We start from the raw sequence: 54,452 nt of genomic DNA, 5'->3' as shown, positions 1-54,452 counted from the left end.
GCTCGACCGTCTCGCCGGTCTCCGGCTCGACGTAGCGGATCGTGCCCGCATCGGCGTCGATCACTTCGACCGGCACCTGCAGCACCTTGCCGCTGGCCGGACTGATCGGCAGCACCGGCGAATAGGTTTTGCGCCGCTCTTCGCCCAGCGTCGGCAGCATCACGCCCATGATGTCGTCATAGTGACGCAGCACCCGGCGCAGCGTGTCGTCGAACCGGCCCGATCCGTAGCAATCGGATGAGGCGAGAAACTCATATTCGAAGCCGAACCGGTCGAGGAATTGCCGCAGCAGCCCGTTGTTGTGCGCCGCATAGCTTTCGTGACAACCGTAAGGGTCAGGGACGACCGACAGCGGCTTGTCGATATTGTGCTGGAGGAGATCGTGGTTGGGCATGTTCGGCGGCACCTTGCGCATGCCGTCCATGTCGTCCGAAAAGGCGATGAGCCGCGACGGCCAGTCGGCCAGCTCGGCGAGTGCCTGCTTCACCCAGAGCGTACGCGCAACTTCCTGAAAGGTGCCAAGGTGCGGCAGGCCAGACGGGCCGTAGCCCGTTTCGAAGACGATCGCGCGGCCCTCGGGCGGCCCCTCCGGGAAGCGCTTCAGCAGCTTGCGCGCCTCCTCGTAAGGCCAGGCCTTGGAGACGCGCGCGGCTTCGCGGAGAGCTTCCGTGTTGTTCATTTGTTCTGGTTCGTCCGGGTTGAATCTGTATAGCGTGGCCCATGCAGATAACGCCGCGCCGCCCGATGCCCAGCGATTTCTGCCGCCTGAGTGCGCCCCGATGAACCGAGCTCTTCCACATCCCGCCCTCCACGCGACCCACGGCGGCATCTGGATCGCCGATGCGGACGGTAGCGTTGCCGGCATCGGGCGCGGGGCGGCGATCGCGCGGGCGGCGGAGACGCCGGTGATCCTCCTCAACGCACCGCTGGTCGGTCAGCGGCTCGGCTATCCCGAGCTTTCGGGCCTCGATCTCCTTGAGCTGTTCGCGTTCGTCCATCCGGCGCGGTTCGCCGTGCCGACGCCCAAGGGCATCGCCGATGCGCTGGAGCTAGAACCGCCGGCGGACGATGCCGCTGCCGCGCCCTTCCTTCGCATCGCGGCCGAGACACTGCTCGGCGTGCTGGAGACCAACTGGCCAGAGCGCGAAGGCGCATGGGCCTCGGCGCAGGCGCTGTACCGGCTGCGCTGGCCGTGGGCGCCGCTGATCGCCGACCGGCTCCAGCGGCCCGAGCGCGACGAGCGCTGGCTGTTCTCGCGCCTGCCCGAATGGGAGGAGGCACCGCCGCGCTCGCAGCCACGCCCGGTCCGCATCGCTGAGGAGGCCGCGATCGACCGGCTTGCGGAGCTGGCTGGCGGCGGCGCGGAGATGCGCGAGGGTCAGCGTGCCTATGCCGCCGCGGCGACCCGTGCCTTCGCGCCGCGCCGCGCGGACGGCGCGCCCGAGATGCTGCTTGCCGAGGCGGGCACCGGGATCGGCAAGACATTGGGCTATCTGGCGCCCGCGTCCCTTTGGGCGCGCGAGGCGGACGGGGCGGTGTGGATTTCGACCTACACCAAGGCGCTGCAGCGCCAGCTCGATCGCGAGACGCAGCGTATCTACCCCGATGCGGCCGACCGGCGGCAGAAGGTGGTCGTCCGCAAGGGGCGCGAGAATTATCTCTGCCTGCTCAACCTCGAGGATGCGCTGCAGGGCGGGTTCGCGGGCCGCGCCGCGATCCTCGCGCAGCTCGCCGCACGCTGGGCCGCCTACACGCGCGACGGCGATATGGTAGGCGGCGATCTCCCCGGCTGGTTGCCCACCTTGTTCCGCCGCGCGGGCGCAACCGCGCTCACCGATCGGCGCGGCGAATGCGTTTATGCCGGCTGCCCGCATTATCGCCGCTGCTTCATCGAGCGCGCGAGCCGCGCGAGCCAGGGCGCCGATCTCGTGATCGCCAATCATGCGCTGGTGATGGTCAACACCGCGCGCGGGCGGGAGGCCGGGCAGGCGCCCGCGCGGATCGTGTTCGACGAGGGGCATCACCTGTTCGACGCCGCCGATTCCACCTTCGCCGCGGCGCTGACCGGGCAGGAGACGATCGAGCTTCGGCGCTGGATCGTCGGGCCCGAGGGCAAGTCGCGCGGCCGACGGCGGGGTCTCTCCGCACGGCTGATGGACGTCGCTTCCTATGACGAAGCGGGCGCGGCGGCGCTTGACGCGGCGGTTGAGGCGGCGCGGCTGCTGCCCGGCGACGATTGGCTGCGGCGGATCGGCGAGGGTTCGCCCTATGGTCCGTTGGAGGCGCTTCTCGCGGCGGTGCGCGGCGCGGTCTATGCGCGCGCTACGGCGCAGGATGCGGGCTACGGCCTCGAGACCGAAATGGCCGAGCTCGACGGCGCGATCGTTGATGCGGCGGCGCCCGCGGTCGAGGCGCTGGAGCTGCTGCTGCGCCCGCTCGTCGCGCTCGGGCGGCGACTGGAGGCGGTGCTGGAAGATGCGCCGGACTGGCTCGACGGGCAGGCGCGGGCGCGGGTGGAAGGCGCGATCGGCGGGCTTTCCTGGCGCACGCAGACGATCGCCGCCTGGATCGCGCTCGCCGCGCGGATCGGCGGGCCGGCCGATCCCGATTTCGTCGACTGGCTGGCGGTCGACCGCATCGACGGGCGCGAGTTCGACATCGGCCTCCACCGCCGCTGGCTCGATCCGACGCGCCCGCTCGCCGAAGCGGTGCTCAAGCCCGCGCACGGCGTGCTGGTGACCTCGGCGACGCTGCGCGGGTGCGAGGATTGGCCCGCCGCCGAGGCGCGCACCGGCGCGATGCACCTGCCGCAGCAGGCCGCGCATTTCGAGGCGGAAAGCCCGTTCGATTATGCCAATGCGAGCGAAGTGCTGATCGTCACCGACATCAAGCGCGGCGACATCGCCAGCCTTGCAGGCGCCTATGCGCGGCTTATCGAGGCGGCGGAGGGCGGCACGCTCGGCCTCTTCACCGCGATCCAGCGGTTGAAGGCGGTCCATGCCCGCATCGCCGACCGGCTCGCCCGAGCCGGGCTTCCGCTCTACGCGCAGCATGTCGATCCGATGGATACGGGCACGCTGGTCGATATCTTCCGCGACGATCCGCACGCCTCGCTGCTCGGCACCGACGCGCTGCGCGATGGCGTCGACGTGCCGGGCCGGTCGCTGCGGCTGGTGGTGATGGAAGGCGTGCCTTGGCCGCGCCCCACAGTGCTCCACGCCGCGCGGCGGGTGGCGGGGGGCGGCACGCGGCACGACGATCGCGTCGTGCGCGCCCGGCTCGCGCAGGCGTTCGGCCGCCTCATCCGGCGCCAAGGGGACAGCGGCAAGTTCGTGCTCCTCTCGGCCGCTACGCCGTCACGGTTGCTCAATGCCTTTCCGGCGGGTGTCCCGATCCGGCGCGTCGCGCTGTCGGATGCGGTGGCGGCGGTGCGCGGCCTTTCCACCGCCGCCGCTTTGCGGCATCACGGCGCGGACGCTGCGGCCCGCGAAGGAACGGCATGAAGACACTCACTCTGCTGCGCCACGCAAAGGCCGGATGGGGCGAGCGCGGCAGCCCGGATTTCGACAGGCCGCTCAACGAGAAGGGCCGCCGCGCCGCGCGCGCTATGGGCCGGGCGATGCGCGATGCCGCGCTCGGCTTCGATCTCGTCGTCGCGTCGCCTGCCGCGCGGGTGACCGAAACGCTGGAGGGCGCGGGCGAGGGCTATGGCACCGCCTTCGATCCGGTTTGGGATCGCCGCGCCTATCTCGCCGCGCCCGAAGTGCTGCTGGAAATCGTCCAGGCGACCGACGATGCGGTCGATACGCTGCTCATCGTCGGCCACAATCCGGGGCTTGAGCTGCTGACGCTGCACCTGACGTCCGAGGAGGACGGCGGCGAATTGCGCGCGGCGGTGCTGGAGAAATATCCCACCGGCACGCTCGCCGAGATCCATCTCCCGGTCGATCGCTGGCGCGATGCGGCGGAGGGGAAGGGCACGCTCCGCCGCTTCCTCCGCCCGCGCGATCTGGATGCCGCGCTCGGCCCCGACGGCGACTAAACGCCTCGCGTCCGCCGGGGGTGGACGTGCCCGCCGCTTTGGTCCTTATTTGCCGCGGACAAAGAGGGGCCTGCCGCATGACCGATTTCGCCACCGACCGCCGTTCCATTCTTGCCGGCGCCGCCGCATCGGCCGTGCTGCTGACGCCGGGCGCGGCGCTCGCGCAGCGCGGCGACATGGACGCGATCCGCAAGGCCGTGGCGGCCGGGCATGATGCGACGGTCAAGCGCATCCAGGACTGGATCAAGCACCCGACGATCGCGGCGGAAGGCCTCAACGTCGATACCGGCGCCGAATATATGGTCGGCCTCGCCAAGGACGCGGGCTTCCAGAAGGCGCGGATCGTCAAGACCGACGGCGTACCGGGCGTGTTCGCGACCTTGGACGCGGGCGCCAAGCGCTGGATCGGCATCTATTTCATGTATGACGTTAAGCAGTTCGATTCCGCCGAATGGTCGTCGCCGCCGCTGGAGGCGCGGATCGTCGACCGGCCCGAGGGCAAGGCGATCATGGGGCGCGGCGCAGTGAACCAGAAGGGGCCGGAAGCCGCCTTCCTCGGTGCGCTGCATGCGATCCGCGCAGCGGGGCGAAAGCTGCCCGTCAACATCGCATTGGTCTGCGAGGGCGAGGAGGAAATCGCCTCGCCGCATTTCCATCAGGTGATCGCCGATCCCGAAGTGCTGGCGGCGATGAAGAAGTGCGAGGGCGTCATCATTCCCTCCGCGAGCCAGGGGCCGAACGGCAACGTCACGCTGACGCTGGGCGCCAAGGGTGCGGTTGAACTCCAGCTCATCTCGAGCGGTGAGAAATGGGGGCGGGGGCCGAAGAAGGACATCCACTCCAGCAACATGGCGCGCGTGGACAGCCCTGCCTGGCGGCTGGTGCAGGCGCTCGACACGCTGATCGCAAAGGACGGTCATACGCCCGCGGTCGAAGGCTGGTTCGAGCATGTCCAGCCGCTCTCCGCCCGCCAAAAGGCGCTGATCGCGGAAGGCGCGCGACAGTCGAACGAGGCGGACCTCAAGCGGCTGATGGGGGTCGAGCGCTGGATCGGCGACGAGGATTTCCAAACCAGCTTGGAACGGCTCGCCTCGCAGCCGACGATCAACATCCAGGGCTTGGTGTCGGGCTACACCGGCCCCGGCGGCAAGACCGTGCTGCCCGGCCGCGCCGAGGCAAAGATCGATCTCCGTCTCGTCCCCGACATGACGAAGGACGAGGCGGTGACGAAACTGAAGGCACATCTCGTCAAGGCCGGCTTCCCGGATATCGAGGTCAACGTTTCGGGCGGTTACGGCCCGACCGAGACGCCCGAGGAAAGCGCGCTCGTCCGCGCCGAAAAAGCGGTGCTGGAACGCGCCGGCATCACTTATTCGCTGGTGCCACGCTCGGCCGGCTCGTGGCCGGGCGTCGTCTTCACCGGCCCGCCGCTCAAGCTCCCCGCTGCGCAATTCGGCATCGGCCACGGCGGCGGCGCGCATGCCCCCGACGAATATTTCGTCATCGAAAGCAGCAATCCCAAGGTCGCGGGTCTCGACGACGCGACGATGGCCTATGTCGATTTTCTCTACGAAATGGCGGCGGCGAAATAGGGATTAATCTTCCCGCATTGCCAGTTCCGCCAGCGCTTCCGCTTCGATGAGGAGCGCGTCGTCCGCGGTGCCTTCGGCGACGCGTTCGCGGCCGATGATGACGAGGACGGGAACGGCCATCGGCGAGATGCGCGGCAGATCGACGTGGACCATCGTCTCTGCCGCGCGGTCGAGCAGGCGGGCGAGGCGGCCCACGTCGGTCATCCGCGTCCGCGCATCCTCCCACGCCGCCTTCAGCAGCAGGTGATCGGGCTCGTAGCGGCGCAGCACGTCGTAGATGAGGTCGGTCGAGAAGGTGACCTGCTTTCCTGTCTTCCGCTTGCCCGGATGGTTGCGCTCGACGAGGCCGCCGATCACCGCCACCTCGCGGAAGGCGCGCTTCAATAGGTGCGACTGCTGTACCCATTCGACGAATTCATGTTCGAGGATGTCGGGAGAGAGTAGCGCGGCGGGATCGGCGATCGGCTCCAGCCCGTAGCAGGCGAGCGCATAATCGTTCGCGACAAAGCCGGTGGGCTTCAGGCCCGCGCTTTCCATCCGCCGGGTGAGCAGCATGCCGAGCGACTGGTGCGCGTTCCAGCCTTCGAAGCTGTAAATCACCATATTGTGCCGGCCTTCGAGCGGGAAGGTTTCGATCAGCAGCTCGTCCGGGCGGGGCAGGGTAGAGCGGCGGTCCTGCATCTCCAGCCACTCGCGCACGTCGTCGGGAAAGCGCGGCCACTGCTCCCGTTCGTTGAGGAAGTGCCGAACGCGATCGGCGAGGTTGGTGGTCATCGCCATGCGCGCGCCGACATAGGTAGGGACCCGCGCCGGGCGGGTGGTCGCGCGAACGAAGAGATCGGTGCCGTCGATCCGCTCCACCTCCAGACTCAGGCCCGAGAAGAAAAAAGTGTCACCGACCGACAGCGTCGAGGCGAAATATTCCTCGACGGTGCCGAGCTTGCGGCCGTTGCGGAAGCGCACGTCGAGCAGCGGCGCGTCGACGATGATGCCGGCATTCATGCGATGCTGCTGGATGAAGCGCGGGTGGCTGACCCGCCACAGCCCGTCCGGCCCCTTGGTCAGCCGCTTGAACCGGTCATATGCGCGCAGCGCATAGCCGCCGCTCTCGATATAGCCCAGCACGGCGGAGAACAGCTCGGCGGTCAGCCCCGCATAAGGGGCCGCGCTCCGCACTTCGTCGAGCAGCGCCGCCTCGTCGAACGGCCCGGCGCAGGCGACGGCCATGACATGCTGCGCGAGAACGTCGAGCGCGCCGGGACGGAAGATGTCGGGATCAAGCTCCTTCTCGCCGATCGCGTCGAGCGCGGCGCGCGCCTCCAGATATTCGAAGCGGTTGCCGGGGACGAGGATGCCTTGGCTCGGCTCGTCGAGCCGGTGGTTGGCGCGGCCGATGCGCTGGAGCAGCCGCGACGAGCCCTTGGGCGCGCCCATCTGCACGACGAGATCGACATCGCCCCAGTCGACGCCGAGATCGAGGCTGGCGGTGCAGACGAGACCGCGCAACCGGCCGTCCGCCATCGCCGCCTCGACCTTCCGCCGCGCTTCCAGCGAGAGCGATCCGTGATGGACGCCGATCGGCAGGTTGGCGTCATTCTCGGCCCACAGATCCTGGAAGATCAGCTCGGCGAGGCTGCGCGTGTTGCAGAAGACCAGCGTGGTGCGGTGCGCCTCGATCTGCCGCATGACGTGCGCCGCCGCCCAGCGCCCCGAATGCCCGGACCAGGGCACGCGGTCCTCGTCCGGCAGCATGATGCGAATGTCGGCCGCAGCGCCGGGATCGCCTTGAACCAGCGCAACCGCGCCGATGTCGCCATGCGGCGCGAGCCAGCCCTGATAGGCTTCGGGATCGGCAACGGTGGCAGAGAGCGCGACGCGGCGATAGCCGGGCGCGAGCTTCTCCAGCCGCGAAAGCGAGAGGCTGAGCAGATCTCCGCGCTTGCCGGTCGCAAAGGCGTGGATCTCGTCGATGACGACCGCCTTCAGCCCGGCGAACAGGGTCGCGCTATCCTCATGGCTGAGCAGCAGGCTGAGCGATTCGGGTGTGGTCAGCAGAATCTGGGGCGGGCGGACGCGCTGCCGCGCCTTGCGGTCGGCGGGGGTGTCGCCGGTGCGCGTCTCTACCCGGATCGGCAGGTCCATCTCAGCAAGCGGGTTGAGCAGGTTACGCTGCACATCCACCGCCAAAGCCTTCAGCGGCGAAATGTAGAGCGTGTGCAGCCGGTCGGTCGGATGCGCGACGAGTTCGGCGAGCGTCGCGATGAAGCCGGCGAGCGTCTTGCCGGCGCCGGTGGGGGCGATCAGCAGCGCCGATTGCCCCGCCTGAGCAGCAGCTAGCATCGCCGTCTGATGCGGCCGCGGCGCCCAGCCTTTCCCCGCGAACCATTCGGCAATGACGGGCGGGAGGCTCATGCGGCGTATGTAGGGGTGGAACTGGGCTTAGGGAACGTCGTCGTCCTCGCCGCGATGCGCCTTGTCCTCCTCGCGATAGAGATCGCGGGTGGCGCGCTCGGTCTCGTCGTCGCTCGCCCGGGAAGATCGGTTGCGGAGCGCCGCCCAGGCGATCACCGCGATGAGCAGGATCGGCCCGATGATCGTCATCAGTGTCCAGCCTGCGCCGCCTGAATCCATGTCGCTTCTCCTTCGTGCCGCCCAACGTATCGAAGGGTCGCACGGTTGCGTCGGCGCTTTCGGGCGCGTCGTGCGTTCAGAGGGGCTATGCCCCGCCTCGGTTCCTGGATCGCGCCGCATCCGCGCGGCATTTACGTCAAGCCTGCCGACGTCTGGATCGACCCGAGCGAGCCGAAGGCGCGGGCGCTGGTGACCCACGGCCACGCCGATCATGCGCGCGGCGGCCACGGTCGTGTCTGGGCGACTCCGGAAACGCTTGCGATCATGGATTGTCGCTATGGTGCGCAGACTGGCGAGCCTGTGCCCTATGGAGGCAGCGTCCGGCTCGGCGAGGTCGATATACGCTTCGTGCCTGCGGGCCACGTCCTTGGCTCGGCGCAGATCGTGCTGGAATATGGCGGCGAGCGGGTGGTGGTGTCGGGCGATTACAAGCGCCGGCCGGATCCGACCTGCGCGCCGTTCGAGCCCGTGCCGTGCGACATCTTCATTACAGAGGCAACCTTCGGTCTTCCCGTCTTCCGGCATCCCGATACCGGCGCTGAGATGGACCGCCTGCTCGCGCGGCTCCACGCCAATCCCGATCGCTGCGTGCTGGTCGGCGCCTATGCGCTTGGCAAGGCGCAGCGGGTGATCGCGGAGCTGCGCGGGCGCGGACATTCCGATCCGATCTACATTCATGGCGCGCTGGAGCGGCTGTGTGCGCTCTACCAGAGCCACGGCATCGATCTCGGCGAACTGCGCCCGGCGACGGGGGTTTCGAAGGACGCGCTCAAGGGGCATATCGTGCTGAGCCCGCCGGGCGCGCTCAACGATCGCTGGTCGCGGCGGCTGCCCGATCCGATCACTGCGATGGCCTCGGGCTGGATGCGCGTCCGCCAGCGCGCGCGCCAGCGCAACGTCGAGCTGCCGCTGATCCTCTCCGACCATGCGGATTGGGACGAGCTGACCTGCACGATCCGCGAGCTCGCCCCGCGCGAGGTTTGGGTGACGCACGGGCGCGAGGATGCGCTGATCCACTGGTGCGCGCTGCATCAGATCAAGGCCAAGGAGTTGAATCTTGTCGGCTATGAAGATGAAGACGATTGATCCGCGCTGGAGCTTCGCGGCGTTCGCGATGCTCGCCGCCTGCGGCAAGGCTGAGGAGCAGCCGGCAGCGCCGGCGACGCCTTCGCCGGTCGCGACAGCATCTCCACTCGCCGATGCCACGCCGGTGCCGCTGCCGGTGCCTGAGCCGGTCTTCACCAGCCTCGACCGTACGAATTGCAAGCAGATCGAAGTGAATCGCGAAGAGGGCGGCTACGTCCGGTTCGAATGTCCCGGCCGCGGCGATTGGAAGCTCGAGGTGATCGAAGCGGACGCGCGCGAGGATCTCGCGCTGGTTGGACCCGGCGGGGCGAAGCGGCAGATGCAGCTACCCTCGACGATCGCCGGTGGCGCGTTCAGCACGCTCGGGAAGACGGTGGAGTGGATCGGCACGGACCGGCTGATCGTCCGCTACGAAGTCTATGAATCGCCCGAAGGCCGGACGCCGACCTCCTATCTTCTCGCCATCGACAGCGCGGCCGAACCGCCCTGCGTGATCGGCAAGGTGCCGCCGGGACCGCAGCAGAACGAGCAGGCTCGCGCGATCGCGGGTCAGGAGCCGCGCCCGGCCTGCATCGCAAAGCCGACGCGCTAGCGGTCCTCGCGGGACGGGGCTCAGTGCCCCGCTTGCGGCCCCCGCTCGAGCCCCGACTGCGCAAGCTGATCGTCGATCTGTGCGACGAGACGTGCCAAGCCCGCTTCGTCCCTGGCTTCGGCGCGCGCGACCAAAACGTCCTGGGTGTTCGATGCGCGCAGTAGCCACCAGCCGTCTCCGGTGTTGACGCGGGCGCCGTCGGTGCGGTCGACGTCCGCGCCTGCGCTTTCCAGCCGCGCCAGCACTTCTTCGACCACTGGGAACTTGCGGCTTTCGTCGACCTGGAAGCGCATCTCGGGCGTGTTGACCATCGCCGGCATCGCATCGCGCAGCGCGGTCAGCGACCCGCCGAGCGCGCTCACTGCGCGGATCAGGCGAACGGCGGCATAAAGCGCGTCGTCGAAGCCATAATAATCATGCGCGAAGAAGATGTGGCCCGACATTTCGCCGGCGAGCGGCGCGCCGGTTTCCTTCATCTTCGATTTGATCAGGCTGTGCCCGGTCTTCCACATCAGGGGTTCGCCGCCGAGCTCGGCGATGCGGTCGTACAGAGCCTGGCTCGCCTTCACGTCGGCGATGATCGTCGCGCCGGGCTGGTCCGCGAGCACCGGCTCGGCAAGGATCGAAAGGAGTTGGTCGCCCCAGATGACGCGGCCCTGGCCGTCCACCGCGCCGATCCGATCACCGTCGCCGTCGAAAGCGATACCGAAATCGAGGCCGCGGTCGACGACGAGCGCCTTCAGGTCGGCGAGGTTCTTTTCCTCGGTCGGATCGGGATGGTGGTTGGGGAAGCGGCTGTCTACCTCGGTGTAGATCGTGTGATGCTCGCCGGGCAGCAGCTTCACCAGCTTTTCGAGCGCCGGGCCGGCGGCGCCGTTGCCCGCGTCCCAGCCGATACGGAACGCGCCCCCATCGAACCCTTCGACCAGCCGCGCGACATAATCGTCGATGATGTGGTGATCGCTGACCTTGCCGACATGGCCGTCGAGCCAGTCGCCTTCGGCAGCCATCACGCCCATCTGCTGGATGTCGGCGCCGAAGAAGGGCCGGCCCTGCAGCACCATCTTGAAGCCGTTGTAATTGGCCGGATTGTGGCTGCCGGTAATCATCACCCCGCCATCGACCTCGAGCACCGCGGCGGCATAATAAAGCATCGGCGTCGGGCCGAGACCGACGCGGACCGCATCGACGCCACTTTCGGTCAGTCCGCGGACGAGTGCGTCCTCCAGCCGCTCGGAGCTGTCGCGTCCGTCGCGGCCGACCGCGACGCGGGTGCCGCCGCCGCGCCGGACCAGCGTCGCGAAGCCGCGGCCGATGGCATAGGCATCGTCCTCGCCGAGGGTCTCGCCGACGATGCCGCGGATGTCATATTCGCGCAGCGATGTGGGGTGGAAATTATGGGTCATGGCCTCGGGTAACGATCAGGAAGCGGAAGGGGTGCGCCGCGAAAGATCTGCGACGAGAATATCGCGCGCGACGTTGACGCGGTTGGCAAGCTCGCTCGATCCGCCGGCGTCGGGGTGGAGCCGCGCGATGAGGCGGCGGTGCGCGGCGCGGATATCGGCAAGCGACGCCTCGGGGCCGACGCCGAGCAGGGCGCGCGCATCCTCTACCGGCATGGATGGACGGACGCGGTGCTGGTTGTGGCGATAGGCGCCCCACAGCAATGTCCCGGCCATCAGCGCCGCGCCCATCACTAGGCGTCCGGTGGTGAACAGCCGCACGCCGAGCAGGAACAGCGCCAGCGCGATGCCGTCTTCGTAGGTATAGTTGCGCAGCCGTCCGGTCGCCCACGCCCAGATCATCGCCCCGCCGATGACGAGGAGCAGCGGCAGCATCTCAGCCCGCCATCGCCGCGCGGCGCGGCGCTTCGGCTTGCGCCTCGGGCAGGCCGAAGCCGGCGATCATCTCGCGCAATTCCTGCCGCGCGGCGATGTGGCTGAGACCCACTTCGCCGATCTGCTGGAGATCGAGCAGGGTGAGGCCCTTGGGGAAGAGTTCGCGGTAGATCACGCGCTCGCCGAGGCCCGGAATGACGCGAAAGCCGACGCGCTTGGAAAGATCGCCCAGCGCTTCGGCGACGCGGCGCATGTTGCGCGCCTCGATGTGCTGAAGGCGGTTGCGCAGCAGCACCCAATCCACCGTCGCGCCGGTCGTCTTGGCGCGCTGCGTGCGGCTGTTCCACACCAGCTCCGAATAGAAGCTCGGGCGGCGGACGCGATAGGTCTCGGGATCGACCTCGCCGATCAGGTCGAGATCGACGAAACTGTCGTTGATCGGCGTGACCAGCGTATCGGCGCGCAGCATCGCCTGGCGCGCATAGGGGTCGTCGCGGCCCGGCGTATCGACCACCACCACGTCGGCATCGGCGGCGAGCGCGTCGAGTTGGGCGTCGAGATCGTCGTCTTTGGCGGGATCGAAGGTCGTGAACGCGGGCATCGGCAGCGCGATGTCGATGCGGCGGATCGTCGCCGCGCGATTGTCGAGATAGCGGCCGAGCGTGCGCTGGCGCGTGTCGAGGTCGATCGCGGCGACTCGCCGCCCGGCCGCCGCCAGCGCGACGGCGCTGTGCACCGCCGTCGTCGATTTGCCGGTTCCGCCCTTCTCATTGGCGAACACGATGAAATGCGGCGTTGCGCCAGCCATGCGAATCCCCGATGCCCCTCTTGATCGTGGCGACGGCGTCCCATTAGAGACGCCGCACCAGTCGGGCAAAGCCTTATCGGAGGCCGTAGGGGCGTGCAAATCATCCGTGAGATCAAGGCGCTGCGAGAGGCGGTCGCAGGCCTCCGCGCGGCCGGCGGAAAGGTGGCGCTGGTGCCGACGATGGGCGCGCTCCACGCCGGCCACCTGGCGCTGATCGCCGAAGCGCGGACGCGCGCAGACCACGTCGTCGCATCGATCTTCGTCAACCCGCGGCAGTTCGGCGCGAGTGAGGATCTTTCGACCTATCCGCGCCGCGAGGCGGCGGATGCGCGGATGCTGGAGGAGGGCGGCTGTGCGCTGCTCTGGGCGCCGCCGGTGGACGTCATGTACCCGCAGGGCAATGCGACCACCGTGTCGGTCTCGGGCGTCAGCGAGACGCTGGAAGGCGCGTCACGACCCGGCCATTTCGACGGCGTTGCGACGGTGGTGGCCAAGCTCTTCACCCAGGTCGCACCCGACATCGCTCTGTTCGGCGAGAAAGACTGGCAGCAACTCGCCGTCATCCGCCGCATGGCCGCGGATCTCGATCTGCCGGTGGAGATCTCCGGCGTCCCGACCCAGCGCGATGCCGACGGCCTCGCGCTCTCCTCGCGCAACGCCTATCTCAGCGCCGACGAGCGCCGCGCCGCACGGGCGCTGCCGCGCGCGCTGGGCGATGCGGCGCGCGCCATCGAGGGCGGGGCGGAAGTGGCAGCGACTTTGGCGGCGGCGACCGAGCGGCTGACGGACGCGGGGTTCGGGCCGATCGACTATATCACGCTCGCCGATGCCGCGACGCTGTCGGCGATGGACAGGCTCGATCGTCCCGCCCGGCTGCTCGCGGCCGCGCGGATGGGGACGACGCGGCTGATCGATAATGTTGCGGTGATGCCACAGTCCTGATCGCGGTATTTTTCGCATTAACCAATTTTAAAACCCGCCCGACGCAACTCTCCCCCAAAGCAAGTGGGGGCATCTTATGGGCACCAGTCTTGGTAATGCGGCTTTCATGATGGAAGGGCGTCTCGCGCTCGCCGCCGATGGCGATGCGGAGGCGCTGTATCAGCTCGGCGTCGCCTATTCGACGGGGAGCGGCGTCGACATGGATCTCATCGAAGCGCACAAATGGTTCAACCTCGCGGCGCTCAACGGCAGCCTGCTCGCGCAGCAGAGCCGCGCGGAGATTTCCGGCGAGATGACCGCGCGCGAGATCGCCGAGGCGCAGCGCCAGGCGCGATCCTGGCTCTCCGGCACCACCGCCCGCCGCGCGGCCTGATTTCGCAGGCGGATCAGTCCGCCGCGGCCGTCCCCGCAACCGGAGCGCCGTTCCGGTAGCGCGCGAACCATTCGAGGATCGCGCTCGCCTTCGCGCCGCTTTGCGAAGGCCTTGCCGCCAGCCCGCCGTGGCTTGCTCCCGGCACCTTCACGAATGCAGTCGGTACGCCGCGCAGCCTTAGCGCTGTATAATATTGTTCGGCCTCGCTCACCGGCGTCCGGTAATCCTCGCTGCCGACGACAACGAGGGTCGGCGTCTTGACGTTGCCGACCAGCGACAGCGGCGAGCGCGACCAGTAAGCCTGATAGTCCTCCCACGGATATTTGCCGAACCAGTAGCGCGCGAAGAAGGCGGGGTTGTCGGCGGTCAGCGCGAAGCTCGACCAGTCGATCACCGGCTTCTGCGTCGCCGCCGCCTTGAAGCGGTCGGTCTTGCCGATGATCCAGCTCGTCAGCACGCCGCCGCCCGAGCCGCCGGTGACGTAGAGCCGGTCAGGATCGGCGATGCCTTGCGCGATCACGCCGTCCACCGCGCTCATCAGATCGTCGTAATCCTGGCCGGGATAGGCGTGGTGGATGAGGTTGGCGAACTCCGCGCCGTAGGACGTCGATCCGCGCGGGTTGACCGACAACACCGCATAACCCGCGGCGGCGTAAAGCTGATTGTCGGTCGAGAAATGCGGGCCGTAGGCGGAGAAGGGGCCGCCGTGAATCTCGAGGATGAGCGGCACGCGCGCGCCTTCGCTGTAATTGGGCGGCAGCGTCAGCCACGCCTCGACTGCACGCTGGTCGGCGCTCGACGCGACGGTGATCTTGCGCACCTCGCCGAACCGCTTGGTCGCGGACAGCGTCTGGTTGAGGCTGGTGAGCCGCACCGCCTTACCACCGCGCGCCAGCATCACGTCTGCCGGGCGGGTGCCGGTGCCGCCGGAGAAAGCAACGCTGCCGTCGCGCGACACCGAAAAGTCACCGCCGGTATAGGGCCGGTCGAGCGACGAACCGGAAAGGCCTTGCGCGACGGTGCGGATCGAGCCGTCGAGGCCGACGCGCGCGACCTTGGTCTCGCCATGATCGTCGTAGGAGACGTAGATTGCGCGGCCATCGGCGCTCCACAGAGGGTTCTCGACGCTCCTATCGAGCCCCTCGGTCAGCACGCGGCGTCCGCCGCCCTGCCGGTCCATCACGTAGAGCCGCGAATTGTGGTAGCCGAGGCCCTGATCGTCGAAGCCGATATAGGCGATGCGGCTGCCGTCGGGCGAGACGACCGGCGCGCCGTCCGGCCCGTTGCGATCGGTGAGTGCAGTGAGGCCGCCGCTGTCGACGTCCAGCGCCCAGACCTCGCTGTTCATCGGGTTGCGATCCCAGTCCGGCTGGCGATTGGCGGAGAAGTAGAGCGTGCGCCCATCGGGCGACCAGGAGAGCGGGCCGCCGTCGTGATAGTCGCCGAAGGTGAGCTGGCGCGGGCTGCCGCCGTCGGCGGGGACGAGGAACAGCTTCTCGAACCCGGTGTCGAGATAGCCCTCGCCGTCGGCGCGGTAGGAGAGCGCGTCGATCACCTCCAGCGGCTCGGCCCATTTCGCGCCGTCGGGCTTCTCGGCGCGCTTGCCGAGCTTGGGACCGTCATCCGCGACGAACATCGAATAAGCGATGCGGCGGCCATCCGGGGACCAGGCCATGCTGCCGGGCGCCTGCGGCAGGCCGGTGATCCGCACCGTCTGGCCGCTGTCCATCCAGCGCACGAAGAGCTGCGGCTTGTCGCCCTCCGCGGTCGAGACATAAGCGAGGCGCTTGCCGTCGGGCGACCAGCGCGGGCGCATGTGCGATCCCTGGCCGGCGGCGATCGGCCGCTGTTCGCGCGTCTGGGTATCGACCAGCCAGACGCTGCTCACCGCGCGATCGACCATGATGTCGTTGGCGCGGCGCGTGTAGGCGACCCAGCGGCCGTCGGGGCTGATCTGCGGATCGGCCGCGACTTCGAGCGCGAACAGATCCTGCATCGTGAACAGAGGATTGGCGGTCTGCGGCGGATCGGCGAGCGCCGGCGTGGCGGTGGCGAGCAGCAGCGCGGCGAGAAGCGAACGAGTCATGGCGATCCCCTTTTGCCGGTGAGCCTAGCGGGCGCGGCGCGGGAGGCAATATGCGGCCAGCCGCTTATTCCTCCTTCCGGAAAGGTGCCATCGCATCGAGCTCGGCGATCTCGGCGGCGACCGCGGGCCGCTCGCGCTCCAGATAATCGGCGATTGCCGAGCGCAGCCGCGGATCGGCGATGTAATGCGCCGAGAAGGTCGGCACCGGGCGGTAGCCGCGCGCGAGCTTGTGCCCGCCCTGCGCGCCCGCCTCGACACGGGCAAGGCCGCGCGCGATCGCGGCGTCGATCGCCTGATAATAAGCCAGCTCGAAATGGAGGAAGGGCACATCCTCCACGCAGCCCCAATAGCGGCCGTAGAGCGCGTCGGCGCCGATCAGGTTGAGCGCGCCGGCGATCGGCCGTCCGTCGCGCAGCGCCAGGATGAGCAGCAGGTCCTCCGCCATCCGCGCGCCGAGCAGCGAGAAGAAGGCGCGAGTGAGATAGGGGCGGCCCCACTTCCGCGCGCCGGTGTCCTGGTAGAATTCCCAGAAGGCGTCCCAATGCGCCTCGGTGATCGCACCGCCTTCGAGATGGACGATCTCGAGGCCCGCCTGCGCGGCGGCGCGCTCCTTGCGGATCGTCTTGCGCTTGCGCGACGCGAGGGTGGCGAGGAAGCCGTCGAAATCCTCATGGCCGTCATTGTGCCAATGGAACTGGCTGTCGATGCGGATCAGCCAGCCCGCCGCCTCGAACAAGGCCGCATCCTCCGCATCGGGAAAGGTGCAGTGCGCCGAGGAAAGCCCGTTCTGATCGACCAGCGCCTCGGCCGCGCCAATCAGCGCGGGCTTTAGCGATGCGTCGCGGGTCAGCAGGCGCGGGCCGGGGACGGGCGTGAACGGCACGGCGATCTGGAGTTTGGGATAATAAGCACCGCCGGCGCGCGCGAAGGCATCGGCCCAGGCATGATCGAAGACATATTCGCCCTGGCTGTGGCTCTTCACATAAGCGGGCGTCAGCGCCGCGGGCTGGCCGTTGTCGCCGTCGATCGCAATCGGCGCCGGCTGCCAGCCGGCGCGGGCATCGACGCTGCCCGAATCCTCCAGTGCGGAGAGGAAGGCGTGCGACACGAACGGGTTGCCGCCGCCGGCGCAGACGTCCCAGGCGGCCGCATCCACCTCCGCGACTCCGCCCCCGACCCGCGCGCGGACCGGCGTATCGTTCATTCGCGGTCCTCGTAGATGATCTGATCGGCGTGCGCGGCGGCGGTGGCGCGCTGTGCGGCGGTGCGCACCGTCCATGTCATCACCGGCATCCCGCGGTTGCGGCAGGCGGCGGCGAAGCGAGAGGGGAGATCGCGGACGTCATAGCCCAGGAAATCGGGACGCGCGCGCCAGAGCGCAAGCCGCCGCTCGATCGCGCCGCGCAGGCCGCGCTTGTTTTCCTCGGTCACGACCATTCCGCGCAGGATTGCTGGCCGGTGCCGCGCGAACCAGTGGCCGACGTGCGGATTGAACGACATGACGCCGACCGGGCCGTCATAGCCTTCAAGCGCGGCGGCGACCGATGCGCAGAGGTGATAGACACTCGCGCCCTTCGCCTTCACCTCGATGAGCAGGCCGCCCCGGCCCGCGACCAGCGCGAGGATTTCGGGCAGCGGAGGAATGGTCTCGTCGGTGCCGGTCAGGGTGATGGCGGCGAGCGATGCGGAGGGGAGATCGGCGACCCCACCCTCACGTCCCGTCAGCCGCCTCAGATCATAATCGTGAAAGACGAAGGCCTCGCCGTCGCGGCTCGCCTGGACGTCGAGCTCGATGCCGTGCCCGCAGTCCAGCGCAGCCTGGAAGGCGGCGCGGCTGTTCTCGATCCGCCCGGCCCCGTGCAGCCCGCGGTGGGCGAAGGGGCGCGCGGCAAGCCTTTGAAGCTCAGCCTGCCTTGACGGCGACGATGGCATCGATCTCGACCACGGCGCCGAGCGGCAGCACCGGCACGCCGACGGCGCTGCGCGCATGCTTGCCGGCATCGCCGAACACCTGCTCCATCAGGTCGGACGCGCCATTGGCGACTTTCGGCTGATCGGTGAAGCGGGGATCGCTGTTCACGAACACGCCGAGCTTCACGATCCGCTCGACGCGGTCGAGCCCGCCCAGCGCCTTGTCGATCTGCGCGATGAGCATCAGGCCGCAGGCCTTGGCGGCGCGCTGTCCGTAATCGGTGTCGCGATCCTCGCCGAGACGGCCGATCATCAGATTGCCGTTGTCGAACGGAAGCTGGCCCGAGATGTGGAGCAGCCCCGCGGCCTCGACCGCCGGAACATAGGATGCGACGGGCGCGGCAGGCTGCGGCAGGACGAGGCCGAGCTGGTCGATGCGGGCTTTGATGCTGTCGGTCATGCCCGATGCGTAAGCATCGCGGGGGCGGCGGGGTCAAGAGCCGAGGCGGACAGCCGCCCCGCGATGCGCGAATGTTCCCAATGTTCGCACTGGCCATGGGGGTCGGAGGCGAAGGGTTTTGCTGCGGATGATGCGAAAGAGCCGAATGCGGTGAGCATCGCAGAAAGTCGCGGTGTAGGACATTGGGGTCGAGAAGCCATCCCCCTTGATGGGGGAGGGTTGGGTGGGGGTGGCGGTGGATATCTTGGCGCATTTTCTGGAGACGCCACCCCACCCCAACCCCTCCCCGTCGAGGGGAGGGGCTAAGAAGGAAGTGGCTTAGCTCGCCGCACCTTCTTCAAACCGTTCCGCGATCCAGCTTTCCGCTTCGCGCCAGTCGTCGATGCGGGCGTGGGCGTGGGGGGCGGGGGGGACGGCGGGGGCCATGCGGGGTTCGCTGATCATGTGGAGGCGCCAGACCTGGGGCGCGTGCTTGGCAACCGATTCGTGGTGGACCGGAAGATCGTCGACGAACACCGTGGCGGAAGGCGCGAACTCTTCGATCAGCCGGGCCACGGGGGCGCCCTTGCCGCCCTGGTTGCAGACGACGCGGTGGCGGATGCCGTGCGCCTCGAGCTGCGCGACGCGGCCGGCGTGGCAATGATCGCCGAGATTGGTGAGGATGACGATGTCGGCACGCGCGCCGATCGTTTCCAATGCATCGGCGGCGTGCGGGACCAGCGTCTGGCGGTGCATTTCGGTGGCGAAGAAGCCGTCGAGCAGCGCCCACATCTCGTCGCGGGTCGGCGCCGCGGCTCCGTTGCGCCGCGTCATCGCATTGGTGAAATCGCCGCCATCGAACGCGAAGTCGATTTCGTGCGCCTCGTCTAGCCAGGCGCCGAAGTGCGACACCATGTGCAGCAGCACCTCGTCGCAATCGGTGATGAGCAAGGGGCGGCTCATGCCTCCAGTACCCGGCGGGCAGCGGCGAGATCGGCGGGGCTTCGGCCGATGGCGTCGGCGCAGGCGATTAGATCGGGCTCGTGCGCCTCGAGGAAGGCGAGCACTGCGGCGAGCAGCGCCGGCTCGCCGATGCGCGCGCGCAGCTCCCCGGCATCGAGACCGGTCAGCGCGAGCAGCCGCTCGGCACGGGCATCGTCGGCGAGCGTCCAGCCGAGCGCGCCGAGCGCGACCGTCTCGGCCTCATTTGTTTCCTGTCCGGTCATGGCCTATTGGGGATTGGTAAGCGTCAGGGGCTGCGCGTTGGGACAAAAAATCCTCGTTGTCGAGGACAACGAACTCAATCTGAAACTGTTCTGCGATCTGCTGCGCGCGCACGATTACAGCGCGGAGCCGGTGCGCGACGGGCGCGAGGCGCTGGATCGCGCGCGCGCCTTCGGGCCGTCGCTGATCGTGATGGACATCCAGATGCCGTGGATCAGCGGACTGGAGCTGATCGAGCAGTTGAAGGCCGACGAGGCGCTGCGCGCCATCCCGATCATGGCGGTGACCGCTTATGCGGCCAAGGGCGACGAGGAGCGTATCCGCGCGGCGGGCGCGGAAGGCTATGTGTCGAAGCCGATATCGGTGGTGGGGTTCGTCGGCGCGGTGCGCGCGCTGCTGCCGAACGGCGCAGGGCAAAGCGGCGAGGAAGAGGAATAAGCCTGGAGCCCGGATCGAATCCGGGATGAGGGCGAACCCAGCGGCGGAGCTGGATCCCGGATCGGGTCCGGGATGACGGAGACCTAGCGGGGAAGCTGGATCCCGGATCAGGTCCGGGATGACGATCAGGCGCGCGGATGCGCGCCGATCGTCACTTGATCTTGGCTTCCTTGAACTCGACGTGCTTGCGCACGACGGGATCATACTTCCGGAAGGTCATCTTCTCGGTGATGTTCCGCGGGTTCTTCTTGGTCACGTAGAAGAAGCCGGTGTCGGCGGAGCTGACGAGCTTGATCTTGACCGTGGTCGGCTTGGCCATGACAGCCTCTTTCGAAATCTGTGGATGCGAAAAGCAAAAGCGGCGGCAAAGGCCACCGCTCTCGGGCACGCCTCTGGCCGGTCGGGGGGTCGATGTCAAGCCAAAGCGGGCGTTTAACCGGCCTGTAACCATGTTGGCGCATGATCGCATCCGAAGACCTGGAAAGGGGCGGGCATGCGTGAGGAACCCGATGCGATGCTGCTGGTGCGCGCCGAGCTATGCGATCGGCTCGCGGCACTGAGGAGCATGTCGCCGCGCACTGCTGCCCGCGATTTCCTCTCCACCGTCACCGCCATCCGCCGCACCGCCGCCGCCTACGGGCTGACCCCGGTCGTTCGGATCGCCGAAGCGCTGGAGCGCGCGCCGATCACCGGCGGCTGCCGCAAATCGGCCGATCTCTATCTCGACCGCCTCTACGACGCGATCGGCTGCCGGACGATCGACGAATCGGCAAGCGAAGCGATGCTGGCGTCGATCTCGGTCCGCCTCGGCGCCTGACGCCGCACAGCCGTTGGAAGCTCTCCTTACCGCCTTCGTCGGCGCCGCGCTCGCCGAGTGGGGCGACAAGACGCATTTTCTGGTGATGGCGCTGGCCGCACGCTTCGGCCGGCCGGGGCAGATATTGGCGGGCGTCGCGCTGGCGGCGCTGGCGGGCAGCGCGATCGCTGCGGTCGCGGGATCTTTGCTCGCCGGCCTCATCACCATCCGCGCGCTGACCTTGCTGGTGGCCGTCGCCTTGCTGTTTGCCGGCATCGCCGGACTGATCGGCGAGCGGGCGCCGGAGCGAGCGCTGAAGTGGACGCAGGCGCCCTTCCTTGCCGCCGCGATCGGCTTCTTCGTCGTCGAGTTCGGCGATCGCAGCCAGTTCCTGACCTTCGCGATCGCCGCGCGCTACGATTCGGCCCTGCTCGCTGCGCTTGGCGCCACCGCGGGGCTTATTGCGGCGAGCGTGCCGGCCACGCTGCTCGGCAAGCAGCTCGCCAAGGCGGTGCCGATGCGCGGAATCAAAACGGGTGTCGCTTGCCTCTTCCTGCTCGCCGGTCTGGTTGTTGCGGTCCAGGCGTTGCGGCTGATCTAGGCGGGCGATCACAGTCTTCGACAGAATCCGCGAAGCTGGAAGCGGCGTTTCGGGTTATGACGGCGCACCCATTCGAGGAGCCCGATCATGGCCGACACGCCCAAGAAGCTCGATACGCCCACCGATCTCGAGACCAACGCCGTGCGCAGCGTCGCCGAAGCGCTCAATGCGTCGCTGGCGGACAGCTATGCGGTCTATCTCAAGACCAAGAATTTCCACTGGCACGTCTCCGGCCCGCATTTCCGCGACTATCATCTGCTGCTCGACGATCAAGCGACCCAGATCCTCGGCACCACCGATGCGATCGCCGAGCGGGTGCGCAAGACCGGCGGCACGACATTGCGCTCGATCGGCCATATCGGCCGGCTGCAGCGGGTGGAGGACAATGACGCCGATTTTGTCTCGGCGAAGGACATGCTGCTGGAGCTGCACAAGGACAATCTGAAGCTGGTCGAGGGCTTTCGCGAAGTGAAGGAGCTGGCCGAGGACGCCGGCGACAACGCCACCTCCGGCGTGGTCGACGAATGGACCGACCTTGCCGAGGAGCGCGCCTGGTTCCTGTTCGAGACGAGCCGGGGCGCCTGACGGAGCGCTTGCCGCGGGGCGCAAGTCTCGGCCATGACGCGCCGGACCCGCATGGGGCGGGAAGGGCGCGGACGTTCCGGTGACATCGCTTGCACAGGCCATCGATCTCGCCCGGCGCGGCGATGAGGACGGTGCGCGGCGCGCGGCGGAGGCTGCGCTGGCGGCGAGTCCGGCGGACGCGGCCATCCTTCATTTTCTGGGTGTGATGGCCTGCCGCGCAGGGGACTTGCCGGCGGGAGTAACGCATCTGCGCGGCGCGCTGGCCGCGGAGCCCGCAAACGACGCGGCGCGGGTCATGCTGGCGCGGGCGCTGATCGATATCGGGCAGATCGGCGCGGCCTCCGAAGTGGCCGCCTATAAGGGCGCAGCAGGGCCGGCCGAGATCGAGCTCAAGCGCATCGCCGGATATGCGGCGCAGGCGCGGGGCGACGGTGCGGGGGCGATCGAAGCCTATCGCGCGGTCGTCGCGCGCGAACCCGGCGACTGGGAAAGCTGGAACAACCTCGGCAATGCGCTGCGCCTGCAGGGCGATGGCGCCGGCGCGGTCGAGGCGCTGCGTCGCGCGCTGGCGATCCGGCCGAGCGTCGGCGCGATCCACTTCAATCTCGGCGCCGCGCTCGCCGACAATGGCGATCTGGACGGCGCGCTGACGGCCTATGCGGAGGCCGCGCGGCTGGATCCGGTCGCGCCGGAGCCGGTGCTAGAGGCGGGGCGGGTGCTGCGCCATCTCGCGCGGCATGACGAGGCGCTGCGCGCGCTCGACCGTGCCGCCACATTGGCGCCCGCCAGCGCAACGCCGCTGCTGGAGCGCGCGCGAACGCTGGTCAGCGTGCAGCGCTTCGCCGAGGCCGAGGAGGCTTATGAGCGCGTGCTGGCCTTGCCGGAGCCGGGGCCGGAGGCGTTTCTCGAACTGGCGTTTTTGTTAGAGCGGACCAGCCGTCTCGATGCGCTGCCTGGCCTGATCGCGCGGGGCGAGGAACTGAGGTTGCCCGAAGACGCGATTGCCTATCTTCGGGCGCTGCTGCTGCGCCGCGAGGGAAAGCTGGAGGAAGCGCTGGCGGCCGCACGGCAGTCGCCGGCGGATTTCCAGCCCGAGCGCCGTGCGCGTTTGATCGGCAAGCTCGCCGACAAACTCGGCCGCAGCAGGGAGGCGTTCGACGCCTTTGCCGAGATGAACCGCATCGCGGCGGCGGACCAGCCCGAGATGCGTGCGGCGGCAACGGCGTATCGCGACCAGATCGCGGCCGATACGGCGCTGATGACGCGGGCCTGGGTCGATAGCTGGCGTACCGCGACGCCCGACACCGAGCGGCCCGCGCCGACTTTTCTCGTCGCCTTCCCGCGCTCTGGGACGACGCTGCTAGACACGCTGCTGATGGGGCATCCAGATACGGTCGTGCTGGAGGAAGAGGCGCTGCTGCAGCAATCCAAGGATGCGCTGGGCGATCTTTCGCGGCTCGCCGATCTCGACGACGCCGGGGCGACCCGGCTGCGGGGCATTTATTTCGAGGCGCTCGACGCGCTCATCCCCGCGGAGCGGACGGCGGGCAAGCTGGTGATCGACAAGCTGCCGCTCAACATCCTCGGCGCGCCGCTCATACGCCGCATTTTCCCCGACGCGCGCTTCATCTTCGCGCTCCGCCATCCGTGCGACGTGGTGCTGAGCTGTTTCATGCAGAATTTCGAGCTCAACCCCGCGATGGCCAACTTCCTCGACCTGGGCGACGCCGCGACGCTTTACAACCGGGTGATGACCTTCTGGGAGCGGAGCCGGGCGCTGTTGCCGCTCGCGGTCCATGAGACGCGCTACGAGGATGTGGTCGCCGACACTGAGCGGACAATGCGGCCACTGATCGCCTTCTTGGGGCTGGAGTGGGACGACCGGCTGCTCGACAACCAGCGCACCGCAAAGGCGCGGGGCGCGATCCTGACGCCGAGCTACGACCAGGTCACCGAGCGCATCTATGCGGACGCGGCGGGCCGCTGGGCGCTGCATCGCGACCGGCTGGCGGACGTGCTGCCGGTGCTGGCGCCCTGGGCCGGAAAGTTCGGCTACGACCTCTAGTCGCACTCGATGCGGTTGCGGCCGTTTTCCTTGGCGCGGTAGAGAAGCGCGTCGGCGCGGCCGAGCGCGGTTTCGCGCGGCTCGTCCATGCCGCGGCGCGCGACGCCGGCGGAAAAGGTGACGGTGCCGATCGGCCGGTCGGTCTCGCGCACGCGGAACTTGCGATCGGCGACGGCAAGTCGAGCGGCATCGACGAGCGCGCACGCCGCCTCGTGCTTCATTCCCGCGATCAGGATGACGAATTCCTCGCCGCCGAGCCGCCCGACGAAATGCCCCTCGCAAGTGTCGCGCATGTCGCCGGCCACCGCCTTCAGCACGCGATCACCGACCGCATGGCCGTGGCTGTCGTTGATCGACTTGAACAGATCGATGTCGCAGATCGCGACCGAGATCGGCTCGCCCGTCGCCGCCAGCACCTCATATCGCGCTTCGAAGGCGCGGCGGTTGGGAAGGCCGGTCAGCACGTCATGGCTGGCTTCCTCGCGCGCCTCTTCCAGCTTGTCGCGGAGCGCCGCGGCCTCGCCGGTCGCTTCGTCGAGCGCGCGCTCGGCATCGCGGGTGCGCGCGATCATCGCGCTGGTGAGGCGCACGAGATCGGCGAGCGCGGTGTCGGGCCGCGCGCCGGCCAGCTCGTCGGCCTGTGCTTCCAGGTCGCGGCCGTAGGATTCGGTGCTCGCCCGCGTCTGATCGACGAGTTCGGCGAAACGGGCGACCTGTGCCTGGATGGCCTCGATCTGGATCGCCGGCGCGCCTGAGCGCGGCGCATCCTCGCCGACCAGCGCCATGATGCGATCGGCCTCCGCCTGGGTCAGCCGCAGACCATCCCCGGTGAGGCGCGTGACATGCTCGACCGCGTCCGGATTGCTCTGCGTGACGACCCAATAGACGAGTGCGTAATTGGCCGGATTGATGTCGAGCCGGTGCTGCTCGAGAAACGCGCCGATATCCTTGTAGGCGCGGCGCTGCGCCTTCTCGTGCACGCTATCGTCCGACATTGGGCTCCCCAAACCCGGTAAGCGCCCTGATTGCCGCGCCTTTCGCCGCATTGCAACTCGCGACGCGCCTGCGCATTTCGCTGAGATGGGACGAACGGCCGATGCGTGACTTTTCCGAGCTGCTGGACGGGCTCGTCTACACGCGATCGCGCAATGCGAAGCTGAAGCTGATCGGTGATTATCTCCGCCGCACGCCTGATCCAGACCGCGGCTTCGCGCTCGCGGCGCTGACCGGCGAGCTCGACCTGCCAGGCGTGAAACCCGCCGCGATCCGCGGGCTGATCGAGGAGCGGATCGATCCTCTGCTCTACCGGATGAGCCGCGACTATGTCGGCGACATGGCCGAGACGGTGTCGTTGCTCTGGCCCAAGGCGATCGACCAGCCCGACGATCTGGACGACGGCACGATCCGGCTGTCGGCCGCGGTCGAGCGGCTTCAGTCGCTCGGGAGGGCGGACGCGCCCGGCGCGCTCGCGGCGATGCTCGATCATCTCGATGCCAGCGGCCGGTTCGCGCTGCTGAAGCTGGCCACCGGATCGCTGCGCATCGGCGTTTCCGCGCGGCTCGCCAAGACCGCGCTGGCGCAGGCGTTCGGGCTCGATGTCGATGCGGTGGAGGAGGTGTGGCACGGCATCCCGCCGCCCTACACGGCGCTGTTCGATTGGGCGGAGGGGCGCGGGACGCAGCCGACGCCGGCCAACGTGCCGGTATTCCGACCGTTCATGCTCGCGCATCCGCTGGAGGAGCTTCGGCTCGACCTCGCCGATTATGCTGCCGAGTGGAAGTGGGACGGCATCCGCGTCCAGATCGTCCGCACCGGCGGCGAGACGCGGCTCTACAGCCGCGCGGGCGACGACATATCGGGCAGTTTCCCGGAGGTCGCGGAAGCCTTCGATCGCGATGGCGCGGTGGACGGCGAGCTGCTGGTCCGCGGCGAGGGGCAGGGGAGCGATGATGCCGGCGGCGCGGCGGGCAGCTTCAACGCGTTGCAGCAGCGGCTGGGGCGGAAGGTGGTCTCGCCAAAGATGCTGCGCGAATATCCCGCCTTCGTCCGGCTCTACGACATATTGTTCGACGGGCCGGAGGATCTGCGCGAGTTGGCCTGGACCGAACGGCGCGAGCGGCTCGACGCGTTCGTTGCCGCGCTCGAAGCGGACCGGTTCGATCTCTCGCCAACGATCGAGGCGGCGGACTTCGACGCGCTGGAGAGCATTCGCGCCGGGGCGCGCGACGCCGCGATCGAAGGGGTGATGCTCAAGCGCCGCGACAGCCCGTACGTCGCGGGGCGGCGGACGGGCCTCTGGTACAAATGGAAGCGCGACCCGCTGACCGCCGATTGCGTGCTGATGTATGCGCAGCGCGGTAGCGGCAAGCGATCGAGCTTCTATTCGGACTTCACCTTCGGCTGCTGGGCCGAGGACGGCGGGCTGCTGCCGGTCGGCAAGGCCTATTTCGGCTTCACCGACGAGGAGCTGAAATGGCTCGACCGCTTCGTGCGCAACCACACCGTCGAGCGGTTCGGGCCGGTGCGCGAGGTGGAGAAGAAACTGGTGCTTGAAGTCGCGTTCGACTCGATCCACGCCTCGAAGCGACACAAGTCCGGCCTCGCGATGCGCTTCCCGCGGATCAGCCGCATTCGCCAGGACAAGCCGGCGACGGAAGCGGACTTGATTGCAACCCTGGAGCGGATGGCGACCTGACGCTGCGCCGTTAAGGATTCGGCGCTGATGATCCCTCGGCGGGACGGCGGAAAAGCGCGGAGTGACAGCGGTTTGGCTTTGCGTCAGGCGGGGTGCGGGCCAGTCCCGGCACAAGAGGCGTGACGATGATGACAGCGGGCAAGAGCGGCGGTTTCGCACACGATCCGGCAACGCGCGGCTATCTGGTGGTCTATCGCGAAAATGAGGTGAACCACTGCCCCGGCTGCGGGCGCAGCCACTGGTTCGTGGGCCGCGTGTCCGCCGAATGCGGCTTCTGCGGCACGGCGCTGCCGCTCGCCGAAGCCACTGCGCGCGGCGCGGCGAGCTGGGCGCGACCGGCGCTGCGCGGCCATAGCTGGGCGTTGGACGCGGCTTGAAACAACCCCTCCCTCACAGGGAGGGGATTGGGGTGGGTGCGCGCGTCTGCGCGCCGGAAGACTCCTGACATCGGTGGAATCAAAAGCGCCGGTGCGGCATCGAGCCGCGCCGGCGCTTGAACCCACCCCTCGATCCCTCCCTCATGGGGAGGGGAAGGGATTTACTGGATCGGCTGCAGGTTCACCGCTGCGGTCTTGCCGCGGCGGTCGACCTCGAGCTCGAACTCCAGCCGGTCGCCCTCGTTGAGGTTGACCATGCCGGCGCGTTCGACCGCCGAGATGTGCACGAAGGTGTCGGGCTGGCCGTCATCGCGGCTGATGAAGCCGAAACCCTTCATCGCGTTGAAGAACTTGACGGTGCCCTGCGCCTTCTCGCCGGTGAGCTGACGCTGCGGGCCGCCGGCGCCGCCGCGATCGCCACCGCCGCGGTCCTCGACCGGAAGCGGATCGCCCTCGATCTTGAGGTTGGTCGCGGACACGCGGCCGCCGCGATCGACGAGCGTGAACTCGAGCGGCTGGCCTTCGGCGAGGCCGGTGAGGCCCGCCTGCTCGACCGCGCTGATGTGCACGAACACGTCCTCGCCGCCATCGTCACGAACGACGAAGCCGAAGCCCTTCTGGCTGTTGAAGAACTTCACGACGCCTTTGCCTTCGCCGACGACCTGCGGGGGCATGCCGCGGCCACCGCCGCCGCCGCCACCAAATCCGCCGCCGCCACCGCCGCCGCGGAAGCCACCGCCGCCGCCGTAGCCACCGCCGCCACGATCGCCGTAGCCGCCGCCACCACCGCCGCCGAAGCCGCCGCGATCGCCATAGCCGCCACCACCGCTACGGGGTGCGCCGTAACCGCCGCCGCCACCGCCGCGGTCGCTGTAGCCACCGTAATTTTCGTCCCCGAAACCGTCGCGCTTGTCTTTGCCGCGCCCGCCGCGGTCGCCCCGGCGTCCCTTGTCGAAACTCATGACCTTGATTGCATCCTTGGGACCCGTACCCTGTTTCAAAGAACCGTGCGCTGGGGCCAAGGGCACAACGGTTCCGGCGCGAAAGAATGGCGCACCGCCGATTCGTATAGCGGAAAAAAATGCGCCTAGCGAGAGGCTTTAGCAGCGCAACCCTGAGACAAACCGCAAGGCCGCGGCGGCACGCTTTCAGCCTCTTTCCGCCGGTGTGGAACTCCGGCATTATCGGGCGAGTTATCGCGCTCGCCGCAATTGGCGGCCAGAGGGGGTTTTCGACATGGATTCGATCATGGTGCTGCTCGCCGATCCGGCGGCATGGGCGGCTCTGATTACGCTCGTCGTGCTGGAAGTCGTGCTCGGCATCGACAACCTCATCTTCATCTCGATCCTCTCCAACAAGCTGCCCGAGCATCAGCAGCAGAAGGCGCGGCGCATCGGCATCGGCCTCGCGCTCGTCATGCGGCTCGCGCTGCTCTCGATCATCGCATGGATCGTCGGCCTGACCCAGGTGGTGTTCGATCTTGGGCTTACCGGGCCGGTCAACGAACATGGCCAGCCCGCGTTCGAGACGGCCTTCTCGTGGCGCGATCTGATCCTCATCGCAGGTGGCCTGTTCCTAGTGTGGAAGGCGACCAAGGAGATCCACCACACTGTCGATCCGACGCCGACGGAGGATGTGTTCGACACTTCGAAGGCCACGCTCAGCTTCGGCAGCGCGATCTTCCAGATCATCCTGCTCGACATGGTGTTCTCGATCGATTCGATCCTGACCGCGGTCGGCATGACCGAGCATCTGCCCATCATGGTGGTCGCGGTCATCACCGCGGTGATCGTGATGCTGCTCGCCGCCGATCCGCTCGCCAATTTCATCAAGCGCAACCCGACCGTCGTCATGCTGGCGCTCGGCTTCCTGCTGATGATCGGCGTGGTGCTGATCGCCGACGGCTTCGGCGTCCATGTGCCCAAGGGCTACATCTACGCGGCGATGGCCTTCTCGGCGATGGTCGAGGGGCTCAACATGATGTCGCGCCGCCGCCAGCAGAGCCGCGCGGCACCGAAGGAATAAGGCTGATCCGAGCCGCGCGCCGGCCTTCCGGCGGGCGCGCGGCCGGTCTCGCGCAATCGCTTCCGAAAAGCCACTCGACAGCCGCCGTGCGCGGGGGCAGAGTGCGTGCCTTGGCGTGGGGCAAGGGGGCTGACGCATGGACTTCATTTCGATCCTGTCGATCTTCGTGCTCGCCTGCTTCGTCGGCTATTACGTCGTCTGGTCGGTGACGCCGGCGCTGCACACGCCGCTGATGGCGGTCACCAACGCGATTTCCTCGGTCATCATCGTCGGCGCGCTGATCGCATCGGCGGAAGCCGGATCGGTCGCGGCCAAATGGCTTGGTCTCGCCGCGGTGGTGATGGCGAGCATCAACATCTTCGGCGGCTTCGCGGTCACCGAGCGGATGCTCGCGATGTACAAGAAGAAAGAGCGCTGAGAGGCGCACGGGGAACCAGGGGGTAAATCGTCATGCATGAAGCCTTGGACGTGCCGGCCTGGGTGCCGCTCGCCTATCTGATCGCCGGCATCTGCTTCATCATCGCGCTGCGCGGGCTCTCCAGCCCGGAGTCGAGCCGCCGCGGCAACCGATACGGCATGGCCGGCATGGCGATTGCGGTGGGCACCACGCTAGGGATCCACGACATCGCGAGCCTGCCCGAAATCATCGCGGCGATCGCGATCGGCGGCGTGATCGGCTTCGTCATCGCGCGGCGCATCGCGATGACGGCGATGCCGCAGCTCGTCGCCGCGTTCCACAGCCTCGTGGGCATGGCCGCTGTGCTCGTCGCCGCCGCCGCCTTTCTCAATCCGCAGGCCTTCGGCATCGCCGATGCCGCGGGCGTCATCTTCCCGGTCAGCCGGATCGAGATGGGGCTGGGCATCGCGATCGGCGCGATCACCTTCTCAGGATCGGTGATCGCCTTCCTGAAATTGAACGGCAACATGTCGGGCAAGCCGATCCTCGTGCCGGCGCGCCACCTCATCAACCTCGGCACGCTCGCCGCGATCCTGATCCTCATTGGCCTCTGGACCGCCGCGGCGACGCCCGAGCCGTGGATGTTCTGGACGGTCACCGTACTCGCATTCGCGATCGGCTTCCTGCTCATCATCCCGATCGGCGGCGCGGACATGCCGGTCGTCGTCTCGATGCTCAATTCCTATTCGGGCTGGGCGGCGGCGGCGATGGGCTTCACGCTCGGCAACAGTGCCATGATCATCACCGGCGCGCTGGTCGGCTCGTCGGGCGCGATCCTGAGCTACATCATGTGCCGGGCGATGAACCGCAGCTTCATCAGCGTCATTTCGGGCGGGTTCGGCGCGGTCGCGGATGCCGGCGGCGATGCCGAGAAGATCGACCGGCCGTGGAAGCGCGGCAGCGCCGAGGACGCCGCCTTCCTCATGGGCCAGGCCGAGCAGGTCATCATCGTGCCAGGCTACGGCATGGCGGTGGCGCAGGCGCAGCACGTGCTGCGCGAGATGGGCGACAAGCTGAAGGAGCATGGCGTCCGCGTGAAATACGCCATCCACCCGGTCGCGGGGCGCATGCCGGGGCACATGAACGTGCTGCTCGCCGAAGCGAACGTGCCCTATGACGAAGTGTTCGAGCTGGAGGACATCAACAGCGAATTCAGCCAGTCCGACGTCGCCTTCGTGATCGGCGCCAACGATGTCACCAACCCGGCGGCGAAGACCGACAAGAGCTCGCCGATCTACGGCATGCCGGTGCTCGACGTGGAGAAGGCCAAGACCGTGCTGTTCGTGAAGCGATCGATGGGCGGCGTCGGTTATGCGGGCGTCGACAATGACGTCTTCTATCGCGACAACACGATGATGCTGCTCGCCGACGCCAAGAAGATGGTCGAGGAGATCGTCAAGTCGATCGACTGACGCAGCGGATTGATCCGTATCGGATGTAACCCTGCGGCAGATTTTCGATGGAGCGGGGACTACCCTACTTCGTGTCGATCTTTTCTTGCGCTTTTCCGCCCTTTGCATCGCCGGCAGGCGTCGATCGGTTTCGGGTCGGACGACTGGTTCCTCGGCGACTTTCTGTCGAAAGTCCGGTCCGAAACGGACGTAAACCGGCTCCCGCTTCGCTCCGCTTTGCAGCCTATCCTCGTCCGATAAGGCCCGTTCGACCGGGCGCGGACAAGGGGAGAGGGCGATGGCCGCGGACGGATTTGCGATGACATCTTACGGGCATCAACCCTCGGCGCTGCTGCTGACGGACGGGGATGCGGCGGCGGCGCGCGTGCGGCAGATGGCCGAGCGCGCGAACCTGCGCATTTGCGGAAGCGACCGGATCGCCGATGCGATCGGGCGGATCGAGCGGCAGGCGGCGATGGACGCGGTCCTGGTCGAGATCGAGCACGATCCCGGCCCGATGCTCGACCGGCTGCTCGAGCGGCTGGCGGCCGACACCGCCGCGTCGCGCTACGGCGCGGTGATCGTCGCACCGCCGGCGCTGATCGATGCGATCGCGGCGCGCGGCGAGGGGCGGATCGAGCATCTCTGCGATCCGAGCGAGGAGGAGCGGGCGCTGGCGACCGCAGCCGCCGCGGGGCGCACGCAGGCGCGGCTGCACGATGTCGTCAAATCGGGCGTGTCGCCCAATCTCCAGCAATTGAGCGCCGAGGTCGGCCGCATCGCATCGATGCTGGCCGAACTGTCCGAGCAGGGCGAAGATGCCGCGCTCGCGCGTGCGGCGGTGGAAGAGGGCGGCGCGGCAATCGATCCCGAGGCGCTGCGCCATTTCATCCGCGTGCGGCGGATGCGCGAGCGCTTCTTCCATCCGGCGCTGTTCGCCGATCCCGCCTGGGACATGCTGCTCGATCTGATGGCGTCGCGGCTGGAGGGCACCAAGGTGGCGGTCTCCAGCCTCTGCATCGCCGCCGCGGTTCCGCCGACGACGGCGCTGCGCTGGATCAAGACGCTGACCGACCACGGCCTCTTCGTCCGCCAGGCCGACCCTGCCGACGGGCGCCGCGTCTTCATCGAATTGTCCGACGATGCGGCGAGGGCGATGGAAGGCTGGTATCGCGCGACGATGAAATTGCTCCAGCAGGTCGACGCCAAGGATTGAGCCCGCCCGCGTCCCGGCGCGGGACAGCCCGCGAAGGGGGGATGCGGGGCGGCTGCGGACGCGGCAAGGCTGCCGCGGCATGCGCAAGATCGTCATCAAGAGAGGACGCCAGCGGCGGCGCCTGAGGCGCGATCCCGGCGTCATGCTGCGCGCCGGAGTCGGCGCGGCGGCGCTGCTTGGCTGCGTCTCGGCGCTGCTCCCCGCGGCGTTCGTCGAGGGTCCGGTGGCGGCGCGGCCGATCGCGGTGGCGCCCACGCTTCCGCCCGCACCCTCTTTCGCGATGCCCGGTCCGCCGCCGCCGGTCGCGATCGCCGGCAATGCGGCGCTGCCCTTCGACAGCGGCCCGAACCCGGCCGCCCGGCCGTTCCTGCTGCGCGCCTCGGCTGCCGACGAGATCCGCTCGCTCGAATGCCTGACGAACGCCATTTATTATGAAGCGGCGTCCGAGGGCGAGGCGGGCCAGCGCGCGGTGGCGCAGGTGGTGCTCAATCGCGTGCGGCACCCGGCCTATCCAGCAACGGTGTGCGGCGTCGTCTATCAGGGCGCCATGCGGAGCGGGCCTGGCTGCCAGTTCACCTTTACCTGCGACGGATCTCTGGCGCGCCGTCCTTCAGCGGAGGGCTGGCGCGCAGCGCGGCGGATCGCCGCGGCGGCGCTGGCGGGATCGGTTTATGCGCCGGTCGGCCTCGCCACCCATTATCACGCCGATTACGTGCTGCCCGACTGGGCGCCGCGCCTCGCGAAGATCGCGGCGGTGGGCGCGCACATTTTCTACAAGTGGAACGGCGCGGCGGGGACGCCGGGTGCCTTTAGCCAGCGTTATGCCGGGTTCGAACCGCCGCCGGTACCGCAGGGCTATCTGCTGCCGGCGCGGACTGAGATGCCGCGCGGCGCGGCGGCGCTGATCGCGCGTGCCGACGCAGCAGGGGCGATGCTCCCAGTGGCTGCGGCGGCTCCGCCCCAGGTGCAGGTCGACGATCATCTGCCGCAGAGCCGTGTGCGTCCCGAATTCGCCAACAGCGGCCGCTGGCGCGCGGATGCGCCGGGCGCGGCCGAGGCCCCGGTAGGCTAGTCGCCGCTTTCCATCGCGGGCCGAACCGCTACAACTCGGGCCATGTCGCGCCTCTTCCTACGCTTCGCCCTGCCGTCCGCGCTGCTCGCCGGATCGGCCCTCCTCCACGCTGCGCCGCCCCGCGAGGAATCGCCGGTGCCGCGCGATCTGATCAATGCGGTCGACGCCCAATCGCCCGACGCGGAGAGCGATGCGCTCGCTGCCGTCGCAGCCGCCAATCCGCTCGGCAGCAAGGAAAATCCGGTGCGCGTCGGCGGGCCGGAGGGCGAGCGCGCGTATCTCGCGCGGCTGCGCTGCGCCGACGGCAAGGCGCCGCAGATCGGTGCGCGCAGCGAGGCCGGCGCAGGCGGCTTCGGCAGCGTCGTCGCGTCCTTTGCGGTGACCTGCCCGGGCGCGGCTCCGCAAGCCGTCATCATGGACATGTACCATGAGGAACATGACGAAACCCGCGCCCCGGCGGGGCTGACGCTCAGCCCACGCTAGGCCGCGCTCAGCGCGCGTTTAGCCCTGGCCCCCCGGCGCACACTGGCCGACGCGGCGGCCGGTGGTGTGCGACTTGAAGGCCATCGCGCCCGGGGCATCGGCGCCCGCGGCGGGCACCATCTGCATGTCCATCGTCATGTCATAGGCGGATGCGCCATAGGTGCCGGCCATCGCCATGGTCATCGTGCCGGGCATGTCGCCGCCGGTGCAGGTGACCTTGCCGCGCACCTTGCCGCCCGCCATCGAGAAATCCTCATACTTGCAGCCCTTGTTCTGCTGGCCGGCGAAGAAATCGGCGTCGGGTTTCTTCGCCTGCTCGGGCGTGATGCAGCTCTGCACGGTGGTCTTCTGACCGCGCATCTGGGCGAGCGCCGCTTCCGGCATGCCCGGCGCACTCGCCTCGACAATCTCCTGCGTCATCTCCCACTGCCCGGGCTCGAGCTCGATCGAACTCATTTCGGCGGCGACCTCCTTGGCGGTCATTTCGCCCTTCGGCGCATCGGCGGCCTTGTCGCCGCAGCTCGTCAGCAACGCCAGCGCCGTCGCGGCGCCCATCCAATGCAGTTTCATCATCGCTCTCCCCCTTTGGATTATCAGTTGCCGGCACCGGACGCCGTTGCGCCTGGCTTCATCAGATCGAGCACGGCAGCGGTCATCGCCTTGGTGCCGAGGATCACCGACGGTTCCGGATCGATCTTGAACAGCGGCGAGTGGTGCGAGGGCACCGGCGGCCCGCCCGCCTCGGCCGCGTCGAACGCCGCCTTGGGGGTGCCGCCCACAGCGAAATAATAGCCGGGCACGCCCTGATCGCGCGCGACCAGATAGGAGAAATCCTCCGCACCCATGCCGGTCTGCTCGAACGGCTTGAAGCTGTCCGCACCGAGATCGCGGATCAGCGCGGCGTTGAGCCGCTGGGCGAGCGCGGTGTCGTTGATCGTCGTCGGCGTGCCTTCCGAGACCTTGACGGTCGGCAGCTTGTCTTCGGGCAGGCCGTTGGTGCGACCGACGCCCTCGGCGACGCGCGCGATCGCCTTCAGCAGATAGGCGCGCGTCTCCTCGTTATTGGCGCGCACGGTGAGCTGCAGGTCGGCGCGGTCGGAGATGATGTTGTGCTTCGATCCCGCATGGAAGGCGCCGACGGTGATGACGCCCGGATCGAGCGGCTGGCGCTCGCGGCTGATGATGCCCTGCAGCGCCATGACGATCTGCGAGCCGATGTAGACCGGATCCTTGCCGGTATGGGGCGAGGCGCCATGCGCGCCGACGCCGTGGACGGTGATGTCGACGCTGTCGGCCGAGCTGTACTGGATGCCCTCGGACGCGCTGATCTTGCCGGTCTCGAGGTTCGAGGCGACGTGGAAGGCGAGCGCATAATCGGGCTTGGGGAAGCGCGTGTAGAGCCCGTCGTCGAGCATCGCCTTGGCGCCGGCGACGCGCTCTTCCGCGGGCTGGACGATGAAGACGATCGTGCCCTTCCAGCGGTCCTTCATCGCCGCGAGCTGGGTCGCGGTGCCGACCAGCGAGGTGATGTGCACGTCATGCCCGCAGGCGTGCATCACCGGATTTTCGACGCCGTCGATGCCGACCTGCCGCACCTTGGAGGCGTTGGCGAGGCCGCTCTTCTCCTCCACCGGCAGCCCGTCCATGTCGGCGCGGACCAGCACCGTGGGGCCGGCGCCGTTCTTGAGCACGCCGACGACGCCGGTGCCGCCGACGCCTTCCGTCACCTGCATGCCCGGAATAGCCTTCAGCTCCTTCGCCATGCGCGCCGCGGTTTTAGTTTCCTTGAACGAAAGCTCCGGGTTGCGGTGAAACCAGTCGAACAATGCGCCGAGGCGCTTGTCGTAATCCGCCTTGATCGCCGGTGCGTAGTCGGGCGCGGCATAGGCCGGAGCGGCGAGACCTGCGGCAAGTGCGAACAAGACTGGAAAGCGCATCGAATCCCCCTGATTTTTGCTGTCGAAGGGGATGGTAGCGGCGCGGGCGGCGCGTGACCATATAGGGCCCATGGCCATCCAGATTCGCACCGGGCTCGAAGAGCCGGACACCGGACAGAATTTCATTCCCCACCGCCCGCAGCGCCCGGAAAAGGGCGAGGGCGGCAGGCCGTTCCGCATCGTCTCGGACTATGAGCCGGCGGGCGACCAGCCGACCGCGATTGCGGAGATTGTCGACCAGATGCGCGGCGGCGAGAAGGACCAGGTGCTGCTCGGCGTCACCGGATCGGGCAAGACCTTCACGATGGCGAAAGTGATCGAGGCGGTGCAGCGCCCCGCGCTTGTGCTCGCGCCCAACAAGATCCTCGCCGCGCAGCTCTATGGCGAGTTTAAGAGCTTCTTCCCGGAGAATGCGGTCGAATATTTCGTCAGCTATTACGATTATTACCAGCCCGAGGCGTACGTCCCGCGCAGCGACACCTACATCGAGAAGGAAAGCTCGGTGAACGAGGCGATCGACCGGATGCGGCACAGCGCCACCCGGTCGCTGCTCGAACGCGACGACGTGATCATCGTCGCCTCGGTGTCGTGCCTCTACGGTATCGGATCGGTCGAGACCTATTCGGCGATGATCTTCGATCTGAAGAAGGGCCAGACGGTCGATCAGCGCGAGATCATCCGCAAGCTCGTCGCGCTGCAGTACAAGCGCAACGACCAGGCGTTCGCGCGCGGCAATTTCCGTGTCCGCGGCGACAGTCTCGAAATCTTCCCGTCGCACTATGAGGACAGTGCGTGGCGGATCGCCTTCTTCGGCGACGAGATCGAGGAGATCGTCGAGTTCGACCCGCTGACCGGCAAGAAGTCCGCCGCGCTCGATCATGTCCGCGTCTATGCCAACAGCCATTATGTGACGCCGGGGCCGACGCTGAAGCAAGCGATGGAAGCGATCCGCCACGAGCTTTCCGAGCGGCTGAAGGAGCTTGTGGCCGAAGGAAAGCTGCTGGAAGCGCAGCGACTGGAGCAGCGCACCAATTTCGATCTCGAGATGATCGCCGCGACGGGAAGCTGCGCGGGAATCGAGAATTACAGCCGCTTTCTCACCGGCCGCCTGCCCGGCGAGCCGCCGCCGACTCTGTTCGAATATCTGCCAGAGAATGCGTTGCTGTTCGTCGACGAGAGCCACCAGACGGTGCCGCAGATCGGCGCGATGGCGCGCGGCGATCACCGGCGCAAGATCACGCTCGCCGAATACGGCTTCCGCCTGCCGAGCTGCATCGACAACCGCCCGCTGCGATTCAACGAATGGGACGCGATGCGCCCGCAGACGGTCAGCGTCTCGGCGACGCCCGGCGGCTGGGAGATGGAACAGACCGGCGGCGTATTCTCGGAACAGGTGATCCGCCCCACCGGCCTCATCGATCCCCCGGTCCTCATCCGCCCAGTTGAGGATCAGGTCGACGATCTGGTGTTCGAGGCGCGCGAGACCGCCAAGCAGGGCTATCGCACGCTCGTCACCACGCTCACCAAGCGGATGGCCGAGGATCTGACCGAATATCTGCACGAGGCGGGGCTCAAGGTCCGCTACATGCACTCGGACGTCGAGACGCTGGAGCGTATCGAACTGATCCGCGACCTGAGGCTCGGCGTCTACGACGTGCTCGTCGGCATCAACCTCCTGCGCGAGGGGCTCGACATTCCCGAATGCGGTCTGGTCGCGATCCTCGATGCGGACAAGGAAGGCTTCCTTCGCTCGGAGACGTCGCTCATCCAGACGATCGGCCGCGCGGCGCGCAACGTCGACGGGCGCGTGATCCTCTATGCCGACCGGATCACCGGATCGATGGAGCGCGCGATGGCGGAGACCGATCGCCGCCGCGAGAAGCAGCGCGCCTACAATGCCGCGCACGGCATTACGCCGCAGACGATCAAGCGCAACATCGCCGACATCATCGCGCATGTCTCGACCCGCGACGGCGTGCTGGTCGACGCCGGCGACGACGAGCGGCCGCATCTCGTCGGCCACAACCTCCGCGCCTATATCGAGGATCTCGAAAAGCGGATGCGCAAAGCCGCCGCGGACCTTGAGTTCGAGGAGGCCGGACGCCTTCGCGACGAGATCCGCCGCCTGGAGGCGGACGAGCTCGGCCTGCCAGAGCACGAGCGCAAGGCTCCGGTGGTCGGCCATTCCAACGAAGGCAGACCGGGCACCCGCAAGACACGGTTTGGGAAGCAGAAGCGCACGAAGTTCGGACGCTGAAGTTCGGCCGCAGCTTTCGGGAAGGCAGGGAGGCTGGTGACGGCTAGGGCTTGCTGATGGAAGACATCGATTGGGCCAAAGCTGAAGCCGACCTCGACGCGCACGGCTGCGCGATTCTTCCCGGCCTCTTGAGCGCTGGCGAATGCACGGTGCTACGCGAGGGCTGGGCGACCAGCGATTATCGCAGCGAGGTAGTGATGGGGCGGTACGGCTATGGGCGTGGCACCTACCGTTACTTCACTTACCCGTTGCCCGATCTGGTCGCGGCATTGCGGGCAGGCCTCTATCCGCCGCTGGCCGCGATCGCCAATCGCTGGGCGGAGCTACTGGGCAGCGATGCGCGCTATCCCGAAGCGCATGCGGATTTTCTCGCGCGCTGCCATGCGGCGGGGCAGGTGCGTCCGACGCCGCTGATTCTGCGCTACGAGGCGGGGGACTGGAATGCGCTGCACCAGGATGTCTACGGCGCCCATGTCTTCCCGCTGCAGGTCGCGGTGCTCCTTTCAGAGCCGGGCGCGGATTTCACCGGCGGCGAGTTCGTGCTGACCGAGCAGCGGCCGCGGATGCAGTCTCGCGCCGAGGTGGTGCCGCTCGGGCTAGGTGATGCGGTGGTGTTCCCGGTGCGCGAGCGGCCGGTGCAGGGCAGCCGCGGCTGGCACCGCCGCCAGATGCGGCACGGCGTCAGCCGGCTGCGGAGCGGGCTGCGCTTCACGCTCGGTATAATATTCCACGACGCGGCCTGAGCCGTCAGGCGGTCAACGCGCAGATCGCGGCGGATCGTGTGACGACGACCTTGATCTCGGGATCGTCCATTTGCTGGATGGCGGTGACGAAGCGGGCGAGGGTGATGCGCCCTTCGGCATTCTTCATGGCATCGGCGGTGGCGGCGATGCGGCGGAGCTGAAGGACGCTGAGGCGATCGGTCCAGCGCTGCGCCATGCAGCGGGCGACCGGCTCGGACAGGCCGCCGGCGACCAATTGTTCGGCAACGCGCCCCTCGAGCGGCTTGGCGCAGCCGGCGATCAGCACAAATGGGGCGAGGAAAAGCATCGTGCGCATCCGGCCATCCTTAGCCGTGTGCTGCATTCCGTCCAGCGGATCGTCGCTGTGGAGGGGTTGCCCTCGCGCCTGTCGAGCGGGCATGGGCTGTGCGACAGGAGAAAGGCGTCAACATATGATCATGCGCAGGATCGGCTTTTACGGCTTGCTCGCCGCGCTGACGGTGGTGGTGGGCTGCGTGCCGTCGCGCGAGCCCGCGCCGCCCCCGCCGCCCACGCAGGAACCGCCGCCGCCCCCGCCGCCTTTGCCAGAGCCGCCGCCTGCAGCGACCGACTGGCGCGACATGCCGCTGACGCCGGGTGCCTGGACCTATCGCAACGAAGGCGGGAGCAGCATCGCGCTGTTCGGCCCCTCGGCGAGCGAAGCGCAATTCGCAGTGCGCTGTGATCTCCAGCGCCGGCAGGTCGTCCTGTCGCGCGCCGGTGAGACCACCGGCAATGTGATGACCGTCCGCACATCCTTCGGCGCGCGCAACCTGGCGTTGTCGCCGGTTCCGGGGCCGCTCCCGGAAGTCGGCACCACGGTGCAGCCGCGCGATCGCTTGCTCGACGAAATGGCGTTCAGCCGCGGACGCTACACGGTGGAGGTGCCGGGCCGTCCGATGCTCGTCATTCCCGCCTGGCCGGAGCCTGACCGGGTGATCGAGGATTGCCGGGGCTGAGCGCGTCGCTCAGCCGCCGTACGAAGCGGGAAACCATCTGCTCTCGTACCCCGCTGCCGCGCAGCGCCGCCCCGAGCAGACCCGGGCTGCGGCTGGTGACGTCGATATAAAGCTGCCCCAGCGAGGCTCCGGTCGCGGGATCGTACAGGAAGACGGTTCCGGCCATGCGATCGCTGCTGCCAAGGAGCGCGCCGCCAAAGTTCGTGACCTTCAAGTCGTCGATCTCGACCGTCAGAGCGATGGGGCGGCCCCGCTCCTGACCAACTTCGCGTAGGATCATGTCGTGGAGCAGCGCACGGAAGTTGGACGATGCCGGGCCCGTGGCTTTGCCGCTCGCAATGGCATCGAGCCTGGCGACCGAAGGCCGCGCCATGTCGGTGACGGTAATCGATGCCGACTGGACGTAGGAGACGCCGCGGATGTCGCGCGCGACCGGGAGGACTTCGTCGGTCGTCCCGGCACAAGCCGTTAGAAGGAAGAGCGTCGCAAGGATGGAAAGTCGCACAGCCCCACCTCGGCGCGAAGCATGGAATCCTAGCCGCAAAATAATTGAGTTCAAGTCTTGTTTGGCGAGTCCGCACGACTCATAGTCGGGTTCTGTTCAACAGCGAAAGGAGGTGATCCGATGTCTCATGGTTCAGCTAAGAGGTCGGTTCTGCTCGTTCGGGAGATGAAGGCCTAGGCCTTCGCGTCAGGTCTTCCGGGCTGGAGCTTCCGGCCGCTGACCATGTTAGGAGGGTCGTCGGGCATCCCGCCCGGCGGCCCTTCAACACATTTGGGTACTTGGGTTCTAGCGGCCGAACCGCCGCGCGACGCGCGCCTGCCAGAGCATGATCGCAGGCACCACGCCCAGCTCCATCACCAGTCCGAATATATGGCCGCTGCCCGGCGGGCCGTGCTGGATCAGCGAAACGAGGCGGGCGAGGCCGCCGGCGACGACGATGAGGCCGAGTGCCCGCACCAATGCGCCGTTGCGCTCGATCCTCGGGATCGCGAACGCGAAGGCGATACCGATGCCGAACAACAAGCCGGAGAGGTAGCGAAAGTGGCTGTCGAGATCGATCGGCAGCGGCGCGGCGACGCCAGGGAGGATCTCCGCGCTGCGGAGGATGCCTGCGCCGCCGGCCAGCAGCGGCACCAGGCACGCGGCTGCGACAGTGATCTGGAGGAGGCGCTTTTCGCTGTCAGCGCGCATGAGGTGCGCGGCCTTCGCGGATATAATCCTCGCGGACGCGGACGGCGCGGGCGGAGATCGACACTTCGACGAAGAACAGCAGCAGCCCGACGGTAAGCGCGATCATCACCGCAATGAACAGCAGCGCGACCGGCACGGTGAAATTCAGCGTCATGATGCTGGCGAGGAACAGGACGATCACCGTGACGCACACCAGCACCGCGGAAAGAGTACAGGCTGCGATGGCGTTCTGGCAGATGGTCATGCGGCGTGAAAGGATCGCCAGCTCACCGAGCTCCCGCCGACGCTCCTCGTCGCTGCATCCCTCGGAGAGATGGCGCTCGAGCGACCGCACACGATCGACGATCCGTGCCAGCCGCGCGACCATCACGTTGAGCAAGCTCGCGGTGCCAACCAGCAGGAACACCGGGGCGATGGCAAGCTGGATGATACGCACGATCGCGTCGATGTCGGCGGGATACATGGCGGGCGTCCTGCGGCGAAGCCGCGCCGCCGTCAATCGCGCTGCACTTTCGACGTGCGCTAGGTTGCCCTCGCCGCAACGGACTCGCGAACCGCGGGGCGGCGGGCAAAGGCGCGGCACGGGAGGCAATCGATGAGCATGATGATTGCGGCCGCTTTGGCGCTGGCATCGCCGGCGCCGCAATGCGTCATGAACCCGGTGGACCGGCTATGGGCCGAGCGAGCGCTGGACAATTTCGGCAAGGTGTCAGGCGAGAAATTGCAGCTTGCCGACCGGGCGCTGCCGACCGTGGTGATGTTCGATGCGGCGTGCAGTTACGTCGCCCCGCCGGGCCGCACCGCGCTGCGTTTCAGCGCCAAGAGACATGGCGGCACGGTGACGCTGCCCGACGGCGGTGAGGTTCCGGTTGGAACGATCTCTTTCGCGGCGCCCGAGACGACAACGTCGCCGGGCTATTTCGTGATGGCGCTGCCCAGCGTGTGGCGCGCCCAAGGCGTGAAGAGCAAGCTCGGCCTCGAGCGGTTGATGGACGGCGTGCTGCTTCACGAGATGATGCACACCTATCAATTTTACTTCGTTACCCCGCGGCTCGCGGAACTCACCGAGACCTACGGCTTGCCCGATGATCTGAGCGACGATTCGCTGCAGGAGGCGTTCAAGGACAATGCCAACTATGTCGCGGCCTATGAGGAAGAGCGCGATTTGCTGTTTGCGGCGGCGCGGGCACCCGACGATGGGCAAGCGCGGCACCTGGCCGGTGAGGCCTTGGCTAAGATGCGCGCGCGGCGCGCCCGCTTCTTCACCGGAGACCAGGCGAAATGGGCGCCGCTCGACGAAATATTCCTGACGATGGAAGGGATCGGCCAGTGGGTGAGCTATGCGTGGCTCGCCGATCCTGAGGGCGGGGCGGTGCCTGAGGATCTATTGCTGCCCGAAGTCCGCAGGGGCGGCCGCTTCTGGACGCAGGACGAAGGCCTGGCTGCATTTCTAGTGATCGATCGGCTCGTTCCCGGCTGGCAACGCCACGCGTTCGCCGAAACACCGGAAACGGTCGAAGCGCTATTGGCGCGCGCGGCGAAAAGCCCGTCAGCAAACTAGTTGACGACGGCAACCGTTATGGCATCTTCTCGGCATGACCGATGCCGTCGTCGCGCTGCGCGCTTTCAACCGCTTCCACACGCGCTTCTCCGGCGCGCTCGATGCGCATTACATGCACAGTGAGCTGTCGCTGGCGGAAGCGCGGCTGCTCTACGAGATCGCGCATCGCGACGCGGTGCTGGCGCGGACGTTGCAGGACGAATTGGGGCTCGATGCGGGCTATGTCAGCCGCATGTTGCGCCGGTTCGAAACGCGCGGCTGGATCGCGCGGCGGCGCGGCGCGGACGGGCGGGCGCGGCCCATCGCGATCACGGCGGAGGGCCGCGCGGCGTTCGACGCACTCGACCGGACGACGCGCGGCGAAGTCGAGCAGCGGATCGCGCATCTCGGCGAGACCGACCGGGCGGCGCTGGTCGGCGCGCTGAAGACGGTGGAAGCTTTGCTCGGCGGCAGCGCGCCCGACTGGTCGATCCGCACCTTCCGCGTCGGTGATATGGGCATGATCGCGGCGCGCCAGTCGATCCTCTATGCCGAAGGCTGGGGCTGGGGCCGCGGCATGGAGGTGCTGGAGGGCGAGATCACCACCGGTTTCCTGCGCAATTTCAAGCCGGGTCGCGAGCAATGCTGGGTGGCCGAGCGCGGCAGCGTGATGGCGGGATCGGTGTTCGTGGTCGATGGCGGCGGCGATGTCGCGAAGCTCCGGCTGCTCTATGTCGAGCCGTGGACGCGCGGGCTCGGCATCGGCGCCGCGCTGGTCGACGAATGCGTGAAATTCGCGCGGGCGGCCGGCTATGCTCGGCTCAGCCTCTGGACCCATTCGGTGCTGGAAAGCGCGCGGCGGCTTTATGCGGCGGCGGGCATGGAGATCGTCAAGGTCGAGACGCACGACACGTTCGGCAAGCCCGAACAGGGCGAAATCTGGGAGATGGTGCTTTAGCCCTGCAAGACAGCGTTTGACGTCCACCGAACGGTGTATTATAACAATAATACACAGGGAGGTTTGGATGCAACATATGGCTGTCATCGGACTGGCGCTGACCATCGCGGCATCCGCCAGTGCGCAGGCCAGCCCGGCGCTGCTGGTCGTCGGCATGCCGCATTTCGGCAATCCGGGGCAGGACATCGTCAATATTCGGGTCGAGGATGTGACGACACCGGATCGCCAGCGCGAAATCGAGGAGCTGGTCGCGCGGCTCGCCGCCTTCCGTCCGACGCGGGTTGCGGTGGAGTGGCCCGTCGGCGCGCAGGAAAAGCTGGACCAACGCTACGCCGATTATCGGGCCGGCCGCTACAAGCTCAGGCCGGACGAAGTCGATCAGATCGGCCTTCGCCTAGCCGCCAAGCTCGGCCTGTCGCGCGTCGACGCGGTAGACTGGAACGACGAATTCCCCGGCCCGGATGCCGACTATGATTTCGTCGCATGGGCGAAATCGCATGGCCGCGGTGCGGATTGGGACAGGCGCGTCCGTGAGCAACAGGCCGAGGCCGATGATCGGGCGAGGCTGATGGCGTGCACGCCGATTTCGGCATGGGTCCGGCAGCTCAACACGCCCGATGCGCGCGCGAAGATGCAGCGTCCCTATTATGAGATTGCGACAATGGGGGACAATGCGGCCAACCCCGGCGCGAATTGGGTCGGCGGCTGGTATGCGCGCAACCTGCGCATCCTCAATAATCTCACTGCGCTGGCCCAAGATCCGGAAGCGCGGGTGATCGCGATTTACGGCGCCGGGCACGGATATCTGCTCGATCAACAGGCCCGTGAGGCGGGCACGTTTGCGGTGGCCGAGACCCTGGCTTACTTGCCGGCCTCGCCGCGTGATGGGTGGAAGCGCTGCCCGGATTGACGCTGTCGGCCATTCCGGCGAATGCGGACGTTCCGCTGCATCACCCATCAGGGAGACTCCGGCCTTGGCCGGAAGGACGAGAGCTTGGCCGAGCGTTTTTCCTTTTCGATCCGTGCGACCGACGGCGCGGCGCGCACCGGCACGATCGCGATGCGCCGCGGCGAGATCCGCACGCCCGCGTTCATGCCGGTCGGCACCGCGGCGACGGTGAAGGCGATGAAGCCGGCGGACGTCCGCGCGGCAGGCGCCGACATCATCCTGGGCAACACCTATCACCTGATGCTCCGCCCCGGCGCCGAACGGGTGGCGAAGCTGGGCGGGCTGCACCGCTTCATGGGCTGGGATCGGCCGATACTGACCGACAGCGGCGGCTATCAGGTGATGAGCCTCAGCGAACTCACCAAGGTCAGCGAGGAAGGCGTGGCCTTCGCCAGCCATCTCGATGGCAGCCGCTATATGTTGAGCCCCGAGCGATCGATGGAGATCCAGACGCTCCTCGGCTCAGACATCGTGATGGCGTTCGATCAGCTCGTGAAGACGACCGACACGGCGGATGCTCAGCAGGCGGCGATGGAACGATCGACGCGCTGGGCGCGGCGATCGCGCGTGGCGTTCGACGCGCTCGGCAATGAAGGCGCGCTGTTCGGCATTCAGCAGGGCGGTCTCGACGAGGGCTGGCGCCGCGCTTCGGCGGACGCACTGATCGACATCGGTTTCGACGGCTATGCGGTCGGCGGGCTTGCGGTGGGCGAGGGGCAGGAGGCGATGTTCGGCTGCCTCGATTTCGCGCCCGGCCAGCTCCCGGCCGATCGCCCGCGTTATCTGATGGGGGTCGGCAAGCCCGACGATATCGTGGGTGCGGTCGAGCGCGGCATCGACATGTTCGATTGCGTGCTGCCGACACGCAGCGGGCGAACGGGGCAGGCCTTCACCTGGTCCGGCCCGATCAACATCCGCAACGCGAAATTCGCCGAGGACGCCGCGCCGATCGACGCGGACTGCGCCTGCCCGGTCTGCGCGACTTGGAGCCGCGCCTATCTCCACCATCTCGTTCGGTCGGGCGAGATATTGGGCGCGATGCTGATGACCGAGCACAACATCTCATTCTACCAGCAGCTCATGGCGGGTCTCCGCGATGCGATCGCGGAGAGCCGGCTCACCGCCTGGGCGGACCAGTTTCGCGCCCGCTATCGCGGCGGGCGATGATCGCGTCACGTCCGCCGTCCGCACCACGCCGCAGAATTCATAGCCCAAAGTCGCGACATGTGCGGCGTGGACGTCCTCCGCGGCGATGATCCCGCCGCGCGGATCCGGCAGATCGAAGCAGTCGCACGCATCCTCGGCAAGGATCATCGTCCACCCCATGTTCGCGCCGGTGCGGATAGTCGTGGAGACGCACATGTCGGTCGCGATGCCGAAGGCGAGAATGCTCTCCGCGCCAATCCTGCGCAGGCGCAGATCGAGATCGGTGCCGATGAAGGCGGAATTGACGCTTTTCGATACCAGCGGTTCGCCGGGCAGCGGTGCGAAGCCGGGGCGCGCCACATTGCCCGGCGCGCCAGGCGCCAGCGTGGCTCCGGGCGCGACCGAATCGTGGCGGACGTGGATTATCGGCCGCCCCAGGGCGCGCCATTCGTCGAGCAGCGCCAGGCCGTTTTCGTCCACGCGGTCGTTCCAGCGGCGCGGCCACGGGTCGGCGTCGAACGCCTGTTGCATGTCGATGGGCAGCAGCACCGTGCGGTCGGTTATCGTGATCATGGCAAATCTCCCTGGGCGCGACTTATCCCGTTCCTTCTGCCGGTTTCATTGGGCATGATGCCGGAAGGACCGGCAAAATGCCGGTGGGAGCGCGCGTGGACGACAAGGACAGGCTGCTGATGACGCTGCTGCGCCGCGACGCGCGGCGTTCGGTGGTGGCGCTCGCCCGCGACCTCGGCCTGTCGCGGAGCGCCACGCAGGATCGCATCGCCAAGCTCTCCGCATCGGGCGCAATCACCGGTTACACGACGATCGAGGGTAATGCCGCCGCGGCGCAATCGGCCTATCTGATGGTCCGCTTCGTGCCGGGAAAGCGCTGCGCCGATGTCGTGCCGCGCTTGCGGTCGATCCCATCCGTCGCGCTCGCCCACGCGATCGCCGGGCCGAACGATTTGCTCGTCCGCATCGACGGCGAAAGCGTCGCCGACATCGAGCGCGCGCGCGCCGCCATTGCAGCGGTTCCCGGGATCGGCGAAGTGCTGACCCACATCGTTCTGGAAAGGCATGTCGGATGAGTGACACGCATATCGCCACCTGCAGTTGCGGCGCGCTGACGGCGACATGCCGGGGCGAGCCGGAGCGCAAGTCGGTGTGCTTCTGCTTCGCCTGCCAGCGGCGGACGGGCAGCGCCTTCAGCCTCAACGCGACCTACCTGCGCGAGGCGGTGACGATCGCCGGCGAGAGCCGCGACTGGACGCGATCCAGCGACGAAGGTTTCTGGTCGCGCAGCAGCTTCTGCCCAACCTGCGGCACCACGCTGTTCTGGGAGATAGAGCGGCGCCCCGGCATGATCTCGATCGCCGCCGGCGCGTTCGGCGAGAGTGATTTCCCGCGGCCCGACGTCACCGTCTACGAGGATCAGGGACGGCCGTGGATCACCATCGACACGGGGGCGCCGATCGTCCGCATGTAGCGCGTTCCCGCTGCAATATTGCCGTCACGGCCGCGACTTGCATCTGCCATCGCGGCGTCGGCGCGCTGCCACAGGCCAGGCCCATAGCACCCGCGGATCAACGCAAGCGGGGCCATCATGAGCAGCGACATCACTTTCTACGCGACCGGCTATTCCGACGGCGACGTGGACACCAACACGTCCGACAACCCGACCTTCTCCAGCATCGCCGCCGCGCGCTATTCGCGCCGCCAGACGATGTTCAGCGGCGTTGCGGCGCTCACCGTCGCGACGCTCTCGACCAGCCTGCTCGCGGCCTGCTCGGACAGCGATGCGCCCGATGCGCCGCTCCAGGTCTCCGCCGGGCAGGACGGGCAGACGAGCGCGGGCCGGCCGGTGACGATCACCGGCACGGTGGATGCGGAAACGCAGAGTGTGAAGTGGGAGCAGGTTTCCGGCCCGACCGTGACGCTCGCCAATGCCGACACGCGCGCGGTGAGCTTCATCGCGCCGGGCGTCGCCGAGCAGGCCGCGCTCACCTTCCGCTTCACCGCGACGTCGGCCGACGGCCGCACCGCGAGCGATGAGACGGTCATCACCGTGACCCCTGCGCGGCTCGGCTTCGATGCGGTCGCCAAGAGTCTGGCCGACAAGGTGGTCGTGCCCGCGGGCTATAACGTCACCGTGCTTTACCGGCTCGGCGATCCGATCCGCTCGAACGTCGGCGCCTACGCCAACAACGGCAGCGATGCGGACTTCGACGGCCGCGCCGGCGATCATCACGACGCGCTGCAATATTTCCCGCTCGCCGCGAGCGGCAACGGGCCAGATGCCGCGAACAATACGCGTGGTCTGCTGGTGATGAATCACGAGAATATCACCCAGGAGTATCTCCACGCCGGCGCGCCGAGCCCAGCGCCGAGGCCCGAGCGTGAGGCGCTGAAGGAAATGGAATGCCACGGCGTCAGCGTCGTCGAGGTGACACGCGCTGCGTCGGGCGCCTGGTCCTATGTGCAGGGCGGCGCGCTCAACCGCCGCATCACGCCGCTGACGCCGATGGACTTCCACGGCCCCGCGAAAGGCAATGCCAAATTGAGGACGCTCTTCTCGCCCGACGGCACCAAGGGCCGCGGCACGATCAACAATTGCGCCAACGGCTATACCGCCTGGGGCACGAACCTGACGTGCGAGGAGAATTGGGCTTTCTATTTCCGCCGCGACGCGGGCGACAACAATGTCCGCACTCCGGCCGAAGTCCGCGCGCTCGGCCGCTATGGCATCAACCAGGGGAATTCGGGCAATTACGCCTGGACCAGCGTCAGCCCGTCGGATGCGTCGAGCACCGTTTACCGGCGCTGGAACGCGACCGTCGATCCCGCTGCGCCGGCTGACGGCACCGGCGATTTCCGCAACGAGCCCAACCAGTTCGGCTGGGTGGTCGAGATCGACCCCTATGATCCGACGAAAGCGCCGCGCAAGCGCACCGCGCTCGGGCGTATCGCGCATGAGGGCTGCTGGCCGGGTCTGTTCACGGCCGGGCGCAAGCCGGCTTTCTACACCGGCGACGACGGGCGCGGCGAATATATCTTCAAGTTCGTTTCGGCGACGCCTTGGGCCGCGGGCGATGCGCAGGCTGCGGACCGGCTGGCGATCGGCGACAAATATCTCGATGCCGGGACGCTCTACGTCGCGAAGTTCAACGCCGACGGCGGCGGCGAATGGCTGCCTCTGGTGTTCGGCCAGGGGCCGCTGACCCCCGCCAACGCCACCTACGCCTTCGCCGACCAGGCCGACGTGCTGATCCACGCGCGGCTTGCAGCCGATCTGCTCGGCGCGACCAAGATGGACCGGCCGGAATGGGGCGCAGTGAACCCGAAGAATGGCGAGATCTATTTCACGCTGACCAACAACAATGCGTCGGGTCGCCCGCTTGGCGGCACCGATGCGGCCAACCCGCGCCATTACAACGATCTCAAAGGCGCGACCAACCAGTATGGCAACCCCAACGGCCACATCCTCCGGTTCCGCGAGAACGGCGACAATGGCGAGGCTACGAGCTTCACCTGGGACATTTATGCGTTTGGCGCGGGCGCGGACCTGCCCTCGCAGGTCAACGTCTCCGGGCTCGACGCCAGCAACGATTTCTCCAGCCCTGACGGCCTCTGGTTCTCGCGCGCGACCAATCCGGCGGGGCAGAATTCACCGGTGGTCTGGATCCAGACCGACGACGGCGCCTTCACCGATCAGAGCAATTGCATGATGCTCGCGGCGATGCCGGGTGCGGTCGGCGACGGCGGCGCGGCGACGATCACCAACCAGGGCGCGGACGGAACGCTGCGAAATCAGTCGACGATCGTCGGCAAGGCGCCGGGCGCCAACCTCCGCCGCTTCCTCGTCGGGCCGAAAGAATGCGAGATCACCGGCGTCGATTCGACGCCGGACGGGCGCTCGCTGTTCGTCAATATCCAGCATCCGGGCGAGGGGCTGACCGGCGCGAGCGCATGGCCGGACAGCCAGAACGGCGGCAGCTCGACCGCGCGGCCGCGCTCGGCGACGATCGTCATCACCAAGGACGACGGCGGGGTGGTCGCTCTCTAGCGGACGGGAGGCGGCGGGCGGCGCGCTTCGCGCCGTGCCGCCGCCGCCGCGACGATCGCGCGCTGGCGGGCGGGGGAGGCGCTGCTCCACTCGCCGATCTCGCCGAGCGTGCGGCCGCAGCCGAGGCAGACATCCGCCTCCAGCGTGCAGACCAGGATGCAGGGGGAGGGCACCGCCTCCGCGGACATTGGCTTAGTGGCCGAAGCCCGTGCCCAGGAAGCTCGGCACCGGGCCGTTCCAACCTTCATCGACCAACGCGGGCTCACGGCTATCGCGGTCCTCGCGGGCGCGGCGCGGTTCTTCGCGGCTGCGGCGCGACTCCTCGCGACGCGGCTCTTCGCGGGCTGCGGCGGGCGCATCCTCGCTTTGGGCGCGCTTGCCGCCGCGACGCTTCGGCTCCGCTTTCTCCTTGCGCTCGGCGCGTCCGCCCTTCGGCTCGGGCGCCGCCTTCGCGGCGGCGCCTTCCATCGCCGGAATCTTCATGCCGGTCAGTTTCTCGATCGCGTCGAGATGCTCGGCGTCCTCCGAAGTCGCGAGCGTGATCGCGACGCCGGTGGCACCCGCACGGCCGGTGCGGCCGATGCGGTGGACGTAATCGTCGGGATGCCACGGCACGTCATAGTTGAAGACGTGGCTGACGCCCTTGATGTCGAGCCCACGCGCGGCGACGTCGGAGGCGACGAGGATATTGATCTCGCCGGTCTTGAACCGGTCGAGCTCCTTCAGCCGCTCGGGCTGCTCCATGTCGCCGTGGATCTGGCCGGACGCGAAGCCGCGGCGCTTGAGGCTGGTCGCGAGCTCGCGCACCGTCGTCTTGCGGTTGGAGAAGATGATCGCGGTCTTCACGTCACCGGCGCGGAGCAGATCGACGATCGCATCCTTCTTCTTGCGCGAGTCGGTCCGCACCAGCCGCTGGTCGATCGACGTGTTGGCGGTCGCCGGGCGCGACACCTCGATCGCCTTCGGGTTGGAAAGGAACTTGTCCGCCAGCTTCTTGATCGGCGGCGGCATGGTCGCGGAGAACAGCAGGGTCTGCCGCGTCGCTGGCAGCTTGGTGCAGATTTCCTCGATGTCGGGGATGAAGCCCATATCGAGCATCCGGTCCGCCTCGTCGATGACGAGCAGACCGCAGCCGGTCAGCAAAATCTTGCCGCGGCCGAACAGGTCCATGAGCCGCCCCGGCGTCGCGATCAGCACGTCGACGCCTTTTTCCAGCGCCTTCTGCTGATCGCCCATCGACACGCCGCCGATGAGCAGCGCCATCGAGAGCTTGTGGTGCTTGCCGTATTTCTCGAAATTCTCGGCCACCTGCGCGGCAAGCTCGCGGGTCGGCTCCAGGATCAGCGATCGCGGCATCCGCGCGCGGCTGCGGCCCTGCGCCAAGATGTCGATCATCGGCAGCACGAAGCTCGCGGTCTTGCCGGTGCCGGTCTGGGCGATGCCGATGAGATCCCGGCCCATCAGCACCGACGGGATCGCCTGGCGCTGGATCGGCGTGGGGGTGTCGTAGCCCGACTCGCCGACGGCGCGGAGCAGTTCGTCTGAAAGGCCGAGGTCGGCGAAGCTCATGGGCGCGCTAAAAACTCATGCTGAAGGAAATGCGAGAATGCCTCTCCGGCTTGTGCGCGCCAGAGAGGGAATGTCAAGCCAAGCTCAGTCGTCTGTCGCGTCGCGGGGCACCGGCTTCAGGGAGCGGAACGTGTCGATCGAACATTCCCCGCCGACGCGGGAGCGGATCGCGTCGCGGTCCGCGCAGACTTTTCCGTCCTCGCTGGGGCGGATGTAGAAGCCGTGATAATAATCGAGCGCGGGGCAGCTCCGTTCCAGCTTCGCGCGGATGCGGCTGTTGTCGCGCAGCACCAGATCGACGCTGTTGGGGCCCATCATCGCGGCGGCGCGGACGTCGCGCGCGGCGATGCATTTGGGGCCGCGCTTCTCCTTCCACTCAATGTTGGGCGGCGCACGATCGGGGCGGGCACGCACGGGGACGCGCACCATGATCTGCTCGCGCACGATCAGTTGGGCGAAGCGGAGGGGATCGTCGGGCGCGGCGCCGTCCTGAGCACCGGCGGCACTCGCGAGCAGCAGCCACGCCGCGGTCCATTGGATCACAAGCGTGTCTCCATCGCGGCGGGTGTATGGCTTGGGCGGTTGAACAGGGGATTAATTCTATGGCGCGGCTGCGCTAAGCGGATGCGATGACCAGCAGCCCGTTGCTCGAACGCCTCTCCGCCCGCCTAGGCCCCAAGGGTTTCACCGCCGATCCTGTCGCGATAGCGCCGTGGGCGGAGGATTGGCGCGGGCGCTGGAAGGGCGCGGCGGCGGCGCTGCTATCGCCGGCTTCGACCGAAGAGGTGGCCGATGTCGTGCGGCTCTGCGCCGAAGCACGCGTGCCTCTGGTGCCGCAGGGGGGCAATACTTCGATGGCGGCGGGCGCGACACCGGACGCCAGCGGCGATGCGATGATCCTGTCGCTCCGCCGCATGAACCGGATCCGCGCGCTCGACGCCGATACCGATAGTGCGGTGTGCGAGGCAGGGGTGATCCTCGCCGATCTCCATACAGCGACCGCGGAGGTCGGGCGGCGGTTTCCGCTCACCCTGGGCGCCAAGGGCTCGGCGACGATCGGCGGGCTCGCCTCGACCAATGCCGGCGGGACGCAGGTGCTGCGGTTCGGGACGATGCGCACCCTCATCCAGGGGATCGAAGCGGTGCTGCCCGACGGATCGGTGTGGAACGGACTCACCGCGCTCAAGAAGGACAATCGCGGCTACGATCTGAAGCATCTGCTGGTCGGCGGGGAGGGCACGCTGGGCGTCATCACCGCCGCCAATCTGCGGCTGGTTCCGGCGGTCGGTGCGCGCAGTGTCGCGTGGATCGGGCTCGACACGCCGGATGCCGCGCTCGATCTGCTGCGGATGCTCGAAGCGGCGATGGGCGATGCGGTGGAGAGTTTCGAGCTCGTGCCGCGGGTCGCGCTCGATCTGGTGCTGGCGCATGTGCCCGGCACCCGCGCGCCGCTCGCCGAACCGCATGCATGGAACGTGCTGATCGAGGCGGTGTCGCCGATGGCCGCGCCGTCGCCCGAAAAGGCGCTGTATGAGGCGCTGCACAGCGCGCTGGGCACTGGGCTGGCCGCGGACGCGGTGATCGCGGCGAACGAGCGGCAGGCTGAGAATTTCTGGCGGTTGCGCGACAGCATTTCCGAGGCGGAAAAGCAGGCCGGTCCCGCAGCCAAGCACGATATCTCGGTCGAGGTCGCGGCGATGCCGCGCTTCATGCGTGAAGGCAGCGCCGCGGTCGAAAGCGCCTTCCCCGGCACGCGGGTCATCGCCTTCGGACATCTTGGCGACGGTAACGTCCATTTCAACGTCGGCGCGCCCTTGGGCGCGGGGCCGGAATGGCAAGAAAGCGAGGGCACCCGCGTCACCTCCTACGCCCATGACCTCGTAGTAGCGGCGGGCGGATCGATCTCGGCCGAGCATGGCATCGGCCAGATGCGCCTGGCGGAGCTTGCGCGGCTTACCGATCCGGCGCGGCTGGCGGCGCAGCGCGCGATCAAGGCGGCGCTCGATCCGCACGGCATCATGAACCCGGGCAAGCTCGTCCCGCCCGCGCCGGCGCCCGGCGCAGGGAGCCTTGCCTAAAGCGGCCTTCACCCATAGAGGAGCAAGGCACGAAATTCGGCCCGCGCCGGGCCTTATCTCACTTCCTCATGGAGACGATCATGGCGAGCGAACCGCCGAGACTGCCGCTTTTCTACAAGGGCCTCGAGCCCCTTTCCAGCCAGGTCCACGCGAACTACCGCACCCGCGCTGCGGATACGGCGCCGTTCCTGACGAATGCGCATGCCATTCCGATCACGGTCGACGAGTTCGTCACCGCGCAGCGCTTCTACCCGATCGTCTTTTCGGCCGGTGAGAATCCTGTGCCGATCGTGCTGATGGGTCTCAACGACGGCGTCAACGTGTTCGTCGACGAGGACGGCCGCCTCAAGCAGCAGGACATTTACGTTCCGGCCTATGTCCGCCGCTATCCGTTCATGCTCGCCAAGCTCCGCCCGGACGTCGACGAGCTGTCGCTCTGCTTCGATCCGGAAAGCGGCCTGGTCGGCCCGTATGACGAGGGGCTGCCGCTGTTCGAGGACGGCAAGCCGAGCATGGCGACCGATACGGTGCTGAAGTTCTGCGAGGAGTTCGAAACCTCCGCGCAGCGCACCAACGCCTTCATGGAAGATCTGGTCGAATCGGGCCTGCTGATCGATGGCGAGGTAACTATCCAGCCCACCGGATCCCCGGAGCCGTTCATTTACCGTGGTTTCCAGATGGTCTCGGAAGAAAAGGTCCGCGATCTGCGCGGCGACGAGCTGCGCAAGATGAACCAGAAGGGCCTGCTGCCGCTGGTGATGGCGCACCTCTTCTCGCTCGGCCAGATCCGCGAGATTTTCGGCAAGCAGATGGGTCTCGAAAAGGTCGTCCGCCCGGTCATCAACGACGAGGCCGAGACCGTCTTGAACTGAGAAAAGCCCTTCCTATCTTGAGGATGACGCCGCCGGGTTCCCCCCTTTACTCGGCGCGTTACGTCCCTTCGAGGGCGTTCCTCCCTGAACCTTGGCCGCTCCGTGGATATCCACGGGGCGGCTTCTTTTTGGGCTTATTCGGCGGCTTCCGGCAGCGCGCCGTCGGCGATGGCCTGAGCGACCACAGCCGCCGCGATGTCGCCCAGCAATTGCGCGATGCGGTCGAAACCCGGCCCCGGCTCGCGCGATGCCGCATCGAGATAGAGGCTGCGATCAATCTCGACCTGGAAGGCGTGGATATCCGCGGACGGGCGCCCGTGGCGGCCGGTGATATGCCCGCCGGCATAAGGCGCATTGCGCGAGACGCTGTAGCCCGCGCGCCGCACTTGGGCGGAGGCTGCCG

Annotated in this window: 58 protein-coding genes (2 of these 58 running past the window's edge); 32 read left to right on the top strand and 26 right to left on the bottom strand. The window is 67.9% G+C overall.

Annotation, left to right across the window (positions count from 1 at the left end; genetic code table 11):
• Window positions 1-679, bottom strand: the 5' end (the start) of a protein-coding gene (locus B9N75_RS02545; protein WP_085217382.1) for a lysine--tRNA ligase. It extends 908 nt beyond the left edge of the window; only the first 679 of its 1,587 coding nucleotides appear in the window; it begins with the start codon at window positions 677-679; its stop codon lies off the left edge, out of view.
• A 100-nt stretch (window positions 680-779) separates the two neighbouring features.
• Here B9N75_RS02545 and B9N75_RS02540 point away from each other — a divergent pair, with 100 nt between their 5' ends.
• The 3 genes from B9N75_RS02540 (at window position 780) to B9N75_RS02530 (ending at window position 5,634) form a co-directional block, all read left to right on the top strand.
• Window positions 780-3,503, top strand: coding sequence for an ATP-dependent DNA helicase (locus tag B9N75_RS02540; RefSeq protein ID WP_085217381.1), 2,724 nt, complete (start codon window positions 780-782; stop codon window positions 3,501-3,503).
• Complete coding sequence (locus tag B9N75_RS02535) at window positions 3,500-4,042, top strand: SixA phosphatase family protein (protein WP_085217380.1); 543 nt, start codon at window positions 3,500-3,502, stop codon at window positions 4,040-4,042. Before B9N75_RS02540 ends, B9N75_RS02535 begins: the two co-directional genes overlap by 4 nt.
• A gap of 77 nt (window positions 4,043-4,119) precedes the next feature.
• A complete protein-coding gene (locus B9N75_RS02530) occupies window positions 4,120-5,634 on the top strand; it encodes a M20/M25/M40 family metallo-hydrolase (protein ID WP_085217379.1) in 1,515 nt (504 codons plus the stop codon).
• A 3-nt stretch (window positions 5,635-5,637) separates the two neighbouring features.
• On the opposite strand, the gene B9N75_RS02525 is transcribed toward B9N75_RS02530, so the two are convergent.
• Together B9N75_RS02525 and B9N75_RS02520 are read right to left on the bottom strand one after the other, a co-directional pair.
• The gene (locus B9N75_RS02525; RefSeq protein WP_085217378.1) at window positions 5,638-8,046 is read right to left on the bottom strand and encodes a ligase-associated DNA damage response DEXH box helicase; all 2,409 of its coding nucleotides are present in this window, start codon (window positions 8,044-8,046) and stop codon (window positions 5,638-5,640) included.
• A gap of 27 nt (window positions 8,047-8,073) precedes the next feature.
• The gene (locus B9N75_RS02520) at window positions 8,074-8,265 is read right to left on the bottom strand and encodes a hypothetical protein (RefSeq protein ID WP_085217377.1); all 192 of its coding nucleotides are present in this window, start codon (window positions 8,263-8,265) and stop codon (window positions 8,074-8,076) included.
• An 87-nt stretch (window positions 8,266-8,352) separates the two neighbouring features.
• Here B9N75_RS02520 and B9N75_RS02515 point away from each other — a divergent pair, with 87 nt between their 5' ends.
• Together B9N75_RS02515 and B9N75_RS02510 are read left to right on the top strand one after the other, a co-directional pair.
• Entirely contained in the window at window positions 8,353-9,351 is a 999-nt protein-coding gene (locus B9N75_RS02515) for a ligase-associated DNA damage response exonuclease (RefSeq protein ID WP_085217376.1), read from the top strand.
• On the top strand, window positions 9,323-9,943 hold the full coding sequence (locus B9N75_RS02510) for a hypothetical protein (protein WP_157123660.1): 621 nt from the start codon (window positions 9,323-9,325) through the stop codon (window positions 9,941-9,943). Before B9N75_RS02515 ends, B9N75_RS02510 begins: the two co-directional genes overlap by 29 nt.
• A gap of 20 nt (window positions 9,944-9,963) precedes the next feature.
• Here B9N75_RS02510 and pgmG read toward each other — a convergent pair whose 3' ends face one another.
• From pgmG to B9N75_RS02495, 3 genes are read right to left on the bottom strand one after another with little or no spacing between them, the layout of a single operon-like run.
• Window positions 9,964-11,349 (bottom strand): phosphoglucomutase/phosphomannomutase PgmG, encoded by a 1,386-nt coding sequence (gene pgmG / locus B9N75_RS02505; protein ID WP_085217374.1) that lies wholly within the window; start codon window positions 11,347-11,349, stop codon window positions 9,964-9,966.
• Window positions 11,350-11,364: 15 nt separating this feature from the next.
• Complete coding sequence (locus B9N75_RS02500) at window positions 11,365-11,781, bottom strand: J domain-containing protein (RefSeq protein WP_085217373.1); 417 nt, start codon at window positions 11,779-11,781, stop codon at window positions 11,365-11,367.
• Window position 11,782: 1 nt separating this feature from the next.
• Window positions 11,783-12,589: a division plane positioning ATPase MipZ gene (locus tag B9N75_RS02495; RefSeq protein ID WP_085217372.1), complete on the bottom strand. Its 807-nt coding sequence runs from the start codon at window positions 12,587-12,589 to the stop codon at window positions 11,783-11,785.
• A 93-nt stretch (window positions 12,590-12,682) separates the two neighbouring features.
• On the opposite strand from B9N75_RS02495, the gene panC reads away from it, so the two are divergent.
• A complete protein-coding gene (panC, locus tag B9N75_RS02490; protein WP_085217371.1) occupies window positions 12,683-13,531 on the top strand; it encodes a pantoate--beta-alanine ligase in 849 nt (282 codons plus the stop codon).
• Window positions 13,532-13,607: 76 nt separating this feature from the next.
• On the top strand, window positions 13,608-13,904 hold the full coding sequence (locus B9N75_RS02485) for an SEL1-like repeat protein (RefSeq protein WP_085217370.1): 297 nt from the start codon (window positions 13,608-13,610) through the stop codon (window positions 13,902-13,904).
• Between the two features lie 13 nt (window positions 13,905-13,917).
• Here the strand turns inward: B9N75_RS02485 and B9N75_RS02480 are convergent, their stop codons facing one another.
• The 6 genes from B9N75_RS02480 to B9N75_RS02455 form a co-directional block, all read right to left on the bottom strand.
• Window positions 13,918-15,990 (bottom strand): alpha/beta hydrolase family protein, encoded by a 2,073-nt coding sequence (locus tag B9N75_RS02480; protein WP_085217369.1) that lies wholly within the window; start codon window positions 15,988-15,990, stop codon window positions 13,918-13,920.
• Window positions 15,991-16,054: 64 nt separating this feature from the next.
• Window positions 16,055-17,194, bottom strand: a complete 1,140-nt coding sequence (locus tag B9N75_RS02475; protein WP_085217368.1) for a GNAT family N-acetyltransferase — start codon at window positions 17,192-17,194, stop codon at window positions 16,055-16,057.
• Window positions 17,191-17,922 (bottom strand): glycerophosphodiester phosphodiesterase family protein, encoded by a 732-nt coding sequence (locus tag B9N75_RS02470; protein ID WP_085217367.1) that lies wholly within the window; start codon window positions 17,920-17,922, stop codon window positions 17,191-17,193. Before B9N75_RS02470 ends, B9N75_RS02475 begins: the two co-directional genes overlap by 4 nt.
• Window positions 17,894-18,361 carry a RidA family protein gene (locus B9N75_RS02465; protein WP_085217366.1) on the bottom strand — a complete coding sequence of 156 codons (468 nt, stop codon included), beginning with the start codon at window positions 18,359-18,361 and terminating at the stop codon, window positions 17,894-17,896. Before B9N75_RS02465 ends, B9N75_RS02470 begins: the two co-directional genes overlap by 29 nt.
• A gap of 318 nt (window positions 18,362-18,679) precedes the next feature.
• Window positions 18,680-19,303: a hypothetical protein gene (locus B9N75_RS02460; RefSeq protein WP_085217365.1), complete on the bottom strand. Its 624-nt coding sequence runs from the start codon at window positions 19,301-19,303 to the stop codon at window positions 18,680-18,682.
• Window positions 19,300-19,566: a DUF3572 family protein gene (locus B9N75_RS02455; protein ID WP_085217364.1), complete on the bottom strand. Its 267-nt coding sequence runs from the start codon at window positions 19,564-19,566 to the stop codon at window positions 19,300-19,302. Before B9N75_RS02455 ends, B9N75_RS02460 begins: the two co-directional genes overlap by 4 nt.
• Before the next feature lie 37 nt (window positions 19,567-19,603).
• On the opposite strand from B9N75_RS02455, the gene B9N75_RS02450 reads away from it, so the two are divergent.
• Complete coding sequence (locus tag B9N75_RS02450; protein ID WP_085217363.1) at window positions 19,604-20,002, top strand: response regulator; 399 nt, start codon at window positions 19,604-19,606, stop codon at window positions 20,000-20,002.
• Between the two features lie 151 nt (window positions 20,003-20,153).
• Here the strand turns inward: B9N75_RS02450 and rpmG are convergent, their stop codons facing one another.
• Window positions 20,154-20,321, bottom strand: a complete 168-nt coding sequence (gene rpmG, locus B9N75_RS02445) for a 50S ribosomal protein L33 (RefSeq protein WP_044452269.1) — start codon at window positions 20,319-20,321, stop codon at window positions 20,154-20,156.
• Between the two features lie 174 nt (window positions 20,322-20,495).
• Here rpmG and B9N75_RS02440 point away from each other — a divergent pair, with 174 nt between their 5' ends.
• From B9N75_RS02440 to B9N75_RS02425, 4 genes are all read left to right on the top strand, one after another.
• On the top strand, window positions 20,496-20,819 hold the full coding sequence (locus tag B9N75_RS02440; protein WP_085217362.1) for a hypothetical protein: 324 nt from the start codon (window positions 20,496-20,498) through the stop codon (window positions 20,817-20,819).
• A gap of 13 nt (window positions 20,820-20,832) precedes the next feature.
• A complete protein-coding gene (locus B9N75_RS02435; RefSeq protein ID WP_085217361.1) occupies window positions 20,833-21,399 on the top strand; it encodes a TMEM165/GDT1 family protein in 567 nt (188 codons plus the stop codon).
• A gap of 87 nt (window positions 21,400-21,486) precedes the next feature.
• On the top strand, window positions 21,487-21,984 hold the full coding sequence (locus B9N75_RS02430; RefSeq protein WP_085217360.1) for a Dps family protein: 498 nt from the start codon (window positions 21,487-21,489) through the stop codon (window positions 21,982-21,984).
• Between the two features lie 79 nt (window positions 21,985-22,063).
• Complete coding sequence (locus B9N75_RS02425) at window positions 22,064-24,049, top strand: tetratricopeptide repeat-containing sulfotransferase family protein (protein ID WP_085217359.1); 1,986 nt, start codon at window positions 22,064-22,066, stop codon at window positions 24,047-24,049.
• On the opposite strand, the gene B9N75_RS02420 is transcribed toward B9N75_RS02425, so the two are convergent.
• Window positions 24,046-25,044: a GGDEF domain-containing protein gene (locus B9N75_RS02420; protein WP_172840785.1), complete on the bottom strand. Its 999-nt coding sequence runs from the start codon at window positions 25,042-25,044 to the stop codon at window positions 24,046-24,048. The two genes, B9N75_RS02425 and B9N75_RS02420, sit on opposite strands and share 4 nt — an antisense overlap.
• 101 nt (window positions 25,045-25,145) lie before the next feature.
• Between B9N75_RS02420 and B9N75_RS02415 the strand changes: the two genes are divergently transcribed.
• A complete protein-coding gene (locus B9N75_RS02415) occupies window positions 25,146-26,744 on the top strand; it encodes a cisplatin damage response ATP-dependent DNA ligase (RefSeq protein ID WP_085219361.1) in 1,599 nt (532 codons plus the stop codon).
• A gap of 125 nt (window positions 26,745-26,869) precedes the next feature.
• Window positions 26,870-27,121, top strand: a complete 252-nt coding sequence (locus tag B9N75_RS02410) for a hypothetical protein (RefSeq protein ID WP_085217357.1) — start codon at window positions 26,870-26,872, stop codon at window positions 27,119-27,121.
• Between the two features lie 161 nt (window positions 27,122-27,282).
• Here the strand turns inward: B9N75_RS02410 and B9N75_RS14405 are convergent, their stop codons facing one another.
• Window positions 27,283-28,083 carry a cold-shock protein gene (locus B9N75_RS14405; RefSeq protein WP_085219360.1) on the bottom strand — a complete coding sequence of 267 codons (801 nt, stop codon included), beginning with the start codon at window positions 28,081-28,083 and terminating at the stop codon, window positions 27,283-27,285.
• A 274-nt stretch (window positions 28,084-28,357) separates the two neighbouring features.
• Between B9N75_RS14405 and B9N75_RS02400 the strand changes: the two genes are divergently transcribed.
• From B9N75_RS02400 to B9N75_RS02375, 6 genes are all read left to right on the top strand, one after another.
• Window positions 28,358-29,146 (top strand): TerC family protein, encoded by a 789-nt coding sequence (locus B9N75_RS02400; protein ID WP_085217356.1) that lies wholly within the window; start codon window positions 28,358-28,360, stop codon window positions 29,144-29,146.
• A 136-nt stretch (window positions 29,147-29,282) separates the two neighbouring features.
• Window positions 29,283-29,564, top strand: coding sequence for an NAD(P) transhydrogenase subunit alpha part 2 (locus B9N75_RS02395; RefSeq protein WP_085217355.1), 282 nt, complete (start codon window positions 29,283-29,285; stop codon window positions 29,562-29,564).
• Between the two features lie 32 nt (window positions 29,565-29,596).
• Window positions 29,597-31,015: an NAD(P)(+) transhydrogenase (Re/Si-specific) subunit beta gene (locus B9N75_RS02390; RefSeq protein WP_085217354.1), complete on the top strand. Its 1,419-nt coding sequence runs from the start codon at window positions 29,597-29,599 to the stop codon at window positions 31,013-31,015.
• Between the two features lie 277 nt (window positions 31,016-31,292).
• Window positions 31,293-32,210: a winged helix DNA-binding protein gene (locus tag B9N75_RS02385; protein WP_085217353.1), complete on the top strand. Its 918-nt coding sequence runs from the start codon at window positions 31,293-31,295 to the stop codon at window positions 32,208-32,210.
• A 79-nt stretch (window positions 32,211-32,289) separates the two neighbouring features.
• Window positions 32,290-33,282 carry a cell wall hydrolase gene (locus tag B9N75_RS02380; RefSeq protein ID WP_244552403.1) on the top strand — a complete coding sequence of 331 codons (993 nt, stop codon included), beginning with the start codon at window positions 32,290-32,292 and terminating at the stop codon, window positions 33,280-33,282.
• A 42-nt stretch (window positions 33,283-33,324) separates the two neighbouring features.
• Window positions 33,325-33,765, top strand: coding sequence for a hypothetical protein (locus B9N75_RS02375; RefSeq protein WP_085217352.1), 441 nt, complete (start codon window positions 33,325-33,327; stop codon window positions 33,763-33,765).
• Window positions 33,766-33,783: 18 nt separating this feature from the next.
• On the opposite strand, the gene B9N75_RS02370 is transcribed toward B9N75_RS02375, so the two are convergent.
• A complete protein-coding gene (locus B9N75_RS02370) occupies window positions 33,784-34,338 on the bottom strand; it encodes a DUF3617 domain-containing protein (RefSeq protein WP_085217351.1) in 555 nt (184 codons plus the stop codon).
• A gap of 20 nt (window positions 34,339-34,358) precedes the next feature.
• The gene (locus tag B9N75_RS02365) at window positions 34,359-35,702 is read right to left on the bottom strand and encodes an amidohydrolase (RefSeq protein ID WP_085217350.1); all 1,344 of its coding nucleotides are present in this window, start codon (window positions 35,700-35,702) and stop codon (window positions 34,359-34,361) included.
• 70 nt (window positions 35,703-35,772) lie between these two features.
• On the opposite strand from B9N75_RS02365, the gene uvrB reads away from it, so the two are divergent.
• Window positions 35,773-37,959, top strand: a complete 2,187-nt coding sequence (gene uvrB, locus B9N75_RS02360; protein ID WP_085217349.1) for an excinuclease ABC subunit UvrB — start codon at window positions 35,773-35,775, stop codon at window positions 37,957-37,959.
• A gap of 56 nt (window positions 37,960-38,015) precedes the next feature.
• On the top strand, window positions 38,016-38,702 hold the full coding sequence (locus tag B9N75_RS02355) for a 2OG-Fe(II) oxygenase (RefSeq protein ID WP_085217348.1): 687 nt from the start codon (window positions 38,016-38,018) through the stop codon (window positions 38,700-38,702).
• A 4-nt stretch (window positions 38,703-38,706) separates the two neighbouring features.
• On the opposite strand, the gene B9N75_RS02350 is transcribed toward B9N75_RS02355, so the two are convergent.
• Window positions 38,707-39,018 carry a hypothetical protein gene (locus tag B9N75_RS02350; protein WP_085217347.1) on the bottom strand — a complete coding sequence of 104 codons (312 nt, stop codon included), beginning with the start codon at window positions 39,016-39,018 and terminating at the stop codon, window positions 38,707-38,709.
• Between the two features lie 115 nt (window positions 39,019-39,133).
• Here B9N75_RS02350 and B9N75_RS02345 point away from each other — a divergent pair, with 115 nt between their 5' ends.
• Window positions 39,134-39,679, top strand: coding sequence for a hypothetical protein (locus tag B9N75_RS02345; protein WP_157123659.1), 546 nt, complete (start codon window positions 39,134-39,136; stop codon window positions 39,677-39,679).
• Here the strand turns inward: B9N75_RS02345 and B9N75_RS02340 are convergent.
• The 3 genes from B9N75_RS02340 to B9N75_RS02330 all read right to left on the bottom strand — a co-directional run bounded on the left by B9N75_RS02340 (window position 39,627) and on the right by B9N75_RS02330 (window position 41,337).
• Complete coding sequence (locus tag B9N75_RS02340) at window positions 39,627-40,184, bottom strand: hypothetical protein (protein ID WP_085217346.1); 558 nt, start codon at window positions 40,182-40,184, stop codon at window positions 39,627-39,629. The genes B9N75_RS02345 and B9N75_RS02340 overlap by 53 nt on opposite strands.
• 285 nt (window positions 40,185-40,469) lie before the next feature.
• Complete coding sequence (locus B9N75_RS02335) at window positions 40,470-40,874, bottom strand: DUF4345 domain-containing protein (protein ID WP_085217345.1); 405 nt, start codon at window positions 40,872-40,874, stop codon at window positions 40,470-40,472.
• Window positions 40,864-41,337 (bottom strand): DUF2721 domain-containing protein, encoded by a 474-nt coding sequence (locus B9N75_RS02330; protein ID WP_085217344.1) that lies wholly within the window; start codon window positions 41,335-41,337, stop codon window positions 40,864-40,866. The genes B9N75_RS02335 and B9N75_RS02330 overlap by 11 nt, the downstream gene beginning before the upstream one ends.
• Before the next feature lie 132 nt (window positions 41,338-41,469).
• On the opposite strand from B9N75_RS02330, the gene B9N75_RS02325 reads away from it, so the two are divergent.
• The 4 genes from B9N75_RS02325 (at window position 41,470) to tgt (ending at window position 45,488) form a co-directional block, all read left to right on the top strand.
• Entirely contained in the window at window positions 41,470-42,435 is a 966-nt protein-coding gene (locus B9N75_RS02325; protein WP_157123658.1) for a hypothetical protein, read from the top strand.
• Window positions 42,436-42,469: 34 nt separating this feature from the next.
• On the top strand, window positions 42,470-43,372 hold the full coding sequence (locus B9N75_RS02320) for a bifunctional helix-turn-helix transcriptional regulator/GNAT family N-acetyltransferase (protein ID WP_085217342.1): 903 nt from the start codon (window positions 42,470-42,472) through the stop codon (window positions 43,370-43,372).
• A 76-nt stretch (window positions 43,373-43,448) separates the two neighbouring features.
• Window positions 43,449-44,282, top strand: coding sequence for a DUF5694 domain-containing protein (locus B9N75_RS02315; protein ID WP_085217341.1), 834 nt, complete (start codon window positions 43,449-43,451; stop codon window positions 44,280-44,282).
• Window positions 44,283-44,366: 84 nt separating this feature from the next.
• Window positions 44,367-45,488 carry a tRNA guanosine(34) transglycosylase Tgt gene (gene tgt / locus B9N75_RS02310; protein ID WP_244552402.1) on the top strand — a complete coding sequence of 374 codons (1,122 nt, stop codon included), beginning with the start codon at window positions 44,367-44,369 and terminating at the stop codon, window positions 45,486-45,488.
• On the opposite strand, the gene B9N75_RS02305 is transcribed toward tgt, so the two are convergent.
• Complete coding sequence (locus B9N75_RS02305; RefSeq protein ID WP_085217339.1) at window positions 45,384-46,040, bottom strand: cysteine hydrolase family protein; 657 nt, start codon at window positions 46,038-46,040, stop codon at window positions 45,384-45,386. The two genes, tgt and B9N75_RS02305, sit on opposite strands and share 105 nt — an antisense overlap.
• Window positions 46,041-46,117: 77 nt before the next feature.
• On the opposite strand from B9N75_RS02305, the gene B9N75_RS02300 reads away from it, so the two are divergent.
• From B9N75_RS02300 to B9N75_RS02290, 3 genes are all read left to right on the top strand, one after another.
• Window positions 46,118-46,555, top strand: a complete 438-nt coding sequence (locus B9N75_RS02300) for an Lrp/AsnC family transcriptional regulator (RefSeq protein WP_197685126.1) — start codon at window positions 46,118-46,120, stop codon at window positions 46,553-46,555.
• Complete coding sequence (locus B9N75_RS02295; protein ID WP_085217338.1) at window positions 46,552-46,953, top strand: GFA family protein; 402 nt, start codon at window positions 46,552-46,554, stop codon at window positions 46,951-46,953. The genes B9N75_RS02300 and B9N75_RS02295 overlap by 4 nt, the downstream gene beginning before the upstream one ends.
• A gap of 117 nt (window positions 46,954-47,070) precedes the next feature.
• Window positions 47,071-49,530 (top strand): PhoX family protein, encoded by a 2,460-nt coding sequence (locus B9N75_RS02290; protein ID WP_085217337.1) that lies wholly within the window; start codon window positions 47,071-47,073, stop codon window positions 49,528-49,530.
• Here B9N75_RS02290 and B9N75_RS02285 read toward each other — a convergent pair.
• The 3 genes from B9N75_RS02285 to B9N75_RS02275 form a co-directional block, all read right to left on the bottom strand.
• On the bottom strand, window positions 49,527-49,718 hold the full coding sequence (locus B9N75_RS02285) for a DUF1289 domain-containing protein (RefSeq protein WP_085217336.1): 192 nt from the start codon (window positions 49,716-49,718) through the stop codon (window positions 49,527-49,529). The genes B9N75_RS02290 and B9N75_RS02285 overlap by 4 nt on opposite strands.
• Before the next feature lie 4 nt (window positions 49,719-49,722).
• Window positions 49,723-51,099 (bottom strand): DEAD/DEAH box helicase, encoded by a 1,377-nt coding sequence (locus B9N75_RS02280; protein ID WP_085217335.1) that lies wholly within the window; start codon window positions 51,097-51,099, stop codon window positions 49,723-49,725.
• Window positions 51,100-51,183: 84 nt separating this feature from the next.
• Window positions 51,184-51,642, bottom strand: a complete 459-nt coding sequence (locus B9N75_RS02275; RefSeq protein ID WP_085217334.1) for a hypothetical protein — start codon at window positions 51,640-51,642, stop codon at window positions 51,184-51,186.
• An 86-nt stretch (window positions 51,643-51,728) separates the two neighbouring features.
• Between B9N75_RS02275 and B9N75_RS02270 the strand changes: the two genes are divergently transcribed.
• Together B9N75_RS02270 and B9N75_RS02265 are read left to right on the top strand one after the other, a co-directional pair.
• Window positions 51,729-53,177: an FAD-binding oxidoreductase gene (locus B9N75_RS02270; protein ID WP_085217333.1), complete on the top strand. Its 1,449-nt coding sequence runs from the start codon at window positions 51,729-51,731 to the stop codon at window positions 53,175-53,177.
• 80 nt (window positions 53,178-53,257) lie between these two features.
• Window positions 53,258-54,049, top strand: coding sequence for a SapC family protein (locus B9N75_RS02265; protein WP_085219356.1), 792 nt, complete (start codon window positions 53,258-53,260; stop codon window positions 54,047-54,049).
• Window positions 54,050-54,183: 134 nt separating this feature from the next.
• On the opposite strand, the gene B9N75_RS02260 is transcribed toward B9N75_RS02265, so the two are convergent.
• On the bottom strand, window positions 54,184-54,452 hold the 3' portion of the coding sequence (locus B9N75_RS02260) for an N-formylglutamate amidohydrolase (protein ID WP_085217332.1). The gene runs 604 nt beyond the window's last position; 269 of the gene's 873 nt are visible here — the last part of the coding sequence; the start codon falls outside the window, past its right edge — the gene reads right to left on this strand; it ends in the stop codon at window positions 54,184-54,186.

It is taken from the genome of Allosphingosinicella indica (assembly GCF_900177405.1).
GTDB lineage: Bacteria > Pseudomonadota > Alphaproteobacteria > Sphingomonadales > Sphingomonadaceae > Allosphingosinicella > Allosphingosinicella indica.
The sequence above is the reverse complement of the archived record's forward strand: the minus strand, read 5'-3'. Positions and strand labels throughout refer to the sequence as shown.

Bases quoted from the DNA above. Each gene is read 5' to 3' on its own strand.
- B9N75_RS02540 (WP_085217381.1), top strand. From the start codon at position 780: ATGAACCGAGCTCTTCCACATCCCGCCCTCCACGCGACCCACGGCGGC.
- B9N75_RS02535 (WP_085217380.1), top strand. From the start codon at position 3,500: ATGAAGACACTCACTCTGCTGCGCCACGCAAAGGCCGGATGGGGCGAG.
- B9N75_RS02530 (WP_085217379.1), top strand. From the start codon at position 4,120: ATGACCGATTTCGCCACCGACCGCCGTTCCATTCTTGCCGGCGCCGCC.
- B9N75_RS02525 (WP_085217378.1), bottom strand. From the start codon at position 8,046: ATGAGCCTCCCGCCCGTCATTGCCGAATGGTTCGCGGGGAAAGGCTGG.
- B9N75_RS02520 (WP_085217377.1), bottom strand. From the start codon at position 8,265: ATGGATTCAGGCGGCGCAGGCTGGACACTGATGACGATCATCGGGCCG.
- B9N75_RS02515 (WP_085217376.1), top strand. From the start codon at position 8,353: ATGCCCCGCCTCGGTTCCTGGATCGCGCCGCATCCGCGCGGCATTTAC.
- pgmG (WP_085217374.1), bottom strand. From the start codon at position 11,349: ATGACCCATAATTTCCACCCCACATCGCTGCGCGAATATGACATCCGC.
- B9N75_RS02500 (WP_085217373.1), bottom strand. From the start codon at position 11,781: ATGCTGCCGCTGCTCCTCGTCATCGGCGGGGCGATGATCTGGGCGTGG.
- B9N75_RS02495 (WP_085217372.1), bottom strand. From the start codon at position 12,589: ATGGCTGGCGCAACGCCGCATTTCATCGTGTTCGCCAATGAGAAGGGC.
- B9N75_RS02485 (WP_085217370.1), top strand. From the start codon at position 13,608: ATGGGCACCAGTCTTGGTAATGCGGCTTTCATGATGGAAGGGCGTCTC.
- B9N75_RS02480 (WP_085217369.1), bottom strand. From the start codon at position 15,990: ATGACTCGTTCGCTTCTCGCCGCGCTGCTGCTCGCCACCGCCACGCCG.
- B9N75_RS02475 (WP_085217368.1), bottom strand. From the start codon at position 17,194: ATGAACGATACGCCGGTCCGCGCGCGGGTCGGGGGCGGAGTCGCGGAG.
- B9N75_RS02470 (WP_085217367.1), bottom strand. From the start codon at position 17,922: ATGCCATCGTCGCCGTCAAGGCAGGCTGAGCTTCAAAGGCTTGCCGCG.
- B9N75_RS02465 (WP_085217366.1), bottom strand. From the start codon at position 18,361: ATGACCGACAGCATCAAAGCCCGCATCGACCAGCTCGGCCTCGTCCTG.
- B9N75_RS02460 (WP_085217365.1), bottom strand. From the start codon at position 19,303: ATGAGCCGCCCCTTGCTCATCACCGATTGCGACGAGGTGCTGCTGCAC.
- B9N75_RS02455 (WP_085217364.1), bottom strand. From the start codon at position 19,566: ATGACCGGACAGGAAACAAATGAGGCCGAGACGGTCGCGCTCGGCGCG.
- rpmG (WP_044452269.1), bottom strand. From the start codon at position 20,321: ATGGCCAAGCCGACCACGGTCAAGATCAAGCTCGTCAGCTCCGCCGAC.
- B9N75_RS02440 (WP_085217362.1), top strand. From the start codon at position 20,496: ATGCGTGAGGAACCCGATGCGATGCTGCTGGTGCGCGCCGAGCTATGC.
- B9N75_RS02430 (WP_085217360.1), top strand. From the start codon at position 21,487: ATGGCCGACACGCCCAAGAAGCTCGATACGCCCACCGATCTCGAGACC.
- B9N75_RS02420 (WP_172840785.1), bottom strand. From the start codon at position 25,044: ATGTCGGACGATAGCGTGCACGAGAAGGCGCAGCGCCGCGCCTACAAG.
- B9N75_RS02415 (WP_085219361.1), top strand. From the start codon at position 25,146: ATGCGTGACTTTTCCGAGCTGCTGGACGGGCTCGTCTACACGCGATCG.
- B9N75_RS02410 (WP_085217357.1), top strand. From the start codon at position 26,870: ATGATGACAGCGGGCAAGAGCGGCGGTTTCGCACACGATCCGGCAACG.
- B9N75_RS14405 (WP_085219360.1), bottom strand. From the start codon at position 28,083: ATGAGTTTCGACAAGGGACGCCGGGGCGACCGCGGCGGGCGCGGCAAA.
- B9N75_RS02400 (WP_085217356.1), top strand. From the start codon at position 28,358: ATGGATTCGATCATGGTGCTGCTCGCCGATCCGGCGGCATGGGCGGCT.
- B9N75_RS02395 (WP_085217355.1), top strand. From the start codon at position 29,283: ATGGACTTCATTTCGATCCTGTCGATCTTCGTGCTCGCCTGCTTCGTC.
- B9N75_RS02390 (WP_085217354.1), top strand. From the start codon at position 29,597: ATGCATGAAGCCTTGGACGTGCCGGCCTGGGTGCCGCTCGCCTATCTG.
- B9N75_RS02385 (WP_085217353.1), top strand. From the start codon at position 31,293: ATGGCCGCGGACGGATTTGCGATGACATCTTACGGGCATCAACCCTCG.
- B9N75_RS02380 (WP_244552403.1), top strand. From the start codon at position 32,290: ATGCGCAAGATCGTCATCAAGAGAGGACGCCAGCGGCGGCGCCTGAGG.
- B9N75_RS02375 (WP_085217352.1), top strand. From the start codon at position 33,325: ATGTCGCGCCTCTTCCTACGCTTCGCCCTGCCGTCCGCGCTGCTCGCC.
- B9N75_RS02370 (WP_085217351.1), bottom strand. From the start codon at position 34,338: ATGATGAAACTGCATTGGATGGGCGCCGCGACGGCGCTGGCGTTGCTG.
- B9N75_RS02365 (WP_085217350.1), bottom strand. From the start codon at position 35,702: ATGCGCTTTCCAGTCTTGTTCGCACTTGCCGCAGGTCTCGCCGCTCCG.
- uvrB (WP_085217349.1), top strand. From the start codon at position 35,773: ATGGCCATCCAGATTCGCACCGGGCTCGAAGAGCCGGACACCGGACAG.
- B9N75_RS02355 (WP_085217348.1), top strand. From the start codon at position 38,016: ATGGAAGACATCGATTGGGCCAAAGCTGAAGCCGACCTCGACGCGCAC.
- B9N75_RS02350 (WP_085217347.1), bottom strand. From the start codon at position 39,018: ATGCGCACGATGCTTTTCCTCGCCCCATTTGTGCTGATCGCCGGCTGC.
- B9N75_RS02345 (WP_157123659.1), top strand. From the start codon at position 39,134: ATGATCATGCGCAGGATCGGCTTTTACGGCTTGCTCGCCGCGCTGACG.
- B9N75_RS02335 (WP_085217345.1), bottom strand. From the start codon at position 40,874: ATGCGCGCTGACAGCGAAAAGCGCCTCCTCCAGATCACTGTCGCAGCC.
- B9N75_RS02330 (WP_085217344.1), bottom strand. From the start codon at position 41,337: ATGTATCCCGCCGACATCGACGCGATCGTGCGTATCATCCAGCTTGCC.
- B9N75_RS02325 (WP_157123658.1), top strand. From the start codon at position 41,470: ATGAGCATGATGATTGCGGCCGCTTTGGCGCTGGCATCGCCGGCGCCG.
- B9N75_RS02320 (WP_085217342.1), top strand. From the start codon at position 42,470: ATGACCGATGCCGTCGTCGCGCTGCGCGCTTTCAACCGCTTCCACACG.
- B9N75_RS02315 (WP_085217341.1), top strand. From the start codon at position 43,449: ATGGCTGTCATCGGACTGGCGCTGACCATCGCGGCATCCGCCAGTGCG.
- B9N75_RS02305 (WP_085217339.1), bottom strand. From the start codon at position 46,040: ATGATCACGATAACCGACCGCACGGTGCTGCTGCCCATCGACATGCAA.
- B9N75_RS02300 (WP_197685126.1), top strand. From the start codon at position 46,118: ATGCCGGTGGGAGCGCGCGTGGACGACAAGGACAGGCTGCTGATGACG.
- B9N75_RS02295 (WP_085217338.1), top strand. From the start codon at position 46,552: ATGAGTGACACGCATATCGCCACCTGCAGTTGCGGCGCGCTGACGGCG.
- B9N75_RS02290 (WP_085217337.1), top strand. From the start codon at position 47,071: ATGAGCAGCGACATCACTTTCTACGCGACCGGCTATTCCGACGGCGAC.
- B9N75_RS02285 (WP_085217336.1), bottom strand. From the start codon at position 49,718: ATGTCCGCGGAGGCGGTGCCCTCCCCCTGCATCCTGGTCTGCACGCTG.
- B9N75_RS02280 (WP_085217335.1), bottom strand. From the start codon at position 51,099: ATGAGCTTCGCCGACCTCGGCCTTTCAGACGAACTGCTCCGCGCCGTC.
- B9N75_RS02270 (WP_085217333.1), top strand. From the start codon at position 51,729: ATGACCAGCAGCCCGTTGCTCGAACGCCTCTCCGCCCGCCTAGGCCCC.
- B9N75_RS02265 (WP_085219356.1), top strand. From the start codon at position 53,258: ATGGCGAGCGAACCGCCGAGACTGCCGCTTTTCTACAAGGGCCTCGAG.